Genomic DNA, 52,085 nt, shown 5'->3' with positions numbered 1-52,085 from the left:
ACCGATAGACGAAGGGACCGCAATTGGCGTGAGGCGGTATTTAGGCGAGCCGCCCGCGCGGCGCAAGAGATAAAATGCCTCTGAACCCATTTTTTTCAAAAGAGATTAAAAACACTTAACTAAGTGGCCTCGGCACCATCTTCCAAACGAAGCTGCACTGATTGACGCCCCCCCCATGTGTTGATTTCCAAACGCCCTGCCAAATGAAACCGTTTCCCGCCGTGACCTTCTAGGGCAGGGCCGAGCTTGGTATCAAAAGCTCCAAAGCAAATCGCATCCAAGCGGGGGCCTTGGCCGTCAGAAAAACTGATTTTCAGATGGCTTTCCCCGACGCGTTTGGCAAAGTGAATCATGCAACTGGGAAACGCAAAGCGCGGTGCGGCGGCTGATGCCCCATAAGGGCCTGCCGCTTCGATTTTATTGATCAACTCGATGCTGGCCGCGCCAGGCATCAAGAGGGAATCAAGTTTCAAATCCGCGGGGCCCGCTTCGCCAGCGCCTTGTTTGGCCAAAAGTTCAGACAGGCGCGCCATGGCGGGCTCCAACTGATCACGCATGACTGTCAGGCCTGCAGCCATCTTGTGCCCACCACCTTTGACCAGCAGGCCCTCTGCGGCCAGACGTTGGATGCTGGCCCCTAGATCAACGCCAGAAATAGACCGGCCAGAGCCTTTGCCTTCGTCTCCGTCAAATCCGATCACCACCGCAGGACGATTGGTTGATTCTTTTAAACGCGAGGCCACGATGCCAACCACACCTGGATGCCAGCCATCGGCGGCGGCCCAGACAAGCGGCCCGTCCAAGCCCCGTTCTGCGGCTTGATCCAACGCGCCTGCGCGCACTGAGGCCTCGATCTCGCGGCGCTCCGTGTTCAGGTAATCCAATCGTTCGGCCAGCATTTGCGCTTCGGCCTCGTCCGTGGTTGATAGCAATCGCGCCCCCAAATCGGCAGCGCCGATACGCCCGCCTGCATTGATGCGCGGGCCTAACATAAACCCAAGACTATAGGCGGTGGGGGCGGTGTCCATGCGCGAGACGTCGGCCAATTTGCGAATGCCAATGCGTTCGCGGTCCGCCATCACCCGCAGACCTTGCCGCACCAGTGCGCGGTTCACTCCAATCAACGGTGCCACATCGGCCACGGTGCCAAGGGCCACAAGATCAAGATAGCGCATCAGGTTCGGCCCGCGTACATCTTGCGCCCGCAATCGCCTATTCACATCCACCAGCAACAAAAACACCACGCCCGCCGCGCAAAGATGCGCCAGATCACCGGTTTCGTCTTGGCGGTTCGGGTTCACCACGGCCACACAATCGGGCAGGGTTTCGCCACCAAGGTGGTGGTCCAGCACAATTACATCCGCGCCCTCAGCGGCTGCAATAGGTCCATGAGACAGCGTGCCACAATCAACGCAGACAATAAGATCGTGATCGCGGGCGAGGGCCGCCATTGCGGGATCGTTCGGCCCGTAGCCTTCGTCAATGCGATCCGGAATATAAAGCGTCGCGCTATGCCCCATGTCGCGCAGCCATGTGATCAACAAAGATGCCGACGTCGCGCCGTCCACATCGTAATCGGCAAAAATGGCGATTTTTTCACGCGCCTGTAGCGCTTTTATAAAGCGCGTGGCTGCAGGTTCCATATCTTTCAGAACCATAGGGTCTGGCAGCAAGTCTTTGAGGGCAGGGGCTAAAAATGCCTCGGCCTCTTCCACAGCAACCCCGCGCCGCGTCAACGTTTGACACAGCGGTAAAGGCAGCGCCGTTTGCTGCGCCATGGCTTCTGCCAAGCGATTGTTTTCAGATGTGGGACCAACCCAGCGGCGGCCTGTTAACGAGGCGGAGACGTCAAGAAAATCATTCATGCCCAAGTGTATCGTCGCATCTTAGCCCACATGCAAACCCTGAATGTGCTGGGCGAGTGGCTGATCTGTGGATTTTGTGACGTTTGTGGATAGGATGCCAATTTTCACGGGCTTGATGGTTGTTCATCACCCGATGCTAAGCTTCACGCGCTCATTTGTATGGGATCAATTTTAGAGGCGCGTGATCAAAACGCGCCCCGATACCAAAGCTTAGACCGTCTCAATACGAATCGCGACGGGGTCACTGACCAGAACACCTGTGGCCTGCATCGTGTCAATGGCGGCATCCAAGCCGCTGCGCGGCGTTGGATCTGTGACGATCAAAACAGGGGCAACATTGGCGTTGTCGTCTTGGCCGTATTGGCGCATTTGGTCGATGGATACACCTGCATCGCCCAAGGCGCTGGTGATTTTCGCCATAGCCCCCGGTTTGTCGACAAGCGCCAGACGCAAGTAGTAAGGCGCAGGCGTAGCGGCAACCGCAGGGGTCGCGTCAACCAAGGTGTTTGCGGGCTGGCCAAAGGTTGTGATCCGCGTGCCGCGTGCGATATCCAAGATATCGGACATCACAGCAGAGGCGGTCGGCCCCATGCCAGCGCCCGCGCCGCGCAAGACGATTTGACCCACTTCGTCACCTTCCAATACGACCATATTGGTGCCGCCATCAAGTTGACCCAAGGGGGAGGTGTCAGGCACAAGGCAGGGTGTCATGCGCTGCTCAAGGCCGCGACCTGACATTTGAGTGACGCCTAAGAGTTTGATTTTATAGCCCATATCGGCAGCATGTGCGATGTCGTCGTTTGAAATGCGCTCGATGCCTTCCAATTCCACTGCGGCGAAATTGACTTTCGTGCCAAAGGCAACAGAGGCCAAAAGCGACAGTTTGTGGCCCGCATCGATGCCGCCCACATCGAGCTGCGGATCGGCTTCCAAATACCCAAGGCGCGCGCATTCATCGAACAGGGCGTTATAACCTTGGCCCGTGGCTTGCATGCGGGTGAGGATGTAATTGCAGGTGCCGTTCATCACGCCCATGATGCGGGTGATGTCATTGCCTGCCAGACCTTCGGTGAGGGCTTTGATCACGGGGATGCCACCTGCGACGGCGGCTTCAAAGCGCAAAACTGCACCGTTTGCTTCAGCGGTTTCGGCCAAGGCTTGACCATGATGGGCCAGAAGCGCCTTGTTGGCAGTGACCACATCTTTGCCAAGGGCTAAAGCCGCTTCGGTTGCGGTTTTGGCGGGGCCAGAATCGCCGCCCATCAGTTCCACAAACACATCGACATCATCGCGTTTGGCCAATGCGACAGGATCGTCTTCCCAAGCATAAGCAGACAGATCATAGCCGCGATCTTTGGATTTAGAGCGCGCGGAAACTGCGGAAATAACCACATTGCGGCCAGTGCGACGGGCTAAGAGATCGGCTTTTTCTTGCACGATTTTGATCACGCCCATACCGACCGTACCCAATCCTGCGATTCCGAGACGAAGGGGGGCTGTGGCGAGGTTTTCTGCGGGCATGATGCGCTCCAAACGATGAAAATTAACTTGCACGTCTGTTACCGACTTCTGCGAGCCTGTGCAACTGAATGCAGGGGCGCCGCAACCTTGGTACGATCCCAAACGGGATTTGACGCCGCAGGATTGAGGTAAGATTTGGCTCGGGTGTGGGGTCGATTAGGGGTGACGTGTGATCGCGGCCAAAAGGTGTTTGCGTGAGGCACTGTCCAATACCGGCGCTGACAGGCCGCGGGCACGAGCGCGCAGAGCTGCGGCGCGCGCAGCCAGGCTGTCGGTGACTGTCGTGCTGGTTTTGTCTTCGCTCAGGGTTGGGGTGACGGTTTGTTCCAATTGTGCCGAGGTGAACAGCGTTGGCCAAGGGGTCGAACTGTCAACGGGTTGGACGCGCCCTTGTAAATCGGGGGGCGGTGTACAGGCGACGAGTATCGAACAGATCGCAGCCACGCCAATGACGCGCCCCAAGGCTGGGGCGTGTGTGAGGCTGAACTTGGAAACGGGGCTGCGCATTGCGAACACTCTTGAGGGGATCAAATCAACGCGACCTTAACTTGCGCAGGACAGGGGAGCAATGCGCCACAGTTGTGATGGTTGATAGAAATTGGGCTGTGGGGGCTGTCAAAACAAGGCATGGCTGGTTTTCGCTTTTCGTTTGTGGCGCTGCAAGGTAGGCAGTTGAAAGATTTAAATGCGGTACATCATTTGAGGAGGGTCTGATGAGCGACCAAAATGAAGACGGCTACAACGCGATGTCAGCAGAGCATCAGCCTGAAGAGAAAGAATTTGCTTTGCCCGCGACGATGCCGCGACGGGTGTTTGCCGTTGGGACTTTGGGGGGCTTGGGTCTGATCCATCTTTGGATTTTGGCGACGACGCCCCCTGCGGCTTTAATCGGCAAGGTGTTTTTGCTTGCTATGGGGGTGGTGCTTTTGTTTGCCACCTACCGTCTTTGGGTCTCGACCTCACGCGATCTGGTGATGACCGCTAAGGATATCCGCGAAGAGGGTGGCCGAGTCCTGTGCCGGATTGATGATATTCATCACGTGCAGCGCGGCGCGTTTGCGTTTAAACCGTCCAATGGGTTTGTGATTGTGTTGAATGACGATATGCCGCCCGCGCGCGGTTGGGCGCCGGGCCTATGGTGGCGCCTTGGGCGTCGCATTGGTGTCGGCGGTGTGACATCGCCAGGGGCAGGCAAGGCAATGGCGGATGTTTTGGCTGCGCGTGTTGTGCAGCGCCGTTTGAACGCGCAGGCAGACAGTTGATTGCATTTGAAATATTGTAAATGACCACATGAAAAATGGCCGCCTCGGATGAGACGGCCATTTTTTATTTTGGATTTTATGTCGTGTTTCACATCGCGGTTTCGCGCGAAGCGCATCGGACCAGACCTAGGTGCCACTGTTATAGTAACTGTAAGTGTCTGTGACGCTTATATCATCTGATGAATCTCCGCTGTCGTAATCGTCGTCAGAGCCATCATCAAACAGAACTTGTGTCGCAAAACGGGGTTTGGTCACAACGAAGTCACTAAAGGTCAGGTCGTCGAGGCCGATGTTGAACACAGGGGCCCAATCGGTTGTCGTTTCCATGACCAATACCGTTTCGCCACTGGTCATGGCCGGCAGGCGTGACACGACGGATGCATAGGAATCTCCGTTGAGCGCCTCACCACCATTTGTGGCATAAGACCACTCGAGTTTGTAATCGGATGATCCATCGATGTCTGACCATGTGAAAGACGACAAGCGCAGTGATTTGATCCCTGTATTGGTCAGATAGCCGTAGATACTTGACAGACCTTCGACAAAATCTGCGTCGATAGGGTCGGTTTGGCGGGATACATAGTCTGACACCGTATAGGCGGCTTTATTGGCCATGCCTTTGACTTGAAAGGCAGAAAAATAGGTGTAGGACAACAATAGACCGGTCAAGATCAAGGGCAGCACCAGCACGGTCTCGATGCTCATCGATCCAAGGTCGCTGCATTTATAGCGGCGAGCGATAGAAGCAATGCGCTGCGTGGGGATGCGAAAATGTTTCATGCGGCATGGCTCCTATGTGTTTGGTTCGTTAACGAAAGCTGCGGTTGAAACCATAGCGATGCCTGAACCTTCATAGGTCTCAAGCTGTGCCCCAAGCCATGTCGTTGGAAAGATCGGATCGATATTCACACAGGCACGCACCAACATTAGTTCGTTTTCATTGCCGTCAGAAAAGGTCGTGGCGGGGGTGACATCCGCCGCGCGATCAATGCATTCAGCATAGCTTGAAGGGACGACAAATCCGCTGGCAACGACAGGCTCAAGCGCGATGTGAATGTTTTCTTCGCAGTTTCTGACATAAGTCGCATAGCTGCATACGCTGTTTTTTAGCGTTGGCAGGGTGACGTTTTCCATAAGACCCAGACGTACATCGCGCACAGCCATGTCCAAACCGCGATCCAGCATGGTGGATGACACGGTGTAATACCCTATTTCGTATCCGCCCATCAGGATGAAGACGAAGATCGGGAACAGTATGGAAAACTCCATGGTGGCAGAGCCACTATCGTCTTTCGCAAAAAGTCGTGTGCTTTGTTTCAGGCGAGAAAGAATACTCATTCAACCAACCTCAATTCAGTGATTTTGGTCGCCACAGCGGCAAAGGCATCTGCAATCTCTAACCCGTCGGCATCTTTGTAATGCGCTTCAGACGAGGCACAGCTCTTCAAAATAGATGCGGCTGAGCTTGGCGCCTCGAAACCGATCGTGAAGACGATAATGCCTTTGTCTTTGGCGGCTTGGCAGGCTTGCAGCAAACGCGAGTTTTTGGTGCTGCTGCCATAGCTTTTGTCAATGTCGCGCCAGTCGTAGTAATCATCTGAATCGCCTGAGGCCTCGTAACGGGTATAGGCGTGGCTATCGATGGTGAAACGGTCCCATACTTCGGGCCAGGTCAACAAACGCACATCATCCCAGCCACCATAAGGATCTTCGTAATAGTTCTCATTGTGCGGCGCGTAGTATTTTGTGACGTCTTCGCAGGTTGTGGTGTATTTTGTCTTACCTTTCCAATTCTTGTACGATGTCGTCGTGCATTCTTCATAGTCGGTGCCAAAAGACACACGATCTGTGTCGGGGTCCAGATAGATGTCCGAATTCCCAGAGCGGTAAGGATCAGGTACATAGTATTGCGACGTGTTTACACCATCGGTCATCACCACCATCACTTTTAGCGTTGATGATGAATATTCATGTGGGCGGCCTGCATTTGACGCGTCCAGACCATCCGCGACCAGTGCTGTCGTCACACCTTGGAACGAGGGGTCCAGCATAGACATGCCCCATTTTACACCGACATCGATGGATGTGTTGCCGTCCGCCGTCAGGCCTGTGATTTTATTTTCGACAGCAGTATTAGATGTCGAAAAGGGCAAGACGCGGTTGTTTTCAGCTGAGTTGCAGAGCTGCGTCACAAGTCCTTCGTTTGGTTCGTTGTAGTACCAAGGGTCAAAATTCAACGTCTGTTCGTAGGACTTTGGATCGTCATCTGTGATCAACTCGACAGTGTTGGTCGTAAAGTCATCTGCGGTAAAGTTGAAACAATGTGAGGTCTCGTGGCTGTCTTCGCGCAAGAATTGCGCGGCGATGTCAGGGCCAACGTTAACCTGTGTCGCGTAGGGGACAACTGAGACGGCCACATGGCCGGCAATAGAGTTTGAAAATACGGTTGTCGCAAAGGCTTTGCCGGCAACGCTGAGGTTCGCCAAACGGCTGCTGCTGTTCATGGATCCGGACACGTCCAAAACCAGCGCCACTTCCAGTTCGGTCATGCCTTGTTCGGCGACGCTGTAACTGTTCAGTTCTAAATTATCCACGCCAGAGAGGCGCAAGAAATAAGTTGGAATATCTGCCGTTACTGTGGCCTTAACACGTTTGCCGTAGCCAACACCGTCGACCTCAACCTTATCAAGGAATTCCGTCAAACCAGCTTTGGCGAAGTAATCGCGCACTACGGCTTTGGCGGCTTCGGTTGTTTCACTGCTGGCCGCGGCCAACACGGCGCGGTCGGCGGTGTTTTGCAATTCGGTGCGCAGGGTTTCGTGGCGCACGATATCGACGCCAATGCCTGCAAGAACAAGAACAATCACAAAAGTGAAAAGCCCGAAGATGAGCAACGAGCCCTCTTCATCACGGCCATACTGACGCGCCATGATTTTGGTTCGGTTCAGCCATGCCCGACACGCATTAAGTGTCTTGGCTGGGCGCATTTTGAGCGCTGTGTCCCGAGTGTTTTGTGTCGTCCCAAACATTGTAGCACCAACTCACGTTGTCCAGTGGTGCCCCCATTTCCCAAATGCCGATGCGTCACAGGCTTGCTTAAGGCCCACATCGACACTTCAATATCCCTCAAAGCGTTAACAATGTAAAACGAAACGCGCTTTTGGTGTGCGTTTTTGCTCATAAGTATTGATGTGTATTCTTTATTGTTCTTTTTTGCTTTTAATTAAACACAGTGCTGACACAAAGCAAATTGGCCGCCGTATTGATGCCATAATGCCGACACCCGAGGGGCGCGCTTTGAGAAGCTACGGCGTAAAATTGCGAATCACTTGGGGGGCTGTGAAGTGGTTTTTGACCTGTTTTCGTGCCGATTGAGGGGGTGCATTAACCAATTAGATATATGTGAAAGGCGCTTGTGAAGCGCATCGTTGAATGTGCGATTTAGGGACTTGGCGATACGCGGGCAAAGACGCACAGCCACGCTGGACTCTGACGACGCGGGCGCAGATAATATGCCCATGTCATTACCACCCGGATTCCTTGATGAGCTGCGCGCCAGAAGTTCCCTGACCCAAGTGGTCGGACGCAAAGTCATATGGGATCCGCGTAAGTCCAACCAAGGCAAAGGTGACATGTGGGCACCATGCCCGTTTCACCAAGAAAAATCGGCCTCCTTTCACGTCGATGACAAGCAAGGCTTTTACTATTGCTTTGGCTGCCATGCGAAAGGCGACGCGATAACCTTTATCCGCGAAACCGAAAATACCAGTTTTATGGAGGCGGTCGAAATTTTGGCGGGCGAAGTGGGCATGCCCATGCCTGCACGCGACCCTGTGGCGCAACAAAAATCCGACAAACGTACAGAACTGGCGAAGGTGACCGAGGCCGCCGTGCGCTTTTTCCGTATGTCCTTGGCGCAAGCCAGCGGCGGGTCTGCGCGTGAGTATCTGGACAGGCGCGGCATGTCAGAGGCCACGCGGGACCGCTTTGAGATTGGCTATGCGCCCAACGGAAATGCCTTGCTGGCGCATCTGAAATCCATCGGTATTTCGGAAGACATGGCCATTGAGGCAGGCGTCGCGGCAAAGCCTGATGACGGGCGCAGCGCCTATGATTTTTACCGCGACCGGATTATTTTCCCGATCCGTGACCCGCGGGGGAGGGCGATTTCATTCGGCGGGCGCTCGATGGACCCGAACGCGCGGGCGAAATACCTCAACGGACCAGAGCGGTTGTTGTTCGACAAAGGCGCTGCGCTGTACAACCATGGCGGGGCGCGGACCGCTTGTGGTAAGGGGCAGACCTTGGTCGTGGCAGAGGGCTATATGGATGTCATCGCCTTGTCTGAGGCAGGGTTCGAAGCCACAGTCGCCCCCCTTGGCACCGCCGTGACAGAACGCCAATTGCAGCTGATGTGGCGGATGCACCCTGAACCGGTGATCGCGCTTGATGGCGATAAAGCGGGCTTGCGCGCTGCCATGCGCGTGATCGATCTAGCTATGCCTTTGCTTGAGGCGGGGAAATCCCTGCGCTTTGCGATTATGCCTGAGGGCAAAGACCCCGATGATCTGATCAAAGCCGAAGGTCGTGCGGGTATGCGCGCTGTTTTGATGGCTGCTGTGCCCATGGTCACTTTGTTGTGGCAGCGCGAAACTGAAGGGAAAGTCTTTGACAGCCCTGAACGCCGCGCCTCCTTGGATAAAGCGCTGCGCGATGCCATTACTCCGATCAAGGATCGTTCGATCAAGCGCCATTACGGTGAAATCCTCAAAGACATGCGCTTCGAGTTGTTTCAATCCAAGCGCACCCAAAGCGAGCTGGATCAGGGCGGTGATCCTTTTGAGGTGACCCCTGATTTTGCAGCTCCGCCCCCCGCTAGCTATGACGCCGGATATGGGGGCATGGATCATGGCGGCTATGATGCTGACGCTGATATGGGCTATGATGACCGCTACGCTGATGCGCCCTCAGGGGCGGGGCAGGGCAGTGGTCGCGCTGGGCGTGATGGGGCAGGCGGCAAACGCAACACCGATTTCGAGGCCCGACCCAAACGCGAATGGGACCCCAAAACCAAGTCCTTCAAATTGCCGGCTGTACCTGTGCCGTCGACCAAATCTTCAGTCATTGCGTCTTCGGATGACAGCTATTTGGACTTTCTGCGCGAGGCGGTGATCTTGGCCACGGCTCTGCGAAACCCGTCCGTGATCCTTGAATTCGATGCGCGTCTTGAGGCGCTTCACCCTACTAACGCCGAACATGCCAGCCTGCTGCACGCGCTGCTGACCCATGCCGATGTGACCGATCCGCAAGCTCTGTGGGATAAAGTTCTGTCTGATTGTGGCAAGCCAGCCCTTGATCGTTTGATGGCGCATCCCCATGTGCAAATCGCGTCCCAAGTGCAACGACCAGATGTAGAAATGGCGCAGATGTGCCTGGCCGAGGAATTGGCCAAGCTCAAAGCGCGTCGTGGTTATTCGACGGAATTGAGTGACGGTATCTTGGATATGGTCTCTGCGGATGATGAAAACGTCACATGGCGTTTGGCCCAAGCGGCAGAGGCACGCAATCGTGCGACCAAAGCCGAGGCCGAGGATCGCGCAGAATACGATATCGGCGCCAATGGGGCCGAAATGAAACGCGATGAACGCCGCGCTTTGGATGATCTGATCGCGCGGATTTCAAAGGGCAAAGGGGCGCAGGGCGGGGCAGAATAGACCTGTGACTGTGTTGCGCTATATGAAATCCAGCGTGCGTGCCCCTCTGGTACAGCTGCGGTTAAGGAAATATGGGTAAACGGGTGGCGAATCGTTGATTCGCGTGACATGATTCGTAAAGCCATTGATTCGCGCGTCTATGACGGGCGATTCGCAGGAAACGATTTCGACTGAGGAGAGCCGGATGGCCGCTAAGGACAACGATGATCAAAAAACCGACGTTGCGGAAGCAGATGTTGGTCTCGATATGAGCCAAGCGGCGGTCAAGAAAATGATCGCGGAGGCCCGTGAAAAAGGCTATATCACCTACGATCAGCTCAATAAAGTATTGCCCCCTGAACAGGTCAGTTCCGAGCAAATCGAAGACGTAATGTCGATGCTGTCAGAAATGGGCATCAATATTATCGAAGACGAGGAAGAAGAAGAGGTCGCTGCCAGCGGCGAGCTTGTCAAAGCTGACGGCCCACGCGATCTGACGTTGGCCAATTCTGAAACCGAAAAGCTTGATCGCACCGATGACCCCGTGCGGATGTACCTGCGCGAGATGGGCTCTGTTGAGCTTTTGTCCCGCGAAGGCGAGATCGCGATTGCCAAGCGGATCGAAGCTGGCCGCAACACGATGATCGCCGGTCTGTGCGAAAGCCCTTTGACCTTCCAAGCGATTACGATCTGGCATGACGAGCTTTTGACCGAAGACATTTTGCTGCGCGACGTGATCGATCTTGAGGCCACATTCGGCACAGGTATCGATGGCGACGACGAAGAAAATGTTGTGGGCGGCGTTGCTGCCTCTGGTGTCGCGAGCGCAGCGGCTGCTCCAGCGGCTGGAAAAACCCAAGAACTCGATGCTGATGGCCATCCGATTGCCAATGACGACGATGATGACGACGATGAAGATGAACAAGCCAACATGTCTTTGGCCGCGATGGAAGCCGCTTTGAAGCCACAGGTTTTGGAAGTGCTCTTGAACATCTCCAACGACTTTGCGCGCCTGTCTGAAATGCAAGACCTGCGTATGTCCGCGACTTTGAACGAAGACGGATCATTCTCGGCGGTTGAAGAAAAAGAATACCAAACGCTGCGGTCTGAAATCGTGATTTTGGTGAACTCGCTTCACCTGCACAACAACCGTATCGAAGCCCTGATCGACCAGCTTTACGGCATCAACCGTCGCATCATGTCCATCGATTCCAACATGGTGAAACTCGCCGACCAAGCGCGGATCAACCGTCGTGAATTCGTTGACGCTTACCGTGGTGCTGAGCTTGATCCGAACTGGCTTGATCGTATGGGCGAAAAATCCGGTCGTGGATGGCAGATGTTGCTGGAACGCTTCACGCCCAAAATCGAAGAGTTGCGCGGCGAAATGGCCATCGTTGGTCAGTATGTTGGTGTTGATATCTCTGAATTCCGCCGCATCGTACAACAGGTGCAAAAAGGCGAAAAAGAAGCGCGTCAGGCGAAAAAAGAAATGGTCGAGGCCAACCTGCGTCTCGTGATTTCCATCGCCAAAAAATACACCAACCGTGGTCTTCAATTCCTCGATCTCATTCAAGAGGGCAACATTGGCCTGATGAAGGCTGTCGATAAGTTTGAATATCGTCGTGGATATAAATTCTCGACCTACGCCACATGGTGGATTCGCCAAGCGATCACGCGCTCTATCGCTGACCAAGCGCGCACCATCCGTATCCCTGTGCACATGATCGAGACGATCAACAAACTTGTGCGCACGGGCCGTCAGATGTTGCACGAAATTGGCCGCGAACCGACACCCGAAGAATTGGCAGCCAAGCTGCAAATGCCTTTGGAAAAAGTGCGCAAAGTGATGAAAATCGCCAAAGAGCCTATCTCGCTCGAAACACCGATTGGCGACGAGGAAGATTCACAACTCGGCGATTTCATCGAGGACAAGAATGCGATCCTGCCTTTGGATTCCGCCATTCAGGAAAACCTCAAAGAAACCACCACACGGGTTCTGGCCTCGCTCACCCCACGCGAAGAACGGGTTTTGCGGATGCGCTTTGGCATCGGCATGAACACCGATCACACGCTGGAAGAAGTGGGTCAGCAGTTCAGCGTGACCCGCGAACGTATTCGTCAGATTGAAGCGAAGGCTTTGCGGAAACTGAAGCACCCAAGCCGGTCTCGCAAGTTGCGGAGCTTCTTGGATCAGTAATTTAGAAAATGCCGCCCAATAGGGCGGCATTTTTGTTTTAGGCTGTCCACCAAATCATCATGCTTTCAGATTTACAGGTGCCACCAGGGTGCCATGAGTATTTGATTTGGCATTCATGAACTAAGCCCATACCAAAAGGGGTGCCGAATTCATCACCAACCTTTGGCAGTTGTTTGATGTTTAATCTACTTATGTCTAATTTTGTACAGAACATGTCTGTCTCCTTGTATGACCCAAGCCGGCAGGATTGCCGGCTTGGGTCATACAAGCATACAAACTGAGAGTGTTGCGGCGAACGTGCGCTTTCGACGCCGCTCTTGATGTTGAGAGCCTAATACTCATTAAATTGGTAAATGCGAAAACGTTTACTTCACGCCATCTTGCCCTCCGCCCTCACACACGCCACACTCCCTTTAACCAAACCAACATGAGGCACCGCACATGTCCCTTCTCTCAAAACTCTTCGGCGGCAAAGCCGGCGCTAAGGTCAAAGACATTGAACCAGAGCTGTACAAAGACTTCCTGATTTTCCCCGACCCAGTAAAAGCCAGCGGCGGGTTTCGCATCGCGGCACGGATCGAAAAGGACATCGACGGCGAGGTCAAAGTGCACAATTTGATGCGTGTTGATACCTTAGCATCCGAGGACGAAGCGGTGCAGGCCAGCATCAACAAATCCAAAGTCTTCATCGACCAAATGGGCGATAGGGTCTTTGACTGACATAGGCCTGTATCGTTGTTTAGAATGTCAAAAATGAAGCCTGTGTTGAAAGCTGTCGCTGCTCTTATAGGAACAACGGTCTATGCCACGCCTGCGCTGGCCGTCTGCGCGGGCAATCAGATCGAGTTGTTTTCCTGTTCCTTTGGCAGCAAACAGGTCGAACTGTGCATGACCGCAGATGACCAAAGCGTGACCTATCGGTTTGGTCCCCAAGATGCCCCCGAACTTGAACTGACCCGCGGTTTTGACGCGATCTCTATGCAGCCGTGGAACGGAATAGGTCGCAACATTTGGGATCGTGTTGTCCTGCCCAGCGGCCAGTTTTCCTACGCGCTATATGCCGCCTATGACAAAATGGATCAGCAGCAAAGCGGTGGGCTTGAGGTCTTGCGCGGCGAACAGGAATTGGCATCCCTAAATTGCGCGGGGGATATGTTTTTTGACTTGGATACGCTGAGATTGACAATGGAGCAGGCGGGTTTTTGTCGCAAAGATACCGCAGACGTGCTGTCAGGTGCAGACTGCGACTAACGCGACTATAGGAGCAGAACGCTTGAGCCATCACCACTTTGAAATCTCTACCCATGGGGCGGGCCTGTATGAATTCACCGGTCAAGTTGGCGCTTGGGTCGCTGGTGAAGGGCCAATTGAGGCGGTGTTGACGCTGATGGTGCAGCACACTTCGGCCAGCCTGCTGATCCAAGAAAACGTCGATCCAGAAGTCCAAGATGACTTGCAGGCCTATTTTCACCGTTTGGTGCCTCCAACAACTGATCCCAGCATGGCGTATTTGACCCATACTTATGAGGGGCCAGACGATATGCCTGCGCATATTAAATGTGCAATGCTGCCGACAACGATCAGTATTCCCGTAATTTCTGGTAGGATGACACTGGGAAGATGGCAAGGCTTGTACCTTTTCGAACATCGCACCCGTCCGCATCTTAGGCGCGTTGTTGCGATGCTGCGCTGAGTCTCTTTGGCAACGCATTGCTGCGCTACATCTAGCGGCAGATTTTGCATCTACCCAATTTGTGGCGGCTGCCCTATAGTGCCTGTGGATAAGTGGGGCATAGATCCTACAGGTCGAGGCAGTAAACATAGAAAAGGGGACGCCCATGCGCTGTCCGTTTTGCGGAAATTTAGATACACAAGTTAAAGATAGCCGTCCAGCCGAGGACCACGTCGCGATCCGTCGTAGACGTTTTTGTTCCGCCTGCGGGGGACGTTTTACAACCTATGAACGCGTACAATTGCGCGATTTGATTGTGGTGAAAACCAATGGTCGCCGCGAAGAATTTGATCGCGACAAGCTTGAGCGCTCTATTCGCATCGCCACGCAAAAACGTCCCATTGAACCCGAGCGTTTGGATCAAATGATTTCAGGCATCGTGCGGCGTCTGGAAAGCATGGGCGAAACAGATATCCCATCCAAGAGCATCGGCGAGATTGTTATGGAAAGCCTCGCGCGGATCGATACCGTCGCCTATGTGCGCTTTGCATCCGTGTATAAGAACTTTCAAGCGGCTGATGATTTTGACAAATTTGTCAGTGAATTGCGCCCCCCCATCGAAGGCGACGAGTAAGCTTAAGTGTCTGAGTATTTGGAAGACGTACATCACATGCGCCACGCGCTGTCTTTGGGCGCGCGTGGGCTTGGTCGCACTTGGCCAAACCCTGCCGTGGGCTGCGTGATCGTCAAATCCGGTCGCGTCATCGGGCGCGGTTGGACTCAAGATGGCGGACGCCCCCACGCCGAAGTCATGGCCTTGGCGCAAGCGGGGGACGCGGCAAAAGGGGCCACAGCTTATGTGACGCTTGAGCCCTGTTCGCACACTGGAAAAACCCCCCCTTGCGCGCAAGGATTGATCGACGCAGGGGTGGCTCGTGTTGTGGTGGCGCTTGGTGATCCTGACCCGCGTGTTGACGGGCGTGGTCTGGATATGCTGCGCGCAGCCGGTATCACTGTTGAATTCGGCGTGCTGCAAGCCGAGGCCAAAGCCGCGCAAACAGGATTTTTGACGCGTGTGACGCAAGGGCGTCCTATGGTGACGCTGAAATTGGCCACTTCATGGGATGGGCGTATCGCGACATCGACGGGCGAAAGTCAGTGGATCACGGGGCCGCAAGCGCGCAGACGTGTTCACGCGATGCGCGCCAGCCATGACGCGGTGATGGTGGGCGCGGGCACGGCGCGAGCGGATGACCCCAGTTTGACAGTGCGCGATTTAGGTATTGATCGCCAACCTGTGCGGGTGGTGCTGTCACGCGCTTTGGATTTGCCTTTGACAGGGCATTTGGCGCGCACAGCGGGCGAAGTGCCTGTCTGGTTGATCCATGGCCCACGTGCAGACGTTGACTTGAGGCGCACATGGGGAAGCTTAGGCGCGCGTTTGTTTGAAGTGCCTTTGATCGCAGGACAACTTGATCCGACGGCCGCACTTGCCGCGCTTGGCGATGCGGGTCTCACCCGCGTGTTTTGCGAAGGGGGCGGGGCATTGGCCGCATCGCTGTTGCATGCAGATTTGGCGGACCATGTGGCGCTGTTTACGGCTGGGCTTGGCATTGGTGCGGACGGCACGCCGAGCCTTGGAGGCTTGGGTCTCACCCGTCTGGCACAGGCGTCGCGCTATCAAGTGACACATGCAGAAATCCTGGGGGCTGATGCTTTAACGCATTGGCGTCGTTCGTAAACTTAACGATCTAATTCCAGATATCGAGCACGAAATTGGCGCAGTTTTGCTATGGCAGATTGCGCCATTTTGCTGCGCCCGCTTGGGGCTGTCAGCAAGACATCTATCGCCTGTTCCGGCGCGAGAGCTGCCCCAGTGTCGGGGTCGAAATAGCGCGGGTAATCGATCAATGTTGCATGGGCCAAACCCAAAATGTTGGGCTTGGCGTCACGGCGTGCGGGCGTGTTGTATAGGTCTGTGGTCAAGCCCCAGCCCGCATAAAACGGCGCGCCGGTGCAGGTCACTGGCGTATCACGGATGAGGGCTTCGAACCCGATCAGCGAGGTCATGGTCCAAACCATATCACAAGCATCGATCAGCGCGACGGGATCGGTCTCATAAGCGACGATATCCGCAATATCATGTGCATTTTCCACTTTGCCGCGCCGAAGGCCCGCTTCGACATCGGGGTGTGGTTTGAACACGATTATGGCCTCTGGATGGGCTGCGCGCGCGGCCATAAGCAGGGCGTGATTGGTGTTGATTTCACCTGCGCCAAGTTTGATCGAGGCGTCATCTTCGACCTGACCTGCGACCAAGATTTTGTATCCTTCGGGCAGGGGCGGGCAGCCATGGCCGACGTTGTATTTGCTGAGCTTCGCCGCATTAAGTCGGGCGAGAAAGTGTTCGATGCGCAGGCATGCATGGTCGGGCAATCGCGCGCGCTTGGTGATCAGCGCTTCGAGTTTAGACGGGCGCGTTGGGTCGAAGTAAATGCCTGTGTCATCCATGATCAAAGACAGCGGCCGCACCAAAGCAGCCCCCAATCCGCGAGACCTGAGAAACCCATCTTCGATGCGCACAGGGGCGTCGCTTGCCGTTGCGCCCCAAGCCATATGGATGCGGCCAAGGTCGGTCTGCTGAGCTATGTTCGATGTCTTATCGCTAAACGTGATGGCAGTCTGGCCGAAATATCGGCGCATATGTGGTCGTTTCCAGCGCAAGATGTTCGAGGCGACGTAGCCGTGCTGATCTTCTAAAGCGGCGCGATTGCGTGCTTGTAGGCTGGCCAACGCCTGTTCAACTTCGCAAAGGGTTTTGGACTTGGGGTCGTACCATTGGCAATAGTGGAACAAAGCCCCCGCCACCAGTTGCGTGCGGGTCAGGTGACGCGTGCGGCGGTGGATCGGGGATTGGTCTTGTGTCAGGCCCCAGCCCGCATACCAAGGCTGACCAAACACAAAGGGTTTGTGCCCTGCAAGGATCGCATCAAATCCGAGCGGCGATGACAGAGTATAGACGGCGGTGGCCAGTTCGAACAGATTCCAAGGATTCGCGGGCTCCGTAAAAAGAGTGATATTTGGCGAGGCATCAGCCCCGTCAAAATGGCCCTCAACTGGACCTGCGTCGTCACGATTTGGGGAATAGATCAAGATGTTCGCATGTGGGTGCGCTTCATGGGCCAGCACCAGCATTTCGCGTAGCTCATTGGTGGCCGCGGGTTCACTGGGGAGGGTCTCGTCGTCTTTGGGTTGATCCAACACGAGAACATATGGAACATTTGGCAGTTCAGTTTGACCGCAGAGAGTTGGATTCTTACACAATTTCAACATTGGCAGGTGATCTGCGACATGTCGAGCGCGAGCCAATATGGTGGCATCGTCCAAAGGCAGCTTGGCCAACATCATCTCAAGGTCAGATGGGTGACGCGCGTCGTGAATAGGGCCGCGCGTGTCTATGGTGATGCCCAACGGGACTGGGCGCGCCTCTTGCGGGCAGGGTTGATCTGGAATGAATGCCGCACCAATCCATGCCGCGCGGGTCTTGCGCGCAGGAGCAGCGGCCGTGAGAGCCAGCGCATCATCGCGTTGGGGTGTCTTGCGATGCGGGGTCCAACCTGCGGCAGATAGAATCTGTTTTATTTTTGGAATCCCTGCAATTGCAGGGTCGGATAATAAAATCCGTCCGGGCGCATGGGCTCGGACGGATTGATCAGGCACATCGTGGTGCATGTTTTTTTTTACTCGACAGCGGTTGCGAGACTGGCCGCAGCAGAGACTGAGCCTGTGAGCACTGAAAGCGATTTGGTCCATTGGACATAGGGCGCTTCAGTGACGTAAACGGTATCGCCATCGCGGATCAAGAAGTCACGTGCAAGGAACAAGCCGTTGGGTTCTGTCAGATTGAGCACATAAACAAGGCGCTGTGTCCCAACGAGGTCATCTCGTCCCAATACCTGTTTTGCGATTTCGTCTGTTTCATTGCGCAAGACAAAGACACCAGTTGGATCGGCGCTGTTGGTTTGCAAGCCGCCGACTTGGGCGATGGCTTCCAAAGCCGAGAGGGTGCGCGTCTCAAAGGCCACGCGGCTTTGCGCACCAGTTGCGCCAAGTGCCATGAAGGATCGTTGATCGGCTTCGACCAAAATACGGTCGCCGTTGCGCAGCGCGATATCGTAACGCGCGTCGTCAAACAGATCGTCGAACCAAACCGAGCCGGTTTCACCACCACGGATCACTTTGATTTGCGCCAAAGAGGGTTCCACCGACACGCCGCCAGCATGGGCCAGCATCGCCGTTAGGGTGCGGGTGGGGCGCTCAATCGGGTAGACGCCTTGGCCGTTGATTTTACCGGTTATCGATACAGTTGCACCGTCGCCAGCGGCACGTGTCACCATGACTTGTGGGTCTGGTGTTTGTGTGTCGAGCTTTTCGGTGATGATACGGCGGATGGCTTCGGGGCTGTTGCCCGCAGCTTTCACGCGGCCAGCGTATGGCACAAAGATAAACCCTGACCCGTCCACTTGGACTTCGCTGAGCACAGTCGCGTTCGCGCCTTGACCCGCCAAAAGACCGTCGTCGACATTTTCCCAAATGGTGAGAGATAAAACATCGCCCGCTTGGATCGTGTCAGAGCCCAACGTGCCAGCGCCTGTGAAGCGGCTTGAAAAGCCGAGTGAGGGGGTAACCCCTGTTGCCGCGTTGACGCGGTCCGTCACAGTCACAATGAAAGAATCGCCTTCTTGTAGAACCGAGCCGGAAAAGACCTCTTTCTTGGTGGGGCCGGATCTGGGCAGTCCACAGGCGGTAAGGCTTGCCACAATACAAAATACCGCTGTGGCACGCAGAGTGCGCGATGTCATAAATTTCACTGCTCGGTCTCCTCTGAGCCATTTTTCTGCTCGTATTTTTGGGTAATCTACTGAAGTTTGAGTCAAAAATCTAGCAACACGTCAAGTGTTGCACATGGAGTTCGGAATGTGTTGCAGAGGCGCAGCTTGTTTGCAGGGGATGTGGATGGTGACAGGTATACCCGCCAGATATAGTGTTATTTTCCGACTTGAAGGGGCAATCTGGGCGGGGCTTTGCCGATGATTAGCGCCTCATAGGGGGATTCTGGTGCCAGCATCATATCCACGACGAGTCGCAACAATTGGCGACGACCTGCGGCTGAATAGTACCCTCCGGGCACTTGACTGGTTTCCAAAAGGAATTGGCGATAGATGCCATAGGCACGTTTGTCTGGGCGCGCGGCCTGTTTGAAAAACTCGGGCAAGGGCTGGCGTGAGACGAACTCTGGTTTATCGTAAACGGCAGCACCAAAAACTTTGACGGGCAAGCCGCGCCACAAAACCTGTTGGCCTGCGGTGGAGTTCACGGTCACCGCAGAGCGGGCAAAATTCAACAACTGCGCCAGTTTTCCGCCACGCACGTAATGAACGCGTGCCAGCACGCCGTGCTCTTTGGCGATGCGCTTCACTTCGGATTTGAGGTTGCGGCGGTCTGTTTCCAACGGGTGCGCTTTGAACACCAGATGATGGTGACGTGCGGCGCCCTGAGCAAAGCCTTTGATGACGTCCGAGATGAAATCTGGCATGGTCGCGTAAGGGGAATGGACTTGAAAACTGGTGTCATGTTCCAATTGCAACAAACAGATATGGTAGGGGTAACCGCCATTTTTGATCCGTCGTGTAGACCAAGCGCGGCGCAGGAAATGGCTGGGCATCATGATCAAGCGTTTAAAATACAGATAAAATTCTTGGAACACAGACATTTCGCGGTGGCGTTTGAAATGCTTGAACGCCCCGTTTCGGAACATCACGAACCAATGATACAGAGCGCCATAAAAGATGTGCTGTCGCATATCGCCCCAATGAGCGGGGGCTTCGATATTGTCGCGTTCGGCATTGGCCAAGGCGATGCGCATATCGTCGACAGTGAGCGACATCAGGTCGGAATTTCCGTTTGATCCGCCGCGTTCATAGGTGCACCAAAAAGGGCGCAGGTAGCCTTCTTCAAAGACATGAATGGTCAGGCCAAGCGCTTTGGCGCGCTCAACAGCCATGGCGTGCATGGGGCGCGTGTCGCCGTATAAAACGATATCTGTGACGGATTTTGTACGCACCAAGGCTTCGAATTCATCTGGCCAATCCTCGGACTTTCCAACAAATGGAATGAAACTTTTGCTGGAAAACCAGAACGCTCGGTCGCCCGCGTTAAAGCCCACACGCCATGTCTCAGCGCCTGCTGCGCGCAACATTTTGCCCAGCTTCCAAAAGAACGGTCCATGCGGACCTTGGAGCATCAGAAAAATGCGCTGATCTGAGGACGAGTCTGAGAAGTGTTCTGTCATAAGGCCTGTGATACGGTTTTGCAGGGATATGTCTGCTTTAAAATAGTCAATGCATGATGAATCAGGCGGATTTGTGACCATCTGGAAACAAAGTTGCGCACTTGAAAGCGGGTCTGAGCAGGGATAGGTCTAGGGGCAACAACATCGGGCCACTCGGGCCTCTGATCTGGCCAAAGACGGAGACAACTATGTTTACAGGGATCATCACGGACATCGGGCGTGTGCTTGATATGAAACAAGAAGGTGATCTGCGCGCGCGCATTGGCTGTGCCTATGACATTGATGGTATCGATATAGGTGCCTCGATTGCGTGTAATGGCGTCTGTTTGACGGTGATCGCGCTGGGGACCACATGGCAAGATGCGCCGCAAAACTGGTTTGATGTGCAGATCTCAGCCGAAAGTGTGGACCTGACCAACATCGGCGATTGGACTGTCGGCGCGCCGTTGAACTTAGAGCGCGCTTTGAAGCTTGGCGACGAATTGGGCGGGCATATCGTATCGGGCCATGTCGATGGTGTGGCTGAATTGATCGAGATGCGCGACGAGGGCGACAGCACGCGCCTAACGTTCCGCGCCCCCGAAGCTTTAGCTAAATTCATCGCGCCCAAAGGATCAGTGGCCTTGAACGGCACATCTTTGACGGTGAACGAAGTCGAGGGCTGTGATTTTGGTATCAACGTGATCCCGCACACCCAAGAGGTGACGATCTGGGGCAAGGCAAAGGTCGGTGATCGGATCAACCTAGAAATCGACACCGTCGCGCGCTACGTGGCACGTTTGCAAGATTGGGACAAATGATGTCCAAACCTGAGCCGCATATTCTGGACCTGCCCGCGTTTGACGCGCCTGTGAAGCTTTTGATTGTGGTTGCACCATATTTTAAAGATATTTCTGACGAACTTTTGCTGGGTGCTAAAACCACGCTTGAGGATGCTGGCGTGGCCTATGAGATGATCGAAGTGCCCAGCGTGGGCGAGCTGCCGACAGCCATCGCCATCGCGGAACGCATGTCAAATTTCGACGGCTATGTGGCGCTTGGATGTCTTGTGCGCGGGGAAACTGCGCTGTTTGAGACGGCAAATAACGATTCGTCGCACGCATTGCAGATGATGGGCATATCAGGCCTGTGCATCGGCAACGGGATCTTGGCTGTAGAGGAAAAATCGCAGGCTGAGGCGCGTGCAGAGGCAAAAGGACGTAATAAAGGTGGCCAAGCGGCGGCTGCGGCCTTGCATCTTGTCGCCATTTCCCGCAAATGGGCTCGTCCGAGCAAGGGCGTTGGCTTTAATACCGGCGCGATCCGCCTTGCGGGCGAAAACACGGGACCCAATATCGCATGACCGAAGATCATTCACACCTGAAGCCGCCCTCAAAACGCGACATGAGATCCGCCGCCCGCCTTTACGCGGTGCAGGCCCTGTTTCAGATGGAAGCCTCGGACATGACCGTGGATAAAGTCCGTCGCCAGTTTTACGATCACTTCTTTGGCCTAGAGACCGAAGAAGAAGGTCTGTTCATCGATGGCGATGCCGATCTGTTTCACGAGATCACCGAGTTGGCCGTGAACGATCAGGTGAAAATCGACCAACTGACGGACCGCGCTTTGGTGGCCAAATGGCCGATTGGTCGGATCGACAGCACGTTGCGAGCTTTGTTCCGTGCCGCGGGGGGCGAGATGATTTCAGGCCGCACGCCGCCCAAAGTTGTGATCAGTGAATTTGTGGATGTCGCCAAGGGGTTTTACCCTGAAGGCAAGGAATCCAAATTCGTGAATGCTGTTTTGGATCATATGGCCCGCGAACTGCGCCCTGAAGCGTTTAAATCGTAAAGCGCACGGTCACGGGTATCGGGCTGAAGTTCGGTCTGAGGCACGTAAAACACACCGCGACATTTTGCGAAATTGAATAGGGTGGGCCAAAAGCCTACCCTTTTTCGTATTGTACCGTTCAAGTCGCACCCCCGAATCCGTGCTGTGATGCTGTGATGCTGTGCGCACAGGGCACGAACGGGCCGGAAAGGGGAGAAGTGTCCTATGCCAAAACTTATCCGTCTGTATATCACCCAAGTCCTGATCGGCTTTGCGATCTCTGCCGCCTTTGTCGGCGTGCTCTTGGCGATGAATGTTGCCAACCTATGGCATCTGGTGACGCATTCCGACATGGGCATCTTGGCCGTTGTGGTGCTGTGGCTGTCTAATGGAATCGTATTTTCCGGCGTGCAATTCGCCATCTCTGTGATGCGCATGGCGGATCGCGACGACGGTGATCAAGGTGGCAAACGTGATGCCGTGTTTGATGAACCTTTGCGTGTTACCATTGCGCAAGGTGCACAGGCCAAGTCTAAGGCGCGCAGAGGCTTTTAAAGCGCGGGCTTTAAAAGCCAAGGTTAAATGGGAAAAGGTGGCGGGGGACCGCAGCAGTCGTAGCGACGCGTATGCTCCCGAAGCCTGATTATATCAGGTGGGCGCCAGGTAAAAGGACCAGGGTCCGGACAGAGCCAGCTCCCGTACGGTTGCGTAAGGCCACCGGAGTCTTGCGCCCATGTGAACGAACCGAGCAGATCCCGCCGTCCCAACACCTAGTGCCTGTGCAGCCCCTCGACAAGGGGCCGCATGCAGTTTGTCAAAAGATCAGTGCGTTTGCGCCGACCTTTTCGTTTTAAAATCTAATCGTCCAAAGCCACACGCAGTTGGGCGATGTGATCGTCCCAGCCTTTGTCCAAGGCCAGCGTCAGCCCAAGTTCTTCGGCTTTGCGCGGCAGGCCAGAATGCACCAAGGACAAGCGGGTGATGGTCTCGACCTCTTTTAAGGTCCAGATCACTTTCGATTTCACGCCGTTCATTTGCTCTAATGAAAATGTATATTCCAAACGATCATATGGCGTCGCATCGCGCACGCGGCCCCAGCACAGTTTCTCACCGCTTTCGCGTCCGAACATCTCGTAGGGTTCGCCCATGGTCAGCTCGACTGATGGCACATGAAACCAGGTTTTGAGCAGCTCAGGCTTGGTCAGGTGATCCCAGATGTGAACCCGTGAGGCTTTGACATAGATGGCTTTGCGGATGGTGTTGTCGGTCATGAGGTGGCCCCTTTAGGTGCGCGTGATTGATCTTGCAGGGCGTGGGCCCCGTCAAATCCATTGCATAGCTCATGATGCGATCTGTGCGCGGGGTCAAGGAGCTGTGGCATTGCGGGCTATGGTGGTTTTTCCAATAGAGCTTCTTCGAGAACTGTGATTTGTTATACTTAGGTCAGTTACTTTGGTTTTATTTGGGGGGCAGAAGCGTGTTCTCACCTGACAACGGCTTGTCCAGTAAAGATTATGCCGCGATAGGACAGCTTGTCGTGTCGTATGCTTTATTAGAAAAAGAACTATTTAGTATCGTGTGTTCTTTAATTGAACTGGAGGAGGGCGATGGCTCAAAAGAGAATGTTGTCTTGGATCGTATTGTCTGTGTCGGTAAACAGGCTTTTGGTCAGAGAGTGAAAAAATTCTTGAAGTTGTACGCAAAGCGTTTTGGGGAAGATAAAACTTATCATCTATTTGAAGAACGCTTCGAACAATGTCAAAAAATTAGAGATCATGTCGTTCATGGCATTTGGACATCCACTAAGGATGAAACGTTGCAGTGCCAATTTATGAGCAGAAACGCCATCAAATGTGGCTATGTTCTGGATGACCTCATTGTGTCGCGTTCTGATCTTCTCAGCGCAGCTTCTGATGCCATGATTATGGTAAATTCTCTTCGAACGCTTGAAAAATTAGAATTGTATAGCTGAAGGTGTCACTTGGCCAATGCCCGCGCTTGGGCGGCCGCCGCGCGAATTTCTTCGGCGATTTCTTCGGCTTCTTCAGGGTCGAAATCCATCGGAATCTCAAGGCCTTCACCTTCGATATAGATGCGCACCATGCCAAGCGTGGTGGGGCCGATTTGGATGTTCGCCTCGACGTCGCTTTCTTTATTGATGCTCATAACTTTGCTCCTTTGGATTGCCCGTTGAAATAAGCCCAAAGACCGCTGTGTGCAAGGGGGCGCTGTGGCTGTAATGTGACTGTGGTGTGACTGTGGACCTTACACCGCGAAAACCACGACAAAAGGACGTGTAGAAAGGCGGGCAGGGGCCTTCCGTGAAAAAAACGTCAAAATGCGCAATCTTGCTCTTGCATTCACCCAGTACCTTCCGTAAATCACCCCTCAAGTGCCGCCTTAGCTCAGTTGGTTAGAGCGCCTGATTGTGGATCAGGAGGTCCCTGGTTCGAGACCAGGAGGTGGTACCACTTCCCCCCCTCTTATAGATGTTGAATGCATACCTGATAGCGCTGCCTTTGTGTTTTGTTCGTGTTTGTTCGCACATCACGGTGAAACGCAAAAGCGTGACCTCGGTTTGACGCAGCATAAATTGCAGATGTACGCGCTGTGCAATGTAATCACGGCCATGGTTTAATGTGCCGTGCAGCCTTATCTACGCAAGGCGCACTGCTTATACCGCTGTTACTGGCTGGCTGGTGATTGACAAACTCTATGTAAAAAGGCGGCCCCTACGCCACATAAGGGCAGGGCTATCCACTTCCCTTGGCTCCCCGTCGCAGAGCGCGCGCCGAAAAAGACGATGCGTCTCGCTCTCCGGAATCTTGGGTGTGGAAACGTCTATGCCACTGATGGTTTGGGCTCTTTGAAGTCTATTCAGTGGCCAAGGTCACATCGAAATTCACGTAAAGGAACGGGTCCGCAACCTTTCCAGACAATTCCAATCCGTCAGGAAACGCGCTGGCGGGTTTTGTTTCGTAGGACATCACTAAGTCCTCGCGCACGCCAAAGACGGTGTCTTGGTCAAGGTATTGATCATCATCAGGAAAAACTTCGGTGACAAGCGAACGGAAGCCTGGCGCCGTCACGATATAATGCAAATGCGATGGACGCCAAGGGTGGCGACCACATGCATTGAGAATCGCCCCCACAGGTCCGTCAGATGGCACAGTGTATTCAACGGGTTTTACGGTGGTGAAGGCATAGCGGCCATCTGCGCCAACGGTCATCAGGCCATGAAACGAGAAGGTGTCTTGCTCGTCGTCTTGACTGGCATAAAGCCCGTTCGGCGCGGTTTGCCAAATATCGATCACCGCATTTGGGATCGGGTTGCCGTTGGTGTCACGGATCACGCCTTCGGCCAAAAGGACAGGTCCGCCAAAGTGCCGTTTCATGTCCCCGCCAACAGCCAAGGGCGGCGCGCCTGAGACGTGGAATGGTCCCAATACAGACGACGAGGTGGCGTTATCATCCGAGTGCAGCATGTCGATGAGGGACGAGAGCCCAAGCACGTCTGAGGCCAGCACAAATTCGTGGCGGTCTTCGGTCTCAATGGCGGCGCAGCCCTCAAGAAACGCGATTCCTTGACGCCATTCATCATGCGTCAGTTTGGTTTCGCGGGCAAAATCATGCAGATGTTGCACGAGAGATTCCATGATTTCACGAGTCCGTGGGTCCATTTCTGCGGACATGTAGCTTTTAAAAACATCGGTGATGTTGTCTTTTGTGACGTTGCGCATCGGGCAGGTCTCCTAGTTCAAAAGGATAAGGCTTAGGATCGGGAACTGGATCAAAAGGAGCAGTGCGACCAGCATGACAAAGGCAAAGGGTAGGGCGCCCATGAAGACGTCCATCAATGAGATGCGGTCATCATTCAGTGTCGATTTGATCACGAAACAAGATATGCCCAGTGGTGGGGTCAGCAGACCGATTTCAGCGCCAACAACCGTGATGATCCCGAACCAAACGAGCGACATGTCCATCGCTTCGACAAGAGGCAAGAACAGCGGCACGACGATCAAAATGATCGAGGCTGTATCAAGAAGTGTTCCAAGAAAAAGCATGAGCATCACGTACAGGATCATGATTATCCAAAATGACGTCTCATTGCCCGCTAGTAAGTCTTGCAATTGGTTTGGTAGACCCGCCAGCCCAAGCATCCGGCTGTAGATAGACGCAGCGGTGATCAAAAACAGAATGGCCGCGGTGATGTGACCTGTTTCTAACAGCGCATCCCAAAAGCCTTTGAACGTCATAGATCGTCTGGCGACCGCAATGACAAGCGCGACAAGCCCACCTGCGGCCCCCGCTTCTACGGCCGTAAGCCAGCCTGAATAGATGCCGCCAAGCACGACTGTGATAAGGAACAAGGTCGGAAGGGTTTTAGATGCAATCTCACGCATGGACATCCATTCGGTGTCTTGCACGACTCGGCCGCCAACGAAATTGGGGGTGAACCGTCCCATAAACCAAATCGCACCGACGTAGAAGACTGCCAGCATAACGCCTGGTATAACACCAGCAAGGAACATATCGCCGACCGATTGCTCGGAAACAAAAGAGTAAATGATCAACATCGCGGAGGGCGGAATGATCATACCAAGCACGGAAGATCCCGCGACCACACCAACGGCAAAGCGCGGATTGTAGTCTTGCGCAATCATCTCTGGCACAGAGACCTTTGTGAACACAGAGGCCGAGGCGATGGATGATCCTGTCACGGCTGCAAAGATAGCGTTGGCGCCAACTGTGGCCATGCCAATCCCGCCTTTCACCTTGCGAAAGCGTTGGGTCAAAACTTCGTAAATGTCACTGCCCAACCCTGCCTTCGAGACGATAAGCCCCATAAAGGTGAACAAAGGGATGGTGGCGAAAGAATATTCCATCGCGCTGTCACCCACGGCCACTTTGAGCAGATTCAACGACAGGGTAAAGTTGTCGCGCATCAACCAGATGGAGACCAAGGATACAGTGCCAAGTGCGATGGGGATATAAAGCCCCGCGTAGATTAGAAAAACGATTGCGACGACCGATATTAGGCCAATTTCAATAGGGCTCATTTAGAGGTCTCTTTATGCTCTGGGGCGCGGATCAGGGCTGGGCGATCCTGCGCGGTGATAACCTTGAGAACAAAGATCAGACTGGACAAGGCACAGCCCGACGCGATGACCAATTTGATCGGCCACCAAGGCACTGTGAACAGACCGGGGATGCCGAAAAAGTCTTGCGTGTTCCACATGTGCACAAATTCAGGAAACATGATGTATGATATTAAAAACATGAAAATTGCAGACACGGCATTGATGATCCGTCGCAGGTTCGCAGTCAGCTTTGGGCGGCGATCATGTAGCAGGTTTAGAAACCCATCAGAGCGGGTCAGCCTGTCAACACGGGCCACGTCGGCCAATTGTAAGAACACGATAAAAACCACCGAAAGCTGGACGATTTCATAGGTGCCTTTGATGGGCGCGTTAAAAATACCGCGTGCAATCACGTCGACATTTAGGATCACCACCAGGGCCAAAACCATTAAGGTTCCGGCCACGTTGGCAGCAATTGCGAGTGTATGAGCAACCCCAGAAAGGCCGCTGAGTGCAGTTTTAAACATGGATATGTCCTCTTTCTGGGGAGCAGATTAAGGCTGTGACCAGTCGCGAACGCCTGTGAACCCTTCGGTTTCAAGCTTTGCCAAATAGGCAGCAAGCATCTCTGAACCGGGTTCACCCACATCATTCAAAGATGACGCCCATTCCTGTGCGATGTTCGGAATAGCAGCGGCCCAAGCGGCGCGATCAGCATCGGACACATCAATGATCGTGCCGCCTGCGGCGACATAGGCCGCTTCTGATTCTGCCGCGCGATCCATAGCGATACCAGCAAGACGATCACGGTAGTCGATTGAGACCGCCTGCAAGACACTTTTGACTTCGTCTGGCAATTTCGCCCAGTAATCAGCGTTCACTGTGACCGTTTTTGAGTTCACAGCACCAAGGTCTGCACGCAACATGTATGGGCCGACTTCAGAGATTTTAAAGGTCGCAGCGGCTTCTGGCCAAAGCAATGCCGCATCCACCAAACCCGTTTGTAACATGTTGTAGAAATCGGTCAGCCCGCCACGCACACCTGCCGCGCCTTGGATGCCTTCAAGATACCGCAGGTTCATACCTGCGCCTGCGACTTTAAAGCCCTCAACGTCAGAAATAGACGTAATTTCTTTTGCGGAAAACACTTGGTAGCTATCAAGCACAACACCGGTTGCCAGATAAACTTGGTTCTGCGCCGCAAATTCGTTTTGCATGGCGGGGAACTCACGGGCGATCTCATCAACCGCTTTCGCAACAGCGCGTGCGTCAGATGACACAAAAGGCGTTACAGCTGCGATGCCCTGACTGGGGAGTTTCGATGAGTGAAAAATTGTGGTGACGATACCGATGTCGCCAAGACCAAGTTGCACGCCTTCCAAAACACCACGAGGTTTTACGATGGAGCCGCCGTAGTTTTCTTGCCAGTCCATAACGTAGTTGCCTGTCTCGGCAAGACGGCGGTCAACCTCAGGAATAAAGAAATCCGAAAACTCGCGAACCCATAGGGAACGGTCTGGATAACCATCGATTACCACAGCAGAAATTTTTTCCTGCGCAGCGACAGGCAAGGCGGTCATCGTCACAAGAGCTGCGCCCATAAGGCCGCATAGTGTCCAATTTTTCATCTTTTTCTCCTCCCAGAAAAGCGGGTGTTTCCCGCAAAAATTATTATGTCGTCTTCTTCCAATTCACGGTTAGGTCTGTGCCTGCTGCCTCAAACAGTTTGGCAATGGCGCAGTATTTTGCCGTTTCAATACCCACCAAGGTCAGCTCCTCCTGACTGGCGGATGTGGTGCAATTCACAGTCAATGTGATTGCGGGGAACGGCACGTCTATTTCCTCTTGCATGAGGACGCCGCGCCGATCAAATTGGCACGCTGCATCGATGGTGATTTCTCCCAAATCAACACCAAGGCGTTGTGCGTTCTTATGTCCGATCACATTTGTACAGGCGATCAAAGCCGTCATCGCGGCCTCTGTCGGGGTCGGGCCAAGATTGGACCCTCCTCGCTCAAGTGGCTCATCGATCACCACCTTGAGATCACGCACGGGAATGTCCGTGCGTGAATGGCTTGGGCAGGTCGCCGTTGCACGGTAGGTGACGACAGATTTCATTTTAATTGCCATCGTGCCTACCCTTTACGCAAAGCTGCACACCTGATCGAAGGCAAAGCGGGGCAGCTTTTGGAACAAAGCGGTTTCATCGGCATATCCGATATTACATAGAAAATTTGATTTTACAGTTGTGCCTGCAAAGAATTCTTCATCGACAATCGCATTGGAAAACCCTGACATTGCCCCAACATCAAGACCCAGCGCGCGGGCGGCAATCATAAAGTAAGCCCCTTGCATCGTACCGTTGCGGTAAGCTGTGTCTTCGCAATGTTCTGGCTTGTCAGCAAACAGGTGGCGACGGTCCTCGTGTGGGAACAAAAACGGCAGCTCTTTCCAGAAATCCGTATCATATGCAATAATCGCTGTGACCGGTGCGCCCATCATTTTACTGACGTTTTGCGGCTTGAGTGATTTTGCCAGCCGCTCTTTACCTTCCGGTGTTTTTACAAAAACAAAGCGTGCAGGCAGCGTGTTCATGCTGGTCGGCCCATTGATCGTGATGTCGTAAAGTTCATGCAACAACGCGTCATCAATCGGTTTGTCCGTCCAAGCATAATGCGACCGCGCATCGCGTAAGATCAAATCGATCGCGTCAGGGGACAGTTTATCTATACGCCCCCGCAAAGAACGGTGATCTTCTTGGGCTTTTGCGCGCAGCGCTTCGAGGGCTTTACCAGTTGGAGCTGTCATCAGGCTTTCACCTCATCTACGATTGGATTTGAACAAATACCGATACCTTCGATTTCGATATCAACGATTTCACCAGGCTTTAGCCAGCGTGGGTTTGGTTTTTTAGCGTGGCCAACACCGGGGGGCGTGCCCATGGCAATCAAATCGCCCGCTTCAAGCGTCGTGTATTCTGAAATCGTCGCAATCGTTTGCGCGACCGACCAAATCATGTTGCCAGTGTTGGAGGATTGCAAAATCTCTGTGCCAACACGACTTTCGATTTTCAGGCCACTTGCGCCGCTGGGGACCTCATCTGGGGTCACTACAATAGGACCGATTGCGCCGGTGTTGTCAAAGTTTTTCCCCGGCGTCCATTGATGGGTTTTACGCTGATAATCGCGTACAGAGCCGTCGTTGAACACGGTGTAACCAAAGACATGGTCTAGCGCGTCCGCCTCGGAAATGTGACGCCCGCCTTTGCCGATGACGATCATCAATTCGGCTTCATAATCGAGTTTATCTGAACAGGTCGGACGCACGAGCGGCGCGCCGGCGGCCATGATGGAATTCTTAGAACGCATGAATAGTGCAGGGTAATCGGGAATATCGTAGCCGCCCTCTTTGATGTGATCTGTATAGTTCAAACCAAGACAAATGATCGTGCCGGGGTTGGCGACGGGCAGGGCGGGCGTGATGGATGAAACCGCCACTTTTGGCGCCTCAGCGACTTTGTTTGCCACCGTTTCGATTAAATCAGGTGATTGGATCAAGGCCATCAAATCAGCCCCGATCGCAGAATTCAAAGCCGTAAGATTAACCGCATTTTCGCCTTGTACAGCAAAGACCGCGACGCCCGAATCTGTCTGCCCAACCAAATATTTCATCATCTCAATCCTTGTAAGTTTCCATTATTTCTGCCTACTATATCATCACTTGTCAATTAATATCGATATTTTTAAGGATACACAAAATGGTGAAATGGGCGGATTACAAAGCAGAAGCAAAGTCACGCGGCGCTTTGGCACTTGAACTTTACGTAGCGCAAAGCACGCCAGCAATGGGGCCTGATGCTGTAAAGGCATCCCTGCATGATCACCTTGCCTATCAGGCGCAATTGGAAACGGCAGGTCAGCTTGCTTTTGCGGGGCCTATGTCCGATGAAAGCGGAGATAATATGCAGGGGATGGGCTTGATTATCTACCGCGCTGAGAGCTTGGAAGTCGCCCGTGAACTGGCTGAGGCTGACCCGATGCACAAAAGCGGCGCGCGTGTTTTCACGTTACGGCGGTGGATGATAAACGAAGGCTCCCTGTCCCTTTCGGTTGGCCTTTCAACCAATGCGGTCCATCTGAATTAGCGCCACCGCGAGAGTGCTGTATAAAGATGGGTAGGGCTGACAAAGCCGAGGTCATGTGGCGCTTGTGCGGCCCTGCGCAACGCAATTCTTGGGCGACGTGGGTCTATGGATAAATTTTCTAAAGTGCAGCGGCCTGAACAAGGTCATATGCGCACATCAATGTGAACCGAAAGAGCGTGATCTGCGCTATTTGTCCCGTGGTTTTTCCCTTCAATTCGTGACAAAATCAGCGTCAAACATAACCACGCCGCGTCTGGGACGATTCCCGTCTGGGACGTTTTTCTTTTGGGGCGATGTGAGGATCCAAAATGTTAGCTGTTATTTCCCCCGCCAAAAAATTGAACATGGATCCTGTTGTGGGCATTGAGCGCACGACCCCCAGCTTTACCGCCGAGACCAAAGAGCTGATCGAGATAGCGCAGCAGTTAGATGTGGCTGCCCTGCGTAAATTGATGGGGATCAGCGAAAAATTGGCGGAATTGAACGTGGAACGCTTTTCGAATTTCTCTGACACCCCTGACGTAGATGCGGTCAAACAGGCGATGTATATGTTTGATGGCGATACTTATACGGGGCTGGATGCGGTCAGTTTTGATGCGGACACGATCCCTTATGCGCAAGATCATCTGCGTATCTTATCAGGACTTTATGGTATCTTGCGGCCATTGGATGCGATCCAAGCCTATCGTTTGGAAATGGGCAGTCGATTGGCCTCGCCCAAGGGCAAAAACCTCTATGCGTTCTGGGGCGATAAAATCGCACATGCCCTGAATGACGCCGCCAAAGCGAGCCAGTCAGAGTTTGTGGTCAACTGCGCCTCTACGGAATATTTCTCTGTGGTGAAAACAGACGTGCTGACCCCCAAAGTGATCACGCCCGTGTTCTTGGAGCGCCGTGACGGCGCTGAGAAAACCATTAGTTTTTACGCGAAAAAAGCACGAGGCGCGATGGCGCGCTTTGTCATCGAAAACCGCATCCGCGAGGTCAAACACCTGCGCGATTTTGACAGTGGTGGCTATGCCTTTGACGCGGCAAAATCTGACGCGGCGACACTGGTGTTCTCGCGCGATAGTTAGAGCGCGTTACTCAATCACTACAGTCTGACGCAAAGCGCCTGTATCAGCATCAAAGATCAAAATCTGATTGTCTGTCGTCACAATCGCCACCCAATCGGCTCCGCGCGTAAAGTTTTGCGCGGTGGCGCCTGCTGGCAAAGCGATGTTTGCGGGTAAATCAAAGCTCACAGTGCCGTTCATTGATGGGAAACGGGTGACAAGCAGGCCGATCAGGAGTAGGAACCCCAAAATCATCACCACCAAGAGCGATGTGACAAGCCTGCGCATCAGCGTGAGTCCTGCCATCGCTTTTGGGTCAATTCTCGCGTCCAAATCCTTTGGGTCGCTCTGTACCGGATCAATCATGTCTCTTAGCGCTCCACTTATCACCGTTGAATTCACCATCGCGGAAAACCCGCCTAACCGTCTTGATAAGGCGATTGCGCGTGATGTGCCAGCGGATGCGAACCTATCGCGGTCGCGTTTGGCGAAATTGATCGCGGATGGGTCTGTTGTGGTCAACGGTAAGCCTGCGCTGGATCAAAAGGCTAAGATCGTCGAAGGGGCCGCTGTGGTGATTACAGTCGAGCAACCCGTGGACAGTCACTTGGTAGCCGAAGACATTCCGCTGGATATCATTTTTGAAGACGAACATTTAGTGGTGGTCAACAAACCTGTGGGCATGGTGGTGCATCCTGCCCCTGGATCGCCCTCTGGCACTTTGGTCAACGCGTTGATGCACCATTGCGGGGATAGCCTGTCTGGTATCGGCGGCGAAAAGCGCCCCGGCATTGTACACCGCATCGACAAAGACACGTCCGGCTTGCTGGTCGTGGCCAAAAGCGATGTGGCGCATCAAGGTTTGGCAAAACAATTCGAGAAACACACAGTCGAGCGCAAATACACCGCGCTGGTTTACGGCATGCCCGATGTGATGGATCCGCGTCTGCGTGGTGTCAAGGGTGTGAGCTTTGAAGGCTCGAACATCATGCGCATCACCACCATGCTGGGGCGTCACAAGACGGATCGGCAAAAACAAGCGGTGTCCTTTAGTGAGGGGCGTCACGCCATCACCCGTGCGCGTGTGTTGGAGCAATACGGTCTGCCGCATCAGCTGACCTTGGTGGAATGCTGGTTGGAAACAGGGCGGACACACCAAATTCGTGTGCATATGACACACGCAGGGCACGGATTGATCGGGGACCAAACCTATGGTGGCAAACGCAAGCTGTCGCATAAGGCTGGGATTTCCGAGGCATCATTGGCGGCGATTGCGGCTTTCCCGCGTCAAGCTTTGCACGCGGCTGTCTTGGGGTTTGTGCACCCTGTGACTGAAGAAAACATTCGGTTTGAAGCCCCTTTGCCCAGCGATATGCATGATCTGATCGAAGGTCTGCGCTAATATGCACGATCTCTGCGCGTTTCAGGTATAGTTGTAGTAATTGTGCACATTGGTGTGATCTGGCATTCTATTGCTAGACCACCGACGGAAACGGGTTCATCTTTCGTATAAAGATTGATGGTAGCGAACAAAAAACAACTTTTTGCCTCGCCAACCCTTGAACCGCTATAACCGTAGACCTATTTGCATGTTAACGCCTGTAACATTAGGCATTCGACATGGGAGTGACCTGAACAATGAGTAACTATACCAATCTGCCTGCCCCGAGTCCCGAACAGGGCCTCAACCGCTACATGCAAGAAATCCGCAAGTTCCCTATGCTGGAACCGGAAGAAGAATACATGCTGGCCAAGCGTTGGGTCGATCACGAAGACAGCGGTGCCGCGCACCGTCTTGTGACCTCTCACCTGCGTTTGGCGGCCAAAATCGCCATGGGCTATCGTGGATATGGTTTGCCGCAGGCGGAAGTTGTGTCTGAGGCTAATGTGGGTCTGATGCAGGCGGTGAAACGCTTTGACCCTGAAAAAGGTTTTCGCTTGTCCACCTACGCGATGTGGTGGATCCGCGCTTCTATACAAGAATATGTTTTGCGCTCTTGGAGCCTTGTAAAACTTGGAACGACATCTGCACAAAAGAAATTGTTCTTCAATCTGCGCAAAGCGAAAAATCGTATCGGCGCTTTGGAAGATGGCGATCTGCACCCTGATCACGTCAAACGTATCGCGACGGATTTAAGCGTGACCGAGGATGAAGTGATTTCGATGAACCGTCGTCTGTCCGGTGGGGATGCGTCTTTGAATGCCACAGTGGGGTCAGAAGACGGCAGCACTGCACAATGGCAAGACTGGCTTGAGGACGAGAGCATGGATCAAGCTGGCGATTACGAGGCCAAGGATGAAATGGAAAGCCGTCATGCTTTGCTGATGCAGGCGATGGATGCGCTGAATGATCGTGAAAAAGACATTCTCACGCAGCGCCGTTTGGAAGACAAGCCTGTGACGCTTGAGGCCTTGTCAGAGCAATACTCAGTGTCACGTGAACGCATCCGCCAGATCGAAGTGCGCGCGTTTGAGAAACTTCAGGCGCGCATGAAAGAGCTGGCCGTTGAAAGTGGCGTGTTCGAAGACGCGTAACCGCGTGGTATTTTTGACCTGTGGTCATAATTTTGCAAAGGGGTGGTGAATGCCGCCCCTTTTCCTTTGGGGCGTGCTCTGCAATGGTCTGTTCAAAGCCTATAGGAGAACGATCATGAGCAAACCGATCCGCTGGGGCATCTTGGGTGCCGCGAATTTTGCCCAAAAACATATGGCGCGGGCAATACACAGTGCAGAGGGCGCCCAGCTTGTGGCATTGGCCACCTCAGACCCTGCTAAAGCTGTGGGATTTCAAAGCTTTTGCCCTCAGCTTGAGGTCGAGACCGACTATGATGCCTTGCTGGCGCGCGACGATATCGATGCAGTCTATGTACCACTGCCTAATCACATTCATGTGGATTGGACGCTTAAAGCGATGCGCGCTGGTAAACATGTTTTGACGGAAAAGCCCATCGCGATGACGGCGGAACAGATCGATGATCTGATCGCCCTGCGCGACAAGACGGGGCTCATGTGTGCCGAGGCCTATATGATCGTGCATCATCCGCAATGGATACGCACCAAACAGCTTTTGGCCGAAGACGCTATTGGCTCCGTGGTGCATGTCGAAGCGGTTTTTTCATATAACAACAGTGACATGGATAACATTCGCAATCGCCCTGAAACGGGTGGCGGGTCTATACGCGATATTGGCGTCTACACTTATGGCGCTGCACGTTGGGCGACAGAGCAAGAGCCGCGCACGATCACGCATACCAATATTCGCTATGAAAATGATGTGGATGTTTTCGCCGAAATTTCAGCACAGTTTGACACGTTTTCCTATCACGCGTTGACCTCGATGCGGATGTGTCCCGCGCAAGAAATTCGCTTTCATGGCAACACAGGCGTGTTGACGGTGGAGACACCATTCAACGCCAATTTGTTCGGCCCAACGCGACTGCATCTGACGGACACATCGAACAATGAAATGGTTGAACATTTCTCGGGGCAGAACCACTATATAACTCAAGTTGAAAATTTCTGTGCAGCAGTGCGTACAGGGACATCCGCCCATGCAGATTATCCTTGGACCTTGGAAGACGCGCGTGGCACACAAGCTATGATAGACGCTGTTTTCAAAGCGGATGAAGCCGCGCGAAGCTTAAAGGATTAAACATGGCCGACCCACATGAATTTGACGACGTGATGCCCGACCTTGAAAACATGACGCCCAAAATGCCCGAGCATCTTGAGGAAAACATCTTTCACCGAATTTTTTTCATGATCCTCATCGCGATCATGATCAGCCTGTCCAAAACGCTTTTGGTGCTTTTGACTCTGCTGCAACTGGTGTTCGTGGTGCTCGGAAAAGGCTGTCCCAATACCCGTATCGCGGAATTGGGCACTGATTTGGGCATCTGGATGGCGAAAGCCATCCGCTATCAAACCGCCGCCTCTGAGGTCAAACCTTGGCCGTGGACGGAACTGGATTAGGTTTGAGGATCACTTGGATATAGGCTGGCCATGCGAAACCCTTTTGCAGCCCTGAGATGCAAAAGCCCCACCGAATTTGGCGGGGCTTTTTTAATGCTAATAGTTTTCGCGCTGGCTTAGTCCATCGCTTCCAATTCATCGATCATCGCTGAAATCATCGACAGACCTTTGTCCCAGAATTTGGGATCAGAGGCGTCTAGGCCAAAGGGGGCCAAAAGGTCGGTATGATGTTTTGATCCGCCCGCTTTGAGCATATCGAAGTATTTGTCCTCAAACCCGTCTGGGTTTTCCAGATAGGCGGCGTAAAGCGCGTTCACGAGGCCATCACCGAACGCATAGGCGTAAACGTAAAACGGCGAATGGACAAAGTGGGGGATATAGGCCCAGAAGGTCTCGTATCCCTCCATGAATTCAAACGCAGGCCCAAGGCTTTCACCCTGCACAGACATCCACAACGCGTTGATGGCGTCAGATGTGAGTTCGCCGCCTTTGCGTGCTTCATGCAGTTTGCATTCAAAGTCGTAAAACGCGATTTGGCGTACAAGGGTGTTGATCGAATCCTCGACCTTGCCCGCCAGTAAGACCTTGCGCTCGTTTTGATTTTTGGCACCTTTGAGCAGCTGTTGAAAGGTCAACATCTCGCCAAAGACAGACGCGGTTTCGGCCAAGGTCAATGGCGTAGATGACAGCAATTCGCCTTGATCCGCCGCCAACACTTGGTGCACACCGTGGCCAAGCTCATGCGCCAGCGTCATCACATCGCGCTGTTTGCCCAAGTAGTTGAGCATCACATAAGGATGCGCGTCGGTAACGGTCGGGTGGGCGAAAGCGCCTGGGGCTTTGCCCTCTTTCACGCCGGCATCGATCCAGCCTTTGGTAAAGAAAGGCTCGGCGAGTTCGGCCATTTTCGGGTGAAACCCAGCATAGGCCTGCATCACCATATCGCGGGCATCATCCCATTGGATGGCTTTGTCATCTTCCAGCGGCAAGGGCGCGTTGCGGTCCCAGACTTGCAGCTTATCAAGACCGAGCCATTTGCGTTTCAATTCATAGTAGCGGTGCGACAGCTTGGGGTAGGCGGCGACCACGGCATCGCGCAGGGCCTCGACCACCTCGGCTTCGACATCGTTGGACAGGTGACGGCCCGTTTGCGGGGTCGGCATGCCGCGCCATTTGTCTTCAATATCGCCCATTTTCGCCAGCGTGTTGTGCACACGGGTAAATGTCTTAAGGTTTTGCCCCAAGACATTGGCCACTTCACGGGCAGAGGCTTCGCGGGTGTCGCGGTTTTGGTCTGACATCAAGGTGGCTGCGGCCTCAAGACCAAGCTCTTGACCATTCACGGTGAATTTCAGATCGGCAACCGTTTCATCAAACAGTTTGTTCCACGCAGTGGCACCGACAATGGACATGTCGTGTTCATAGCGTTCAAGTTCGTCAGACAGCTGATAGGGCCGCATTTTGCGCATGCGCTCAAAAATAGGACGGTAGCGCGCTAGATCAGCGTGCTGCAACATCGCCTCGACGGTTTCATCTGGGATGCGATTTACTTCGAGTGAGAAAAACACCAAGGGCGCTGTGAAATTGGTGATCTTGTCTTGGATATCGGAAAAGAATTTCGCGCGCTCTCCGTCAACAGTGTTTTGGTAATACAAAAGCCCCGCATAAGACCCAAGACGCCCCGCCACTTGGCTGATGCGCTCATTACGCAAAATGCAGTCATACATGCCAGCGCCATCAAGATCGGCCAGCTTTCCCTCATAATCTTTAGCGAAAGACACGCAGGCCTCTTCCAGCCAATCCAGATCGCGTTTCACTTCCGGCGCATCTACGGCAGGGTAGAGATCGCTGAGGTCCCAATCGGGCAGATCGCCGAAATCGCCTGTGGCCGCCCCAGTGTTCGCGTCAAACACGCGGCTGTCATAGGCGCGTGTGTCAAAAGCTTGGGGGGCAAGGGCGCCAAGGGCGGACGTATAGCTGAAACGCATGAAAATTCTCCTGTTCCTATGCCCAACACTTAGGGATGCAGCGCCCCGATTTGCAACCCATTGGGGGCAAGAGATTGAAGACCATCACAAATTGTTGTCAGGCCTGCCTACTAGATGCGCCGCATAGGGCATGCCTATTGTCTCAGGGGCGGGGGATTACAGATTGGCGTCAAACAGCGCGCAAGACCGATCAAAGAATGTTTTGCGGGTTTCAGGCACTTCCATAGGGATCTCGTGCTGGCCTTTTGGCACTTCAACCAGTTCGCCGCGCGGCCAGCGTGCCATGCGGGACCGCACCGCATCTGTGTTGACGATGGATTCGTCTAGACCCAGAAAGCATAGAGCAGGCACATCGGGGGATGTAATTGTGTCGATATGCGTGTTCTCAGCAATGGATTCGCATACCCAGCGTGTTGATGGACCGCCAAGCCCCAAATCAGGTTCCGCGGCGACTTGTGCGCGCATGTAGGCATACATATCAGCGTCGCGGGTGAGCACGTTCCCCTCGAATTCATTCGCCATTATATAGGTTTCGCTTTTGGTACCCGGGGCGCGTTTGCAATCCATGTTGAGTAAGGTCAACATGGGAGCCAAGAACCGCAACATTGCTTTTTGCACGGGCGTTAGCCCAATGCCCCACATTGGGGCCGAAAAACTGGCAGCTTCAAAAGGCGCACCCTCAAGCAGCGCACGCAGACCAATGGCCCCGCCCATGGAATGTCCGATCATGAACCAAGGTTTGGGCAAATCAAGATCGCGCGCCATGTTGAGTACGGCGGCCATATCCAATTGGTAATCATCAAAATGGTTCACATGGCCGATACTGCGATCGGGCAACATGCGATCCGCTATGCCTTGCCCGCGCCAATCAATTGCCAAAGAGGCATAGCCTCTTGCGGCCAAATCCGTCGCCGCGCGCCCATATTTTTCAACACACTCGGTCCGCCCTGGCAAGATGAACACAGTGCCTTTGGTCTTATCTGCATCTGAGGTATCGTCTGTATGTGGCCAAACGCCCGCACGAATGCGTAGCCCATCACTGGTGGTCAACCAATAAGCGTGACCGCCTTTGGGGCCATCACAAACCTGTTCGAAAAAGGGGGCTGGTTGCATGAGGGGCCTCGCGAAGATGCTAGAAAAATATGAAAGCGGAGACATTCCGCAAAGCAAAAGACCCTGCCACTGTGACGCGGCAAGGTTTAAAAACTCTATAATTTACGCCAAAGCAGACCCAAGCTGCATGGCCATACCCATGTCGCCATCAACGGTCAGCTTGCCTTGCATGAAAGCGGCGGTGGGGTTCACCTCGCCTTCGATCATGCCTTGGAAGGTCTCGACATCTGCTGTTAGCGTGACGTCGGCGTCGTCATCAGAGGCGCGTGCGCCATCCGAATCGACAATAATAGAGCCTTCGTCCGCGATGACGAATTTCGCGGTGCCCGCAGCAAAGCCGCCATCGATCTTTTCATTCAAGGCTGCGACGGCTGCTGTTAGGATATCGCTCATAAGTTTTCCTTTGGTTCGGTTGTTTTTAGCTTCTTTTACATATGGGGCATTGCCCACAAGAGCCAAGAAGCTACACTCATGAGTATTATGGACCGAATGCAACTGTTTCTCAAATGTATCGTTACGTCTTTGTGTCTGTGTTGGACCCAAAGTGCGCTTGCCGTGGATGCGGGTAAATTGAATAGGCTGTTTGACCAGCTGGCCATGGCGGACGCCGCGCAGGCTGGCGCGATTGAACATGATCTTTATGCCGAATTGGCGCGCTCTGGCTCTGATGCGATGGATTATTTGCTCGAACGGGGTATGGAGGCAATGGAAGTGGGCGATTCGCTAGTGGCGATGGATCATTTCTCTGCCCTGATCGATCATGCGCCTGACTTTGCCGAAGGGTATAATGCGCGCGCAACCGCCTATTATCACGCGGGGCTTTACGGAGCAGCCATGGCCGATATTGGCACCACATTGACATTGGAACCACGTCATTTTGGGGCGATGTCTGGCATGGCGCAGATTTTGAACGAGTTGGAACAGACCGATAACGCGTTGAAGGTTCTATATGTCATACGGGATATTCATCCGCATATGGGGGGGCTTGATCAGCGAATCGAGATTCTTGAACTGGCACTTAGCGGCGCCGCGCTTTAAATGACATCCAAAGACTGAAAAGGCAGATGCCATGAGCAGCGCAATGGGGCACTCCGCCCGTATCACCGCCATGTTGGGGGCAACCAACACGGGCAAGACACATTACGCGATTGAGCGGATGTTGAGTTATCGCTCTGGCGTGATCGGCTTGCCGCTGCGACTTTTGGCGCGCGAGGTCTATGATCGCATTGTGGCCATTCGTGGGCCGTCTGTGGTGGCGCTTGTGACTGGCGAGGAACGTATCGTGCCACCGCGCACCCAATATTGGGTCTGCACAGTTGAGGCTATGCCCACAGACATCGGCCCTGATTTTCTAGCGATTGATGAGGTGCAGCTTTGTGCCGATCCCGATCGTGGACATGTGTTCACTGATCGTTTGCTGCATGCGCGCGGCACCCATGAGACGCTATTTTTGGGCTCTGAGACGATGAAATCCGTCATCGCGGACCTTGTGCCCAAAGCGCAATTCATGAAACGCGAACGCTTTTCCAAACTGACCTACGCAGGTTCGAAAAAGCTAAGTCGGATGCCCGAGAGGGCGGCTATTGTTGGGTTTTCTGTTGAAAATGTTTATGCCATTGCCGAATTGCTGCGCCGTCAAAAAGGCGGTGCGGCTGTGGTCATGGGGGCGTTAAGCCCGCGCACGCGCAATGCGCAAGTCGAGATGTACCAAAACGGTGAGGTCAATTATCTCGTGGCAACAGATGCCATCGGCATGGGGCTAAATCTCGATGTGACCCATGTGGCGTTTTCGGCCACGACAAAATTTGACGGGCGGCGGATGCGGCCTTTGCAACCCAATGAAATGGCGCAGATCGCGGGCCGCGCTGGGCGCTATCAAACGGATGGCACATTTGGGGTGACAGGCGAGGCTTCGCCCTTGGACGAGGCGGTGATCGAGGCGATTGAAAGCCACAGGTTCGAACCGGTTAAGAAACTTGTCTGGCGCAATCCTCGGCTTGAATTTGGCACAGTGGACACATTAATCGGCTCGCTTGAGCAGCCGCCGAACGATCCAAGCCTGATCAAAGCTCGCGAAGCAGATGACTTCGCGTCACTCAAAACGCTGGGATCTTTGCAGACGGTGCGGCCGCGTATTCGGGGCAGTAAAGACGTAAAACTTTTGTGGGATGTATGTCGCATTCCTGATTTTCGCGGCATTTCTCACGGCGAACACACCAGCCTTTTGGAGCGAATCTTTGATTTTCTTCATGGGGTTGGGCGGATTCCCGACGATTGGTTGGCCGCACAGATCAAACGCATTGACCGGATTGAGGGCAATATCGATACATTGTCTAAAAGACTCGCCTATGTGCGCACTTGGACGTATGTTGCGCAGCGCACGGGTTGGGTCGACGATGAAAAGCATTGGCGTGCCGAGACCCGCGCAGTAGAAGACCGATTGTCAGATGCGCTACACAATGCGCTGACGCAAAGATTTGTTGACCGGCGGACGAGTGTACTCCTCCGGCGGTTGAAGCAGAAGGAGGGCCTAGTGGCCGACGTGAACGATAAAGGTGAAGTGATGGTTGAGGGTGAACTCATCGGCCGTCTAGAGGGATTCCGTTTCAGTCAAGATACGACTGCGACACCGGACGAAGCAAAGACATTGGCTCAAGCGGCTGTGGCTGTGCTGGCGCCTGAATTCCATTTGCGTGCTGACCGGTTCTACAATGCACCGGACACTGAAATGGATTTCACCGAACAGGGTGGCCTCATGTGGGGTGAGCACGCTGTGGGGAAACTCGTGGCTGGCGATAGCGCCTTGCGCCCACGTGTGGTTGCTTTCGTTGACGAGGTTGCCGGCCAAGACGTGATCGACAAGGTCACGCGTCGTCTGCAGCATTTCATCGATCGCAAAGTTGCGACACTGTTTGAACCATTGCTGGCGATGTCCAAAGACGAAGCGTTGACAGGTTTGGCCCGTGGGTTTGCTTTCCGTTTGGAAGAAAACCTCGGCGTGATCGAACGCGGCGCTGTAGCTGCTGAGGTGAAAGAACTGGATCAGGACGCTCGTGGCGCTTTGCGCAAACACGGTATTCGGTTTGGTCAGTTCACCATCTTTATGCCTGCGATTTTGAAACCAGCGCCAACGCGTTTGCGTCTTTTGTTGTGGTCTTTGTCCGCGAAACACGATGTGGCTCCTGATAGCCCCCCTCCTGGTTTGGTGACAATCCCAGCAGCGGCACATGCACCTGAGGGCTATTACGCGATGTCTGGCTATCGTTTGGCTGGCGCGCGTGCGATTCGCATCGACATGTTGGAACGCTTGGCAGATTTGCTGCGCACCAAAGACAGCCGTGCTGGATTTGAAGCCAACCCTGACATGTTGTCGATCACTGGTATGACGCTTGAGCAGTTCTCTGATCTGATGACGGGTCTTGGATACGCGGCTGAAAAAGGCGAGCGGGTCAAAGTTAAAGCGGCTCCTGAAAAGCCTGCGACAGAGGCTCCGACCGAAGAGGCCGCAACCACCGAAGATGCTTCGACGGAAGCGGCATCTGCAGAATCTGTTGCGGCAGACGCACCTACAATTGAAGCCGAAGCAGAAGCCGTGCCAACCGCTGATGCGGCACCTGTGGACATGGAAGTGTTCTACACCTTCAAGTGGGGTGGCAATCGCGGTGCAAACCGTGGAGCGCGCCGTCAAGACGGTGAAGCTAAAGGCAAAACTCGCCCACAAGGCAAAAGCAAACCCCGCCGTGACGGTGGCAAACGTGATGGCGGCAAAGGCGGCAATAAACCACAGTCATTCTCTGCGCGTCCTACACGTAAAGAAAAAGCCATCGACCCAGACAACCCCTTCGCAGCTGCGTTGATGGGACTGAAAGACTCTAAATAAGTTGGAAAAGCGGGACACGATACGCCTCGATAAGTGGCTATGGTATGCCCGCTTTTTCAAAACCCGCTCGCTTGCGACCAAAGTCGTTAGCGGCGGGAACGTGCGATTGAATTCGAACAAAGTGGCAAAACCGTCGGTGGCGGTCGGGGCAGGGGACGTGTTGGTCTTTACCCAAGCCAAAGAGGTCAAAACCGTGCGCGTGATTGCTTGCGGTACGCGGCGTGGCCCCGCGCCTGAAGCGCAAATGCTCTATGAAGATCTGACACCTGTTCCAGAGGCAAAGGAATTCGTTCCACAATCGCCTAAATTTGAGGGAAAAGGTCGTCCGACTAAGAAAGATCGTCGCACTGGTCTTCTTTCCCCTAAAGATATGTTTCGAGATGCTTGAATGATTTGGCAATGAGCGTTAGCTAAGGCCGACCTTGAATTTCTGGATGAGCCGCAATGACCTATGTCGTGATCGATAACTGCATTTCTTGTAAGTACACTGACTGTGTAGAAGTTTGTCCTGTGGACTGTTTCTATGAGGGCGAAAACATGTTGGTCATTCACCCCGATGAATGCATCGACTGTGGTGTTTGCGAACCTGAATGCCCCGCTGACGCGATCCGCCCCGACACCGAGCCAGCAATGGAAAAATGGGTTGAATTCAACCGCAAGTATTCCGAAGCTTGGCCCGTGATCTTGTCCAAAAAAGATCCGATGCCCGGCTATGAAGAAAAAGACGGCCAAGAGAACAAGCTTGAAACCGATTTCTCGGAAGCGCCCGGCGAAGGCGGCTGATACGCCATTTTCGGGTGACGTGTTTTGGTCGATTTTCTTGCCAAATATGCGAATCATATTCCATCAAGGGCCTTCGCAATGTGTCTCATGCGAGGGCTTTGGTTCTGAGAAACCTTCACAATTCGCTGTATTTTTTCGCTTTATCGTCTTGAAAATAGGCTTAAACTTGCTGCCATGCTGTTGCCCACCTTTTAAATGGTGCGTTTTTTTGGTATGGTATCCCAACAACATCAGGACATATCGATCTCAAACCCCACCAGCATCGTTTGACTGGGGCTTGAGTTTTTCGCGTCAAAATTGGCCAAAAGGTCGAACCGTCTTACCCGCATTTGCGGCAAAACAGCGCGAAGTCGAAGGTCTTTAAATACCTGTTCTTTGAGGAACCAGATTGACTATGAGTAAGACCAATAGACCAGATTACAGCCCCAATGATTTCGTTGTTTACCCATCGCATGGCGTCGGCAAAGTCGTTTCTATCGAAGAGCAAGAAATCGCTGGGATCTCTCTCGAACTTTTCGTCATCGCGTTTGAAAAAGACAAAATGACATTGCGCGTTCCAACGCATAAAGCCGACGAAGTAGGCATGCGGTCTTTGGCGTCGCCTGATGTCGTGGCACATGCGATGAAAACGCTCAAAGGCAAAGCCAAAGTCAAACGGGCTATGTGGTCGCGCCGTGCGCAAGAATACGAGCAAAAGATCAACTCAGGTGATCTGATCGCCATCGCAGAAGTTGTGCGCGATTTGCACCGCACTGACGATCAGCGCGAACAGTCTTATTCCGAGCGCCAATTGTATGAGGCCGCTCTAGAACGTTTGACACGCGAAGTGGCGGCTGTGGCTGGTACGGATGAAGTTGAAGCGGGCAAAACAATTACGGATGTTTTGATGTCACGCGCACCTGCGGCTGCTTAACAGTCCGTAGCTTACCCATAGCTTACAATTTAAAACCGCCGCAGAGATGATCTTGCGGCGGTTTTCTTTTGCACGGGCGTAACGATCTGTGCGACCAGTAACGATTAGTAAAGTGTCGTGCCAATGGCCAGAACACAAAGTTCGCACAACACCTGCGTTGCTCCCAATATATCGCCAGTTTGACCGCCTATTTTTGCCTTGGCAATTTTCATCACCCCGAAAATTATCAAACCACAGGCACTGGCGGCAAAGACCATCGGCACAAAACCGATACTCAACCAAGCCAACCCAAGCGCAATCACAGCGCCAAAGGCGGCGGTGGTGCCATTGGGGCGTCCAGTTTGGACTGACAATCCATCATCACGGGCATGGGGCAGTAGGGTCATGACAAAGGGCATCGCCGCCCTAGACAGGACAGCTGCCGCCACCAAAACGCCCATTTGAAAATTATTTATCACCATAGTGATGGCCGAGAACCGCAGCAGCATTACCAAAATCAAGGCCAATACGCCGTAGCTACCGATATGGCTGTCTCGCATAATTTCCAAACGGCGAGCAGGGGCCCAACCGCCCCACAGCCCATCGGCACTGTCGGCGATGCCGTCTTCGTGCATAGCGCCAGTGATAATCACAGCGCTCGCGATGGCCAACCCCGCAGAGACCCCAAGGCTCAAACCAATCCAGTCTGACAGCAAGGCAATCATCACCACAAAGACCCCTAAACAGACCCCCACAATCGGGAAGGCCCAAGTGGCTTCAGCCGTGCGTTCGAAACTGGCTTTGACAGGCAGGCGGGTCAACAGCGCAAAGGCGGTTTTAATGTCGCTGATTTGGAGTCGAAAAGCGGTGGGCGTCATGGGCAAATATGCTCCCTGCGGCAAGTTTGTTCTATAATCGCATCGTCCAAGCAGATAGACAAACCCCAGCTTAAAGACAATGACGGAGCCGCCCCATGCCTTTCACCACACTCGATGCATTTCAGGCGATCTTGGCCGCAGCGCCGCAGGCAGATGCACACAGCAAAGCGGGGGCCGAGGCGCGCAATAGCACGTTGACCAAACCCGCTGGGTCTTTGGGGCGTTTGGAAGACATCGCGATTTGGTATGCCTCTTGGCGCGGGGATGCGCGGCCAACAATTAAAGCGCCTCAGGTGATTGTATTCGCGGGCAACCACGGTGTCACTGCGCAGGGCGTGTCAGCCTTTCCTGCCGAAGTGACCGCGCAGATGGTGATAAATTTCAAACACGGCGGTGCTGCAATCAATCAATTGTCGAACAATGCAGGCGCTGCGATGTCAGTGCATGCGATCGAGTTGGATCGCCCGACCCATGATTTCACAGTTCAGCCTGCGATGTCCGAGGCCGATTGCGTTGCGGCATTGAGGGTCGGTTGGGATGCCGTGTCCGAGACCACTGATCTGTTGGTTGTGGGCGAAATGGGGATTGGTAACACCACCCCTGGCGCAGCAATTTGCAACGCGTTGTTTGGCGGCGAATCGTCCGATTGGACAGGGCGCGGTACGGGCGTGGATGATGCGGGCCTTAAGATTAAACAAGATGTGGTCGCCAAGGGTGTGGCCAAGTTTGGTGATTTGGATGCGCTACAGGTCTTGGCCGCTTTGGGCGGGCGAGAATTGGCTGCGATGGCCGGAGCCATTGCGCGTGCACGGGTTTTACGTATTCCGGTGATCTTGGATGGGTTCATCTGTTGTGCCGCTGCTGCGACCTTGGATCAAGCGCAGGTCGGCGCGCTGGATCACTGCATTGCGGGGCATACATCAGCAGAGGCAGGGCATGAACGCTTGTTGGCTGCCCTTGGTAAAAAGGCTCTGCTTGATTTTGATTTGCGCCTTGGTGAAGGCTCGGGGGCAGCACTGGCATTGCCTTTGGTCAAAGCGGCAGTGGCCTGTCATTCTGGCATGGCAACTTTTGCGGAAGCTGGCGTGTCCGAAGAGTAGCATCTCGGTGCCTGTGTCTGTGTCTATGCGCGCTTTGCATGGGACGGGCTAGGACACTTTGGTATCTGTGTCGTGCCCTTGCTGCAGTTGCGCCACAAGCGCGGCTTCCAAGTCGATATCCAAGGCCTTTGAGCGTTCCACATAAGCGGCATTTTCTGACACAGGTTTCCCCGGTTGCCACAGTTCCGCCAGTTCGCGCAACGCGCGGCGGTCATGTTGGTAATAGGCCTGTTCACTCTGTGCCGCATCATAGTCCGACAGCCCCATTTCTTCTAAAATATAGCGGCCAGCGCGCAGTGAGGAATCAAACATTTCTCGGATAATTTTGTCGGCACCTGCCTTATACAACTCATACACGTGGATACGATCACGGGCACGGGCGATGATCATAATATCGGGATTGGCCTTGCGGGCAAACTCCACCAGCTTGAGCGCTGCATTCTTGTCGTCCAATGCAATCACTAGAATTTTTGCCCCCTCAAGCCCTGCTGCATACAACAAATCTGGACGCGTTGGGTCGCCGAAAAAGCCTTTGATGCCAAATTTCCGCATCACTTGAATGACTTTTAAATCATGATCGATCACCGTGGTTTCAAACCCAGAGGCCCGCACCAGTCGGTTGACCGTTTGGCCAAATCGGCCAATGCCTGCAATGATGATTTTCTGTTTGTCGTTGATTTCATCTTGCTGTTGGTCGTCTTGTGTATTCTCGGACAGACGCGCGCGCAGGTAATCTTGGAACATGAAAAACAGCGGCGTAAATAGCAATGAGAGGGCAATGATCAACAACAACCGTTCGCCCAGCCACAGTTCCAAAACACCTTGTTGCAGTGAGAATGTGGTCAAAACCATACCAAACTCGCCAGCTTGCGCTAAAGATAGCGCCAAGAGCCATTGCCCGCGTGTGCGCAGCGAAAACAGCCGTCCGACCATCAGTAATATCGCGCCTTTGAGCAGCATCAGCCCCAGTGTTAGAGCAATGATTTCAATAGGATCACGAAACAGGATGCTAAAATTAATGCCCGCCCCCACTGCAATGAAAAACAACCCCAGCAACAGACCTTTGAAAGGTTCGATCGAGCTTTCCAATTCGTGACGAAACTCGGTGTTGGCCAAAACCACACCCGCCAAAAACGTGCCAAGCGCAGGCGATAGGCCGACGGAGATCATCAGCAGGGCGATGCCCACCACGATGAATAAGGATACAGCCGTATAAAGTTCACGCAGATTCGCCGCGTGGATAAACCTGAAAAAGGGCCGCGTCAGATAGACGCCTGCGAAAATGATCAAGGCGACGGCGCCCAAAGTGGCCAAGGTCACGCCCCAAGCTGGCAAAGTTTGAACCCAAGTCAAATCCTCATGTGCCACAGTTTGTGCGCCGCGCGAAATAGACCCGTCGGGATTGATCGATAACAGATTGCCGACAGCCAAAAGCGGCAAAATGGCGATCATCGGGATGACCGCAATATCTTGGGTCAGCAGCACTGAAAACGACGCCCGCCCGCCGCCAGTTTGCATCAGTTTCTTTTCCGATAACGTTTGCAACACAACCGCGGTCGATGACAAAGACAGGATCATGCCAACGGCCACAGCCGTTTGCCACGTCAATCCCATAAATATTGCAGCACTTGCCACAGCCCCAAGGGTCAGCGTGATTTGTAATCCGCCAAGCCCAAGCAATTTATGGCGCATATCCCAAAGTGCGCGGGGGTCCAGCTCTAAACCAATGAGAAATAGCATCATCACCACGCCAAATTCGGCGAAATGCATCAGGTCTTCGCTCTCATTGTGCTGGATCAAGCCCAAAATCGGCCCAATCACGATCCCTGCCAGTAAATATCCTAGGACAGATCCCAATCCCAAACGGCGTGCCAAAGGCACTGCAATCACAATGGCGCTGAGATAGATGAAAAATGGTGTCAGGATGCTGACCATCTTAGAAAAGGTCCTTTATGAACTTTATAAATATAGGCTGGATGATTAGGGCCAGATCAGGCGCAGCTTAACGCACCACATATTCCATTTATCCTAATGATTCATGGATATGCAGCAAGGTTGTTCTGCTTATAGGAACAAAGTAAGGACGGCAAACATCACAGACGTTGAGAGACGGTGTCAAGCATCAGCGCAGGTTACGCGCCGACTTTGAGAGTGATCGATCTGTTGCCTTTGACGTAGACCAGTGAGCTGTTCGAAATGGATTGAACACGGCCTCCATCAACACTGTCCCCGATTTTAACTTTGGCCAAACGCCCCGATGGTAAACGGACCAAGGCGCGGCGATCAGAGCTTGACCCGTAGACGCCCATTAAATTGACCTTGCGCAGGTTGATCGCGTTTTTGACCGTAGCAGCACTTGCAACTGTGGTTGCTGTCGGCCCTTGAGGGATTGGGGTCGCGGGAATGGCAGCCGTCACGCGTGTGGCTGAGGTATTGTTCGTGGTGGACGCAGCCGCAGTCGCAGCTGCGGCTTGGGCTGCTGCTTCGGCCGCACGAGCTGCAGCAGCAAGCTTGGCAATATTTTGCGGCCGTGGTTCAGGCATAAGCGATGCCGTGACAACAGGAGCAGACGGCGCAGGAGCAGGGTCCCCTTCGGCTTCGGCGTCTGATTGCGCTGTTTGTTGCGCCGACTGTGGTCGCGCTTTGGGACGAAAAGCCCCAAGTTGAGAGCGGGTCAGCCCGCCCAAATTGGCCTGTTCACTGCGCTCGACCAAGCCTTCGGGGCGCAGGCGCGGTGAAAATCCTGTCAAAGCTGTCCGCGCGGCATTGCCCTCGGTGTTGGCGACCTCAACGGCTGCGGCGTCGCTGTCCCCTGGACGGGCGGCTGGCGCGACGGGTGGCGTGCCAGCAAAAACGGTCACACCCGACGGGGTGATCGCGCCCTCAGGTGTGGCGCGCACCAATCCGCGCGCGTCAAAATCATAGGTGGTGCCTGCTGGGGCGGGGTCCGTGGTTGCACGGGGTTGCGCGTCGATTTGATGGGGCTGCGCATTGGGCAAGGCCACGGCATCTTGCGAAAGAATATTTGGGTCAATCGAGGCGACGTATAGATCCGAAGTGGTGTCCTCAAAGACGCTTGCACCTGTTTCAGGGGGCAAAGGCCAGATGCCAGTGGCAACATATTGCCGTGTGACTTCGGCGAGATCGACAGGTTCATCTGCGGACGGCAATGGCGGCTCAAAGGCCAAATCCACTGTATCATCTTCGGATGTGTCGATTTCTATCGGAGCCTCAGTCTCTAATGTCAGGTCGGTTTCTTCTTGGCTTGGGCTGGCATCGGGAGCGGTCTGAGAGGTGTTTTCGCTCTGCGTCGTTTCGGTGATCGGGGCAGCCGTGTCTGGCGTGCTCCAAGATGCCCACATCGCCACGAGCGCCATAAACAGCAAAAGCCCAAGCGTTAGTGCAATCCCAAGGGAAATGCGTTTTGGTTTTGGCGTGGTTTTGCGTGCACCAAAAACGTTGAATTTGGTCTCATTTGCATCTTTGGGAGCCATAAGACCCGCAGCTTTGTCCGACATCGGCTTGGGGCCTGTGTCGATTTCATCGCTGAGATCCTCAATCGTGGCAGGTGTGCTGTCCAACGCCATTTTGGCCTCGGCCGCAGCCTGTGCTTGCGCTGCTTTTTTCGCGTTACGAGCCTTTATAGTCGCAAGGGCCAGCGCTCCGCCTTGAGCCAGTTTGGCCCGTGCTGCTGTTGTTTTGGGGGCCAATGTTGCAATGGCCGACGTTGTTGCTTCGGTGGATTTGGCCGACAATGCAATTTTAGCACTTGGTTTTGAAGCTTTGCGCGCAGCTGTTTGCACCTTTTGTGTAGCCGATTCTGGCGGCACGGTGTCGACACGGCGCGGCGCAAGTGCGGGCATTGCGGGGGGCTCGGGAAGCGGTGCTGATTTATTCGATTTGACCTCATCGCCTTTTTTCGCCCGCAAAATGCCGCCTGTGCGGGAGTCGCGCGGACGAGGCAGAGATTCATCGACGACCTCGGCCATCGGCGCGGCATCGTCATTTGGGATGCTTTTGTCCGTCACGCGTAGGCTTGGAGAACTGATATCTGGTGATGTGGCAACGGCAGTCAGAACGCGTGAAGGTGTCTCGGATAACCGCGATTGCGCAGAGCTTGGCGCTGTGTCGGGGCGCGCAGCACTGATGGGCGCGCGCATGGATTGAAATGCTGCAGCGGGCTTTGGTTCATCGCCATCGTCATCGGCCTGAGAGGATGCATCTGGTTTTGGTGCGTTGGTATCGTCGCCGCTTGCGGCTGTGCTGGCGTCTGTTTCAATACCTGTTGTATCGGCCGCATCTTTGGGCTTGCCTGCGATAAATGGCTCGGCATCTACGGCATTGGTTGAGGCGTCATCTGCCTTTGTTGTGATGTTCGTCTCAACGGGTGCGTCGCTGTCGTCCGCTAGGGGGCCGCTGTTTTCTGTTAGAGCGCCAGTTGTTAGGGCATCAGTCGTATCAGCATCCGTAGCCTCGATGGGGTCATCGGTGGAGTTTGGCGTTTGATCTGCTGTCTCAACAGGTAAAGCGCCCTGAACAGGCGAGGCTGATACGTCTTGCGCTGAAGTGACATCGTCTGATTTCGCAGCAGCGACGTCTTTGGACGTGGTCTGGTCTGCTTCGGCCTCGACGGACGTTGGATCGACCGTCTCAACTGGTGTGGTTTCTTGAGAGGGAGAGGGAGAGGGGGGAACCTCTGAGGCAAGGTCGTCTTTGACGGCCGCTGCGTCTTTTGGTGTGGAGGCTCCTGAGTCGTTTTTATCCTGTGATGTGTTGACGTCCTCGTTCGATGTCGTAGGTGTCTCAGTCTCAGTCTCAGTCTCAG

The 52,085-nt window shown here is 53.9% G+C and carries 51 protein-coding genes and 1 tRNA gene; 26 read left to right on the top strand and 26 right to left on the bottom strand.

From position 1 onward, the window contains the following. Window positions 1-119: 119 nt before the first annotated feature. The 3 genes from recJ to KO503_RS05135 all read right to left on the bottom strand — a co-directional run bounded on the left by recJ (window position 120) and on the right by KO503_RS05135 (window position 3,893). A complete protein-coding gene (gene recJ, locus KO503_RS05145; protein WP_215990484.1) occupies window positions 120-1,865 on the bottom strand; it encodes a single-stranded-DNA-specific exonuclease RecJ in 1,746 nt (581 codons plus the stop codon). Between the two features lie 210 nt (window positions 1,866-2,075). Beyond that, window positions 2,076-3,386, bottom strand: coding sequence for a homoserine dehydrogenase (locus KO503_RS05140; protein ID WP_215990483.1), 1,311 nt, complete (start codon window positions 3,384-3,386; stop codon window positions 2,076-2,078). 156 nt (window positions 3,387-3,542) lie between these two features. Then, the gene (locus tag KO503_RS05135; protein WP_215990482.1) at window positions 3,543-3,893 is read right to left on the bottom strand and encodes a hypothetical protein; all 351 of its coding nucleotides are present in this window, start codon (window positions 3,891-3,893) and stop codon (window positions 3,543-3,545) included. 206 nt (window positions 3,894-4,099) lie between these two features. Here KO503_RS05135 and KO503_RS05130 point away from each other — a divergent pair, with 206 nt between their 5' ends. Continuing rightward, window positions 4,100-4,648, top strand: coding sequence for a hypothetical protein (locus KO503_RS05130; RefSeq protein ID WP_252730945.1), 549 nt, complete (start codon window positions 4,100-4,102; stop codon window positions 4,646-4,648). A 126-nt stretch (window positions 4,649-4,774) separates the two neighbouring features. Here the strand turns inward: KO503_RS05130 and KO503_RS05125 are convergent, their stop codons facing one another. From KO503_RS05125 to KO503_RS05115, 3 genes are read right to left on the bottom strand one after another with little or no spacing between them, the layout of a single operon-like run. Continuing rightward, window positions 4,775-5,428, bottom strand: a complete 654-nt coding sequence (locus KO503_RS05125) for a pilus assembly protein (RefSeq protein ID WP_215990481.1) — start codon at window positions 5,426-5,428, stop codon at window positions 4,775-4,777. 12 nt (window positions 5,429-5,440) lie between these two features. Continuing rightward, a complete protein-coding gene (locus KO503_RS05120) occupies window positions 5,441-5,986 on the bottom strand; it encodes a TadE/TadG family type IV pilus assembly protein (RefSeq protein ID WP_215990480.1) in 546 nt (181 codons plus the stop codon). Beyond that, window positions 5,983-7,677, bottom strand: coding sequence for a pilus assembly protein TadG-related protein (locus KO503_RS05115; RefSeq protein WP_215990479.1), 1,695 nt, complete (start codon window positions 7,675-7,677; stop codon window positions 5,983-5,985). Before KO503_RS05115 ends, KO503_RS05120 begins: the two co-directional genes overlap by 4 nt. A gap of 489 nt (window positions 7,678-8,166) precedes the next feature. On the opposite strand from KO503_RS05115, the gene dnaG reads away from it, so the two are divergent. Both dnaG and rpoD read left to right on the top strand, forming a co-directional pair. After that, window positions 8,167-10,362, top strand: a complete 2,196-nt coding sequence (gene dnaG / locus KO503_RS05110; protein WP_215990500.1) for a DNA primase — start codon at window positions 8,167-8,169, stop codon at window positions 10,360-10,362. A 184-nt stretch (window positions 10,363-10,546) separates the two neighbouring features. After that, window positions 10,547-12,541 (top strand): RNA polymerase sigma factor RpoD, encoded by a 1,995-nt coding sequence (gene rpoD, locus KO503_RS05105; protein ID WP_215990478.1) that lies wholly within the window; start codon window positions 10,547-10,549, stop codon window positions 12,539-12,541. 37 nt (window positions 12,542-12,578) lie between these two features. Here rpoD and KO503_RS05100 read toward each other — a convergent pair whose 3' ends face one another. Further along, window positions 12,579-12,755, bottom strand: coding sequence for a hypothetical protein (locus KO503_RS05100; RefSeq protein ID WP_215990477.1), 177 nt, complete (start codon window positions 12,753-12,755; stop codon window positions 12,579-12,581). A 227-nt stretch (window positions 12,756-12,982) separates the two neighbouring features. On the opposite strand from KO503_RS05100, the gene KO503_RS05095 reads away from it, so the two are divergent. From KO503_RS05095 to ribD, 5 genes are all read left to right on the top strand, one after another. Then, window positions 12,983-13,261, top strand: coding sequence for an HlyU family transcriptional regulator (locus KO503_RS05095; protein WP_215990476.1), 279 nt, complete (start codon window positions 12,983-12,985; stop codon window positions 13,259-13,261). 33 nt (window positions 13,262-13,294) lie between these two features. Then, window positions 13,295-13,792 carry a hypothetical protein gene (locus tag KO503_RS05090; protein ID WP_215990475.1) on the top strand — a complete coding sequence of 166 codons (498 nt, stop codon included), beginning with the start codon at window positions 13,295-13,297 and terminating at the stop codon, window positions 13,790-13,792. 22 nt (window positions 13,793-13,814) lie between these two features. Next, on the top strand, window positions 13,815-14,234 hold the full coding sequence (locus KO503_RS05085; RefSeq protein WP_215990474.1) for a secondary thiamine-phosphate synthase enzyme YjbQ: 420 nt from the start codon (window positions 13,815-13,817) through the stop codon (window positions 14,232-14,234). A 145-nt stretch (window positions 14,235-14,379) separates the two neighbouring features. Continuing rightward, on the top strand, window positions 14,380-14,847 hold the full coding sequence (nrdR, locus tag KO503_RS05080) for a transcriptional regulator NrdR (protein ID WP_215990473.1): 468 nt from the start codon (window positions 14,380-14,382) through the stop codon (window positions 14,845-14,847). Window positions 14,848-14,883: 36 nt separating this feature from the next. Next, window positions 14,884-15,954: a bifunctional diaminohydroxyphosphoribosylaminopyrimidine deaminase/5-amino-6-(5-phosphoribosylamino)uracil reductase RibD gene (gene ribD / locus KO503_RS05075; protein WP_215990499.1), complete on the top strand. Its 1,071-nt coding sequence runs from the start codon at window positions 14,884-14,886 to the stop codon at window positions 15,952-15,954. 2 nt (window positions 15,955-15,956) lie between these two features. Here the strand turns inward: ribD and KO503_RS05070 are convergent, their stop codons facing one another. The 3 genes from KO503_RS05070 to KO503_RS05060 all read right to left on the bottom strand — a co-directional run bounded on the left by KO503_RS05070 (window position 15,957) and on the right by KO503_RS05060 (window position 20,565). Beyond that, window positions 15,957-17,933 (bottom strand): capsular polysaccharide biosynthesis protein, encoded by a 1,977-nt coding sequence (locus KO503_RS05070; RefSeq protein ID WP_215990472.1) that lies wholly within the window; start codon window positions 17,931-17,933, stop codon window positions 15,957-15,959. A gap of 20 nt (window positions 17,934-17,953) precedes the next feature. Beyond that, window positions 17,954-19,075: a polysaccharide biosynthesis/export family protein gene (locus KO503_RS05065; protein WP_215990498.1), complete on the bottom strand. Its 1,122-nt coding sequence runs from the start codon at window positions 19,073-19,075 to the stop codon at window positions 17,954-17,956. A gap of 185 nt (window positions 19,076-19,260) precedes the next feature. After that, window positions 19,261-20,565: a capsule biosynthesis protein gene (locus tag KO503_RS05060; protein WP_215990471.1), complete on the bottom strand. Its 1,305-nt coding sequence runs from the start codon at window positions 20,563-20,565 to the stop codon at window positions 19,261-19,263. A 188-nt stretch (window positions 20,566-20,753) separates the two neighbouring features. Between KO503_RS05060 and KO503_RS05055 the strand changes: the two genes are divergently transcribed. The 4 genes from KO503_RS05055 (at window position 20,754) to KO503_RS05040 (ending at window position 22,929) form a co-directional block, all read left to right on the top strand. Beyond that, window positions 20,754-21,365 carry a riboflavin synthase gene (locus KO503_RS05055; RefSeq protein ID WP_215990470.1) on the top strand — a complete coding sequence of 204 codons (612 nt, stop codon included), beginning with the start codon at window positions 20,754-20,756 and terminating at the stop codon, window positions 21,363-21,365. Next, complete coding sequence (locus tag KO503_RS05050; RefSeq protein ID WP_215990469.1) at window positions 21,365-21,907, top strand: 6,7-dimethyl-8-ribityllumazine synthase; 543 nt, start codon at window positions 21,365-21,367, stop codon at window positions 21,905-21,907. Before KO503_RS05055 ends, KO503_RS05050 begins: the two co-directional genes overlap by 1 nt. After that, window positions 21,904-22,395 (top strand): transcription antitermination factor NusB, encoded by a 492-nt coding sequence (gene nusB / locus KO503_RS05045; protein WP_215990468.1) that lies wholly within the window; start codon window positions 21,904-21,906, stop codon window positions 22,393-22,395. The genes KO503_RS05050 and nusB overlap by 4 nt, the downstream gene beginning before the upstream one ends. A gap of 204 nt (window positions 22,396-22,599) precedes the next feature. Next, a complete protein-coding gene (locus KO503_RS05040) occupies window positions 22,600-22,929 on the top strand; it encodes a hypothetical protein (protein ID WP_215990467.1) in 330 nt (109 codons plus the stop codon). Window positions 22,930-23,231: 302 nt separating this feature from the next. Here the strand turns inward: KO503_RS05040 and KO503_RS05035 are convergent, their stop codons facing one another. Beyond that, window positions 23,232-23,645, bottom strand: coding sequence for an SRPBCC family protein (locus KO503_RS05035; RefSeq protein ID WP_215990466.1), 414 nt, complete (start codon window positions 23,643-23,645; stop codon window positions 23,232-23,234). Window positions 23,646-23,851: 206 nt separating this feature from the next. Here KO503_RS05035 and KO503_RS05030 point away from each other — a divergent pair, with 206 nt between their 5' ends. Further along, window positions 23,852-24,346: a hypothetical protein gene (locus KO503_RS05030; RefSeq protein WP_215990465.1), complete on the top strand. Its 495-nt coding sequence runs from the start codon at window positions 23,852-23,854 to the stop codon at window positions 24,344-24,346. 5 nt (window positions 24,347-24,351) lie between these two features. Here the strand turns inward: KO503_RS05030 and KO503_RS05025 are convergent, their stop codons facing one another. Continuing rightward, window positions 24,352-24,540, bottom strand: a complete 189-nt coding sequence (locus tag KO503_RS05025) for a DUF6324 family protein (protein WP_215943558.1) — start codon at window positions 24,538-24,540, stop codon at window positions 24,352-24,354. 228 nt (window positions 24,541-24,768) lie between these two features. Here KO503_RS05025 and KO503_RS05020 point away from each other — a divergent pair. Continuing rightward, window positions 24,769-24,845, top strand: a tRNA-His gene (locus KO503_RS05020). Between the two features lie 402 nt (window positions 24,846-25,247). On the opposite strand, the gene KO503_RS05015 is transcribed toward KO503_RS05020, so the two are convergent. From KO503_RS05015 to KO503_RS04985, 7 genes are read right to left on the bottom strand one after another with little or no spacing between them, the layout of a single operon-like run. After that, window positions 25,248-26,114 carry a dioxygenase gene (locus KO503_RS05015; RefSeq protein ID WP_215990464.1) on the bottom strand — a complete coding sequence of 289 codons (867 nt, stop codon included), beginning with the start codon at window positions 26,112-26,114 and terminating at the stop codon, window positions 25,248-25,250. 12 nt (window positions 26,115-26,126) lie between these two features. After that, complete coding sequence (locus tag KO503_RS05010; protein ID WP_215990463.1) at window positions 26,127-27,434, bottom strand: TRAP transporter large permease; 1,308 nt, start codon at window positions 27,432-27,434, stop codon at window positions 26,127-26,129. Continuing rightward, window positions 27,431-27,982, bottom strand: coding sequence for a TRAP transporter small permease subunit (locus KO503_RS05005; RefSeq protein ID WP_215990462.1), 552 nt, complete (start codon window positions 27,980-27,982; stop codon window positions 27,431-27,433). The genes KO503_RS05010 and KO503_RS05005 overlap by 4 nt, the downstream gene beginning before the upstream one ends. Before the next feature lie 27 nt (window positions 27,983-28,009). Next, entirely contained in the window at window positions 28,010-29,083 is a 1,074-nt protein-coding gene (locus KO503_RS05000) for a C4-dicarboxylate TRAP transporter substrate-binding protein (RefSeq protein WP_215990461.1), read from the bottom strand. Window positions 29,084-29,126: 43 nt separating this feature from the next. Beyond that, window positions 29,127-29,585 carry an OsmC family protein gene (locus tag KO503_RS04995; RefSeq protein WP_252730944.1) on the bottom strand — a complete coding sequence of 153 codons (459 nt, stop codon included), beginning with the start codon at window positions 29,583-29,585 and terminating at the stop codon, window positions 29,127-29,129. 12 nt (window positions 29,586-29,597) lie between these two features. Continuing rightward, complete coding sequence (locus KO503_RS04990; RefSeq protein WP_215990460.1) at window positions 29,598-30,263, bottom strand: malonic semialdehyde reductase; 666 nt, start codon at window positions 30,261-30,263, stop codon at window positions 29,598-29,600. Further along, a complete protein-coding gene (locus tag KO503_RS04985) occupies window positions 30,263-31,126 on the bottom strand; it encodes a fumarylacetoacetate hydrolase family protein (RefSeq protein ID WP_215990459.1) in 864 nt (287 codons plus the stop codon). Before KO503_RS04985 ends, KO503_RS04990 begins: the two co-directional genes overlap by 1 nt. Window positions 31,127-31,212: 86 nt before the next feature. Between KO503_RS04985 and KO503_RS04980 the strand changes: the two genes are divergently transcribed. Then, a complete protein-coding gene (locus KO503_RS04980; RefSeq protein ID WP_215990458.1) occupies window positions 31,213-31,599 on the top strand; it encodes a YciI family protein in 387 nt (128 codons plus the stop codon). A 308-nt stretch (window positions 31,600-31,907) separates the two neighbouring features. After that, entirely contained in the window at window positions 31,908-32,675 is a 768-nt protein-coding gene (yaaA, locus tag KO503_RS04975; RefSeq protein ID WP_215990457.1) for a peroxide stress protein YaaA, read from the top strand. Between the two features lie 6 nt (window positions 32,676-32,681). On the opposite strand, the gene KO503_RS04970 is transcribed toward yaaA, so the two are convergent. Then, window positions 32,682-33,020 (bottom strand): DUF6476 family protein, encoded by a 339-nt coding sequence (locus tag KO503_RS04970; protein ID WP_252730943.1) that lies wholly within the window; start codon window positions 33,018-33,020, stop codon window positions 32,682-32,684. Here KO503_RS04970 and KO503_RS04965 point away from each other — a divergent pair. The 4 genes from KO503_RS04965 (at window position 33,019) to KO503_RS04950 (ending at window position 36,626) form a co-directional block, all read left to right on the top strand. Continuing rightward, the gene (locus KO503_RS04965) at window positions 33,019-34,056 is read left to right on the top strand and encodes an RluA family pseudouridine synthase (protein WP_215990456.1); all 1,038 of its coding nucleotides are present in this window, start codon (window positions 33,019-33,021) and stop codon (window positions 34,054-34,056) included. The genes KO503_RS04970 and KO503_RS04965 overlap by 2 nt on opposite strands. A gap of 236 nt (window positions 34,057-34,292) precedes the next feature. Beyond that, window positions 34,293-35,189 (top strand): RNA polymerase sigma factor RpoH, encoded by an 897-nt coding sequence (rpoH, locus tag KO503_RS04960; protein WP_215990455.1) that lies wholly within the window; start codon window positions 34,293-34,295, stop codon window positions 35,187-35,189. Window positions 35,190-35,304: 115 nt separating this feature from the next. Continuing rightward, complete coding sequence (locus tag KO503_RS04955) at window positions 35,305-36,306, top strand: Gfo/Idh/MocA family protein (protein WP_215990454.1); 1,002 nt, start codon at window positions 35,305-35,307, stop codon at window positions 36,304-36,306. Window positions 36,307-36,308: 2 nt separating this feature from the next. Next, window positions 36,309-36,626, top strand: coding sequence for a DUF4389 domain-containing protein (locus tag KO503_RS04950; protein ID WP_215990453.1), 318 nt, complete (start codon window positions 36,309-36,311; stop codon window positions 36,624-36,626). 116 nt (window positions 36,627-36,742) lie between these two features. Here the strand turns inward: KO503_RS04950 and KO503_RS04945 are convergent, their stop codons facing one another. The 3 genes from KO503_RS04945 to KO503_RS04935 all read right to left on the bottom strand — a co-directional run bounded on the left by KO503_RS04945 (window position 36,743) and on the right by KO503_RS04935 (window position 40,120). Continuing rightward, window positions 36,743-38,614 carry a M3 family oligoendopeptidase gene (locus KO503_RS04945; protein WP_215990452.1) on the bottom strand — a complete coding sequence of 624 codons (1,872 nt, stop codon included), beginning with the start codon at window positions 38,612-38,614 and terminating at the stop codon, window positions 36,743-36,745. Between the two features lie 156 nt (window positions 38,615-38,770). Further along, entirely contained in the window at window positions 38,771-39,727 is a 957-nt protein-coding gene (locus KO503_RS04940) for an alpha/beta hydrolase (protein WP_252730942.1), read from the bottom strand. Between the two features lie 102 nt (window positions 39,728-39,829). Next, window positions 39,830-40,120: an SCP2 sterol-binding domain-containing protein gene (locus tag KO503_RS04935; protein WP_215990450.1), complete on the bottom strand. Its 291-nt coding sequence runs from the start codon at window positions 40,118-40,120 to the stop codon at window positions 39,830-39,832. Between the two features lie 78 nt (window positions 40,121-40,198). Here KO503_RS04935 and KO503_RS04930 point away from each other — a divergent pair, with 78 nt between their 5' ends. The 5 genes from KO503_RS04930 to KO503_RS04910 all read left to right on the top strand — a co-directional run bounded on the left by KO503_RS04930 (window position 40,199) and on the right by KO503_RS04910 (window position 45,303). Beyond that, window positions 40,199-40,765 carry a tetratricopeptide repeat protein gene (locus KO503_RS04930; RefSeq protein WP_252730941.1) on the top strand — a complete coding sequence of 189 codons (567 nt, stop codon included), beginning with the start codon at window positions 40,199-40,201 and terminating at the stop codon, window positions 40,763-40,765. Between the two features lie 43 nt (window positions 40,766-40,808). Next, window positions 40,809-43,607 (top strand): helicase-related protein, encoded by a 2,799-nt coding sequence (locus tag KO503_RS04925; RefSeq protein ID WP_215990494.1) that lies wholly within the window; start codon window positions 40,809-40,811, stop codon window positions 43,605-43,607. A 1-nt stretch (window position 43,608) separates the two neighbouring features. Beyond that, complete coding sequence (locus KO503_RS04920; RefSeq protein WP_215990449.1) at window positions 43,609-43,995, top strand: RNA-binding S4 domain-containing protein; 387 nt, start codon at window positions 43,609-43,611, stop codon at window positions 43,993-43,995. Window positions 43,996-44,051: 56 nt separating this feature from the next. Continuing rightward, window positions 44,052-44,390 carry a ferredoxin FdxA gene (fdxA, locus tag KO503_RS04915; protein WP_215990448.1) on the top strand — a complete coding sequence of 113 codons (339 nt, stop codon included), beginning with the start codon at window positions 44,052-44,054 and terminating at the stop codon, window positions 44,388-44,390. Between the two features lie 394 nt (window positions 44,391-44,784). Beyond that, window positions 44,785-45,303 carry a CarD family transcriptional regulator gene (locus tag KO503_RS04910; RefSeq protein WP_215990447.1) on the top strand — a complete coding sequence of 173 codons (519 nt, stop codon included), beginning with the start codon at window positions 44,785-44,787 and terminating at the stop codon, window positions 45,301-45,303. A gap of 104 nt (window positions 45,304-45,407) precedes the next feature. On the opposite strand, the gene cobS is transcribed toward KO503_RS04910, so the two are convergent. After that, complete coding sequence (gene cobS / locus KO503_RS04905) at window positions 45,408-46,160, bottom strand: adenosylcobinamide-GDP ribazoletransferase (RefSeq protein ID WP_215990446.1); 753 nt, start codon at window positions 46,158-46,160, stop codon at window positions 45,408-45,410. Between the two features lie 95 nt (window positions 46,161-46,255). Here cobS and cobT point away from each other — a divergent pair, with 95 nt between their 5' ends. Beyond that, window positions 46,256-47,260 carry a nicotinate-nucleotide--dimethylbenzimidazole phosphoribosyltransferase gene (cobT, locus tag KO503_RS04900; RefSeq protein WP_215990445.1) on the top strand — a complete coding sequence of 335 codons (1,005 nt, stop codon included), beginning with the start codon at window positions 46,256-46,258 and terminating at the stop codon, window positions 47,258-47,260. A 48-nt stretch (window positions 47,261-47,308) separates the two neighbouring features. Here cobT and KO503_RS04895 read toward each other — a convergent pair whose 3' ends face one another. Both KO503_RS04895 and KO503_RS04890 read right to left on the bottom strand, forming a co-directional pair. Further along, window positions 47,309-49,195 (bottom strand): monovalent cation:proton antiporter-2 (CPA2) family protein, encoded by a 1,887-nt coding sequence (locus tag KO503_RS04895; RefSeq protein ID WP_215990444.1) that lies wholly within the window; start codon window positions 49,193-49,195, stop codon window positions 47,309-47,311. A 197-nt stretch (window positions 49,196-49,392) separates the two neighbouring features. After that, window positions 49,393-52,085, bottom strand: a 2,693-nt coding sequence (locus KO503_RS04890; protein WP_215990443.1) for a hypothetical protein, incomplete at its 5' end; no start/stop codon positions are given.

This window comes from Pacificibacter marinus (assembly GCF_018860505.1).
GTDB classification, from domain to species: domain Bacteria; phylum Pseudomonadota; class Alphaproteobacteria; order Rhodobacterales; family Rhodobacteraceae; genus Celeribacter; species Celeribacter marinus_B.
The sequence above is the reverse complement of the archived record's forward strand: the minus strand, read 5'-3'. Positions and strand labels throughout refer to the sequence as shown.

Coding starts and splice junctions, on each gene's coding strand:
- recJ (WP_215990484.1), bottom strand. CDS start 1,865: ATGAATGATTTTCTTGACGTCTCCGCCTCGTTAACAGGCCGCCGCTGG.
- KO503_RS05140 (WP_215990483.1), bottom strand. CDS start 3,386: ATGCCCGCAGAAAACCTCGCCACAGCCCCCCTTCGTCTCGGAATCGCA.
- KO503_RS05135 (WP_215990482.1), bottom strand. CDS start 3,893: ATGCGCAGCCCCGTTTCCAAGTTCAGCCTCACACACGCCCCAGCCTTG.
- KO503_RS05130 (WP_252730945.1), top strand. CDS start 4,100: ATGAGCGACCAAAATGAAGACGGCTACAACGCGATGTCAGCAGAGCAT.
- KO503_RS05125 (WP_215990481.1), bottom strand. CDS start 5,428: ATGAAACATTTTCGCATCCCCACGCAGCGCATTGCTTCTATCGCTCGC.
- KO503_RS05120 (WP_215990480.1), bottom strand. CDS start 5,986: ATGAGTATTCTTTCTCGCCTGAAACAAAGCACACGACTTTTTGCGAAA.
- KO503_RS05115 (WP_215990479.1), bottom strand. CDS start 7,677: ATGTTTGGGACGACACAAAACACTCGGGACACAGCGCTCAAAATGCGC.
- dnaG (WP_215990500.1), top strand. CDS start 8,167: ATGTCATTACCACCCGGATTCCTTGATGAGCTGCGCGCCAGAAGTTCC.
- rpoD (WP_215990478.1), top strand. CDS start 10,547: ATGGCCGCTAAGGACAACGATGATCAAAAAACCGACGTTGCGGAAGCA.
- KO503_RS05100 (WP_215990477.1), bottom strand. CDS start 12,755: ATGTTCTGTACAAAATTAGACATAAGTAGATTAAACATCAAACAACTG.
- KO503_RS05095 (WP_215990476.1), top strand. CDS start 12,983: ATGTCCCTTCTCTCAAAACTCTTCGGCGGCAAAGCCGGCGCTAAGGTC.
- KO503_RS05090 (WP_215990475.1), top strand. CDS start 13,295: ATGAAGCCTGTGTTGAAAGCTGTCGCTGCTCTTATAGGAACAACGGTC.
- nrdR (WP_215990473.1), top strand. CDS start 14,380: ATGCGCTGTCCGTTTTGCGGAAATTTAGATACACAAGTTAAAGATAGC.
- ribD (WP_215990499.1), top strand. CDS start 14,884: ATGCGCCACGCGCTGTCTTTGGGCGCGCGTGGGCTTGGTCGCACTTGG.
- KO503_RS05065 (WP_215990498.1), bottom strand. CDS start 19,075: ATGACATCGCGCACTCTGCGTGCCACAGCGGTATTTTGTATTGTGGCA.
- KO503_RS05060 (WP_215990471.1), bottom strand. CDS start 20,565: ATGACAGAACACTTCTCAGACTCGTCCTCAGATCAGCGCATTTTTCTG.
- KO503_RS05055 (WP_215990470.1), top strand. CDS start 20,754: ATGTTTACAGGGATCATCACGGACATCGGGCGTGTGCTTGATATGAAA.
- KO503_RS05050 (WP_215990469.1), top strand. CDS start 21,365: ATGTCCAAACCTGAGCCGCATATTCTGGACCTGCCCGCGTTTGACGCG.
- nusB (WP_215990468.1), top strand. CDS start 21,904: ATGACCGAAGATCATTCACACCTGAAGCCGCCCTCAAAACGCGACATG.
- KO503_RS05040 (WP_215990467.1), top strand. CDS start 22,600: ATGCCAAAACTTATCCGTCTGTATATCACCCAAGTCCTGATCGGCTTT.
- KO503_RS05035 (WP_215990466.1), bottom strand. CDS start 23,645: ATGACCGACAACACCATCCGCAAAGCCATCTATGTCAAAGCCTCACGG.
- KO503_RS05025 (WP_215943558.1), bottom strand. CDS start 24,540: ATGAGCATCAATAAAGAAAGCGACGTCGAGGCGAACATCCAAATCGGC.
- KO503_RS05015 (WP_215990464.1), bottom strand. CDS start 26,114: ATGCGCAACGTCACAAAAGACAACATCACCGATGTTTTTAAAAGCTAC.
- KO503_RS05010 (WP_215990463.1), bottom strand. CDS start 27,434: ATGAGCCCTATTGAAATTGGCCTAATATCGGTCGTCGCAATCGTTTTT.
- KO503_RS05005 (WP_215990462.1), bottom strand. CDS start 27,982: ATGTTTAAAACTGCACTCAGCGGCCTTTCTGGGGTTGCTCATACACTC.
- KO503_RS05000 (WP_215990461.1), bottom strand. CDS start 29,083: ATGAAAAATTGGACACTATGCGGCCTTATGGGCGCAGCTCTTGTGACG.
- KO503_RS04995 (WP_252730944.1), bottom strand. CDS start 29,585: ATGGCAATTAAAATGAAATCTGTCGTCACCTACCGTGCAACGGCGACC.
- KO503_RS04990 (WP_215990460.1), bottom strand. CDS start 30,263: ATGACAGCTCCAACTGGTAAAGCCCTCGAAGCGCTGCGCGCAAAAGCC.
- KO503_RS04985 (WP_215990459.1), bottom strand. CDS start 31,126: ATGAAATATTTGGTTGGGCAGACAGATTCGGGCGTCGCGGTCTTTGCT.
- KO503_RS04980 (WP_215990458.1), top strand. CDS start 31,213: ATGGTGAAATGGGCGGATTACAAAGCAGAAGCAAAGTCACGCGGCGCT.
- yaaA (WP_215990457.1), top strand. CDS start 31,908: ATGTTAGCTGTTATTTCCCCCGCCAAAAAATTGAACATGGATCCTGTT.
- KO503_RS04965 (WP_215990456.1), top strand. CDS start 33,019: ATGTCTCTTAGCGCTCCACTTATCACCGTTGAATTCACCATCGCGGAA.
- KO503_RS04970 (WP_252730943.1), bottom strand. CDS start 33,020: ATGATTGATCCGGTACAGAGCGACCCAAAGGATTTGGACGCGAGAATT.
- rpoH (WP_215990455.1), top strand. CDS start 34,293: ATGAGTAACTATACCAATCTGCCTGCCCCGAGTCCCGAACAGGGCCTC.
- KO503_RS04955 (WP_215990454.1), top strand. CDS start 35,305: ATGAGCAAACCGATCCGCTGGGGCATCTTGGGTGCCGCGAATTTTGCC.
- KO503_RS04950 (WP_215990453.1), top strand. CDS start 36,309: ATGGCCGACCCACATGAATTTGACGACGTGATGCCCGACCTTGAAAAC.
- KO503_RS04945 (WP_215990452.1), bottom strand. CDS start 38,614: ATGCGTTTCAGCTATACGTCCGCCCTTGGCGCCCTTGCCCCCCAAGCT.
- KO503_RS04940 (WP_252730942.1), bottom strand. CDS start 39,727: ATGCAACCAGCCCCCTTTTTCGAACAGGTTTGTGATGGCCCCAAAGGC.
- KO503_RS04935 (WP_215990450.1), bottom strand. CDS start 40,120: ATGAGCGATATCCTAACAGCAGCCGTCGCAGCCTTGAATGAAAAGATC.
- KO503_RS04930 (WP_252730941.1), top strand. CDS start 40,199: ATGAGTATTATGGACCGAATGCAACTGTTTCTCAAATGTATCGTTACG.
- KO503_RS04925 (WP_215990494.1), top strand. CDS start 40,809: ATGGGGCACTCCGCCCGTATCACCGCCATGTTGGGGGCAACCAACACG.
- fdxA (WP_215990448.1), top strand. CDS start 44,052: ATGACCTATGTCGTGATCGATAACTGCATTTCTTGTAAGTACACTGAC.
- KO503_RS04910 (WP_215990447.1), top strand. CDS start 44,785: ATGAGTAAGACCAATAGACCAGATTACAGCCCCAATGATTTCGTTGTT.
- cobS (WP_215990446.1), bottom strand. CDS start 46,160: ATGACGCCCACCGCTTTTCGACTCCAAATCAGCGACATTAAAACCGCC.
- cobT (WP_215990445.1), top strand. CDS start 46,256: ATGCCTTTCACCACACTCGATGCATTTCAGGCGATCTTGGCCGCAGCG.
- KO503_RS04895 (WP_215990444.1), bottom strand. CDS start 49,195: ATGGTCAGCATCCTGACACCATTTTTCATCTATCTCAGCGCCATTGTG.